Consider the following 57,671-nt stretch of genomic DNA (forward strand, 5'->3'; position numbering starts at 1 on the left):
CCATTAAAATCAGTTATTGCCGATTCTGTATTGATGGTAACGCCATAGTCAATCGCTACTTTACCCAACTGAATAGCAACTGTTTGTCCTGTAACAGGTAATTGCTTATCTTTGGTCGATAGCTTGACACTAATGGTACCTTTACCACCAAGCTCGCTAATAGTTGGTGTTTCGATAGATGCAAATTGGATGGCGCTTAACGGTTGCTCCACCTGAATAGTTTGAATAATTTTAGACTGAGTACCATCTTGATCAGTTACGATAGCAGTATAACCAATGCCTGTCTTGATAAGTTGATCACGTTGGGCTTGGGTTAGACTTTGGCTAATAGCAATATTAAATTCTGCTATACCACTACCGTTAGTAGTTTGCTGATTACCTTGAATAGTAACACCTGTACTCGAACCTTCATTAAGAACTAGCTTTACGGTTCTGCCATCTGCAGCGCTACCATTTTTACGTTTGGCTGCGATTTGCAATTTAAATTGATTTTCTAAGATATTAACGGTAGTAGGAATACTTTGGGCAGTTAACGTAATATCACTTTGACCAATCTCAGAACCAATAACAATTGGGCTGCTACTCGCCATACTACTAGCACCAGAAGCTTCAACTGCTTTCACAGCTAATGCAAAATTACTGGCTTTTTCTAATGCTGCTTTCTGTGCTTCACTCAGGCCTGCAGGCACACGTACCACGTAGCTTACAACACCTTTGTCATTAGTAGTCTGTTCAGTACTACCATCAATAGTTAGTAAGCCTTTACTTGTCAAAGCAGTTGGTAGAGTCGCTGAAACTAATTGATTGGCTACTGCGCCACCATTTTGATTATTAACCCTAAAACTAACAATAGCACTACCACCAGAGCTTGAGATTTGTTTCTTATCGCTTCCTTCAAAACTAATGATATTTTTTGCGAGCGGTATTTCAACTGAGCTTTCAAACGTTTGGGCTGTCACAGAGTGGTTAGGTTCTGATAGAGTGGCAGTATAGCTAATGCCATTTTCAGCAAGCGCCTTTCGCTCAGCGTCGCTTAATCCTGGTGCTATAGACAAAGTAACAATAGCTTGGCCTCTATTATCTAAAGTTAACTGACTACTTGATAAGCTTATCCCTATAGGAGCATTATTCAGTCTAAAAGCTACTTTAGCACCTTCAATTTTGGTAGGAACAGCCGCACTGATAGCAGCAGCGGTGAGCGTAAGGCTTTGTGTATCACTATAAGCACTAAGTTTATTTGAATTTCCTGTAACGTTTAAATTATAGTCAGAAACAGGCAAGCCCACTTTTAAGCTATCAGTTACGCTTTTGCTTGCCCCACTCTTTTCTCGAATATTAAGAGTATAAGTAATGCCTTTCAATAGGTTGTCGCGTGCAGTTTCTGATAGGTTCTCATCTATCTTAATATTAAAATTCGCAATGCCTTTACTATCAGTTACTTGACTAGCAGGACTAATAGATACGCCTTCTAAAGGTATAATTCCTAAACCTACTGTTACATCAGGAGCCAAAGTACCTTTTTCATCTTTAATTTCAACACTAAAGGTGCCTGCATCACCGAAAGGATTTAAAATACCATTAGACACAGAACTCGTCTTGAGATTAGGCTTTACAGTTAACTTACTTACTACTATCTGCGTGCCATCACCGCTGCCTTTTCTATTTACCGAAACCTTTAGTTCTTGCGGTGTGATAGCAGTACCATCTGCTTTCTTAGCGCTAGCTACTAATGTAAACCCATTTTCAATTAAGGCACCCTTATCAGCAACTGCGCTTGGTTTCAACCTGAGCTTATAAACAGCGTTACCATCATTATCGGTAGTCTGTACACTTTGACCTTCGATAGTAATACCGTTGGTTTCAGAGTTCTTGACTTGTAAGCTGACAGCTTTACCAACAACTGCCCCACCAGAGACTACTTCAACTGCTTTAACAGTCACTGTAAAGATGGCTTCTTCATCTGACAACTCAATAATAGTAGGTGCTGTGCTAAGTTTTTGGATAAAAAAAGCTGGTTCACTAGCTGGATTCTGTACCCCGCCATTACCACCGCCATTATTATTCCCATCACCTGTACCTGGCTTGACACCCAAATCAGGTGCAGGCGCAATTATGTCTGTGCCATCACCACCCCCACAACCAGCTAGTGCCAACGCGCCAGTTAAAGTAGTGAGCTGAAATAACTTAAAAGTAAATGGTAATGAGCTGTATGACATGTTTGGAACTCCGCAGCGGCAATCATTTATGTAAGTGGACAGGCAAAAACCATTACACAGAATCCTAATAGATTGGTAATGATACATACATTTACAATAATGCCAGTAGTATTAACAGATTGTATTAAATATATAACTGAGACTTTACTGACTTTTGTCTTAACTTACAACTAAAAAGTGAATCCTTATTATTAAATAATCAATAACATAGAGCGTTCATTTCAGGGTATAATAGCTACCCTTTAAACCAACAACTATCACAAAAATATTTGAGTATTCATTACTTTTATGGTATAAATGTCGGCTTTAAAATTTTCTGATTTGGTTTGCCTGTTATTTGCCTTTAGATGACAGTAAATCAGCTCAACCTTCATATAGTTTTGTTTGGTGCAAAGCTGCCGCTTGCTGTGTCCATGCCGCAAATACGTGCAACTTGCCCAGACTGGTATGAGAATCCCTCATACCTCATAGATTAGGAGTTCGCCATGTCTAGAGTTTGCCAAGTGACTGGAAAGCGCCCTATGGTGGGTAATAATGTTTCGCACGCAAACAACAAAACCCGTCGTCGCTTTCTACCAAACCTTCATAACCATCGTTTTTGGGTAGAGTCGGAAAATCGTTTTGTACGTCTACGTGTGTCTACCAAAGGTATGCGCATCATTGACAAACTAGGTATCGATAAAGTGCTCGTAGATCTACGCGCCCAAGGTCAAAAAGTTTAAGTAATTATTGGCAGTCTACTCTTTTGATAATTATCATTGATTAGACTGTTTTTAAGCAATCTGCCTATGAAATTCATATTTATATTGCGACTTAATATTTTAGACCCATACCTATCGATTGAAGACCGCTCATTTACAGGAAAGCCATCATGAGAGATAAAATTAAGTTAGTATCAACTGCTGGTACTGGGTATTACTACACTACTACCAAAAACAAGCGCACTATGCCTGGCAAAATGGAAATCAAAAAATTTGATCCAAAAGTACGTCAGCATGTGATCTTTAAAGAAGCAAAAATCAAATAATCCCATGGTTATAAATGGTGTTACTTGAACAAAAAAAGGGTTTATCGATTGATAAACCCTTTTTTATTGTCTTTATTTTGACTGATTGCTATTTGTCTGTTTGCTATCGCTGGTGTAACTACCCATCATTTAGGCAGTGTCCATCTAAATACCATTAACTATAGTGCGTCGGTTCTTTGTCATAGACATGGGCATGCCATTGACTCATCTGCTTTTGCATGATGACTTGGATTGCCGCATGAATCATATGCTGACCTATCGCTTGCGTATCGGTGCCGAGTATCTCTTTTAATTTATCAGAGAAATCAATGGTCATCAGCGGCGCATCATCCTGTTCAGCGTCACGTAAGAGCAATTTCCCACCCTCTGCTTCTACCAGCTCAAGGGTGGTCTCTTTGGCAAACCCTGAAAACTGATCGGTACTATCATTATCTAATTCAATCTCATGATCGATATCATATGGCATTAATTGTATCCTTATTATCCCGTTTATATCTGTAGAAACGCGCTACTTTATTCTTATAAAGCCACAATCTTACAGTCATGCGGGCAAAACTATCTTACTCATACAATGGACGCTTTGAGACGATAATTCAAGGGCTGTTCTATAAGTCTTTTACACAATCTAAGTTCGATGGTCGTAGTTTTATAGAAAATTGATAGTCATTAACGCCAGTAGCGCAGTTTTGCTAGGGTAAATAATAAGGCAACAAACATACCCAGATAATACATCAGCTTTAATTCTAAGGTCGGATCACGATATTTAAACGGTAAGGCCACTGTCGCGGTCGCGGTTGGTATTATCAATAACATCAGCAGCCAGTTTTCAAAAACGTGTAGCCATCCTTGCAAATCAGTACCATGTCGCAGTGACGACAGTCCTAGCAGCAGACAGGCCATAATTAGGCTGGTAAATAAACCGTTGGGTAAGTCTTTTGGATAAATGATGTTGGCAATACTGGTCGGGATGATTCTCATGTAAAATTCCAGTCAAGCTTATAAAGCCTGACTTAACGATTAAAAAGTGTCTTAAAAACAGCGTATCAATATTATTGCGCACTATTTATGCAGGCGCTTTATCTATACTGATAAAAACTCAACTATAAGTACCCATTAACCACAGCATCGAGATACAAGAGGTTAAATAGCCCAAGCTGATGGCGTTCCAGCTGGCAATATGCATGCCTTTAACCTTGTTAAATAGGCGTGAACCGAGCCAAAACAAAAAAGGAATACCTATCATAAATGCCGGCACGATCACCGCCGCGTGGCGTAATACTTCACCGACGTCTTCGCCAACCATCAAGCGAAAGCCATAGCCAGCGAGGCTTAGAACAAGGGCGAACATCGCTAAGCCAATCGTAATACCTTTGGGTACCAAGCTACGTGATGAATCTTGATTTTGATGTTCTGTGTTTTGCATATTTATATTTTACCTTGAGCTAGCTGACGTGTCGCTTAATAAACCCGGTCATACAGCGGCTATTATAATAGGTAGCTTTTATAGTATAAGTTACTATATGGGGCATTATTCTCCATTAGCCAAGGCAAGCTCTACACGCATGGCATCGATTGCCGCTTTATAATCTTCTTGATTAAATATCGCAGAGCCTGCAACGAACATATCAGCACCTGCTTCGGCAATGGCGCGGATATTACTGGCTTTGATGCCGCCGTCAACTTCTAGTCGGATATCACGACCGCTGGTAATGATACGCTGACGCACTTGACGAACCTTTTCTAGCGTCCCTTCGATAAAGGACTGACCACCGTAGCCTGGGTTGACACTCATCAGTAGGATTTGATCGACTTTATCCATGACATAGTCTAGATAATGCAGCGGCGTTGCTGGATTCAGCACCAAACCACATTCAGCGCCGCCATCTTTAATCAGCTGCAAAGAGCGATCAATATGCGAGCTTGCTTCAGGATGAAAAGTGATAATGCTAGCGCCCGCCTCCAAAAACTGCTCAATCATGCTATCAACAGGGCTCACCATCAGATGCACATCGATTGGTGCATCAATGCCATAATCACGCAGCGCCTTACAAATCATGCTACCAAAGGTCAGGTTGGGTACATAATGGTTATCCATCACATCAAAATGGATGACGTCAGCGCCAGACTCCAATACCCTCTCAACTTCTTCACCAAGCCTAGCAAAGTCAGCAGATAAGATAGAAGGGGCGATGAGATATGGTTTAGAGGGACTGATCATAAGTGAGCTACCTAATGGGTGTTTGACTAAAATTTTATAGAAGTATGCAGACAATACGCATAGTACGTATATCTATTATAATGGATTATGAGGATTTATAGTGGTTATTGAGTAGAGATATTACGACAGACCTTATAACTTAGCCGACATATAGCTAAATGCCTAACTAGCCTGATTTGTAGTATTTTGGGTTTTGCAATAAGTGCGACCTATTGCAAAACCTTAACTGAATTATGCGAGCGGGTGCGTTAGCTGAGCTGTGCCATACGCCAGTGATGTTCGATATGGTCATTGATGACAGTTTGGATAAAATAGTAGCTATGATCATGACCGGCTTGATAGCGCCAGGTTAGAGGCTGCTGAGCATTGATACACGCTTGTTGTAATTTTGACGTTTGTAACTGACCATCAGCTAAAAACTCATCAGCCGCCCCTTGATCGACCAAGATGCTGGAGTACTGCTGACCGACTTGTTCAATCATCTGGGAAGCGTCTGCTTGCGCCCACAAGGCTTGATTCTCGCCGAAATACTCTGTGTAAGCAGCTTGCCCCCATGCCGACTCACTGGCAGCGCACACAGGTGATAACGCTGAGACGCTGACGAATTTACCAGGGAATTTAAAGCCCAATAATAATGCCCCATGTCCGCCCATCGAGTGACCTGTAATACCGATACTGTGAATCGGAAACTCTGCGCGTAATAAGTCATATAGCTCATCAACGATATAACTTTGCATATTAAAGTTTTCTGACCAAGGCGCTTGCGTCGCATCAACATAGTAGCTTGCACCCTGACCGACAAAATAACGCTCGTCGTTTGCTACCTCATTACCTTCACTACTTCTAGGAGAGGTATCTGGCGCGATAAATATCATGCCAAGCTCGCTACATTTTTGTTGAAAATGCGCTTTGTGCGTCACGTTATCCGCATTACAAGTGAGACCTGATAAATACAAAAGCGCCGGACAACGCTGCCCTGCTAATGCCTCATCAGGCAGATAAATACTAAAGGTCATCGGCGTTTTGGTAGCCGCTGATTGATGACTGTAATAACGCTGCTCACCATCAAAACAGCGATTGACACTTTTTTGCGTGAGCTGGGTATTGACTGACAGAGTGTGATTATAAGAATTATTCATGAACATTATCCTCTTTAGCTAAGATAAAATAGTTGAAAACAGATGCTTAGTTAACCAAGCATCTTATTGATAAAATTTAAAATGGAGTAAAAATCAGTTCGTCGTATTTTTATCATTGACAGCAGTATCTGCGCCTGTATCCGGTGCAATAGCGATACTTGTTGCCATATTAGAATTGTCTGTAATGCGAGAAAGCGGCGGTCGTGATTTATCAAATAATACCTGCTCGAATGCAGGCAACGCCGTTTCCATCAGGCTACCGATCACCATCTGCGGTTCTGATGGCTCAAAACCCATATAAAGCTCGCGCTCTTTTACACGATAAGCGGCATCTTTAAAGGCGGCAGAAAAGCTGGTATTTTCACGCAAACTTTCAGCAAAAAATGCTTGCCCAAAATACGTCATCTCAGCACTATTGGTACAGCCAAATGACATCTTATCCGTAGCCGAAGCGGTAATCATTACCGTCGTGGGCGACGCCAATTCATCAATAAAAGAGCCGGAGTAACAAGCCGATACCACGATGACTCGCCAGCGAATACCTGAGGCATCTAACGACTCTCGAAGCCATGTCGCATCCAAATTATCTATCGCAAGGGGCGGATTCGATAAATGGATAAAGTCCTGATCGCCATGTGACGATAGTGTCATAAACAGTACATCTTCATCAGCATTCATTTGCTGACCAATTCTTTTTAAGCCGCGCAAAATACTGGTTTTGGTCGCAATCGGCTCATCTAACCAAGTATAGTTATTATTAATCAGTGCCAATGAATGCCCGCTGGTACCAAAACGCACATCAAACATCTCACGTACTTTATTGATCTCAGAGCGAAAGACGTTTTGATCAGAGAATCCTGCCACACCCATAAAGTACCAGTCGCTTTTGCCGGGTATGCTAGGATCTATACGATCAAGTGCTTCTTGTAATAAACGCGGCTGCTCATATAAGGCAGCTTCTTCTAACACCGGCTCTATCGGTATCTGCTTAAATATGGGCTGGTCAGCGACGTTGCGCTGCCAAATGGTCAATAAAGCTACAGCACCGATGATAACGATGATCCGCTCCCACCATGGTATACGTAGGCGGCGAGAAAATATCCACAGTAACGCTAAGGTCTGCCATAAAAACAGCACCAAAAATAGCGTCGGTAAAAATGAATAACTCCAATCGGGCAACCAGCTATAGCTGCCTAAAAACTGTACCAAGCTTTGTAATAAGGCGGATAAAGTATCAGCAACCAACCACAGTACAACAGGCACAAAAACCAGCGCTTGATTGCCTGCGCGCCGTGCCAGAATAATACCGCTAAGCAAAATAATCATCGGCCAAATAAGATAGCTGACCAATCCTTGCTCATTGAAAATACTGCCATCTGGCGCGGCAAGCCAAGAGAATAGGATATTGCTACCCAGTGCCAATAGCGCGAAAACCGCAAACTGGACAAAGGTGGGTTTAACCCAAGAAAACGCCCGTGTTGACCCTACTAGCATCCACAAGGTTGCAATAATATTGGCAGCGAAATTGAGCGAAAAGCGCTGAAGCGAGACGGTTTTTAATGACGCAAGTGACAAAGACTTAGACCTCTAGCCAGTCGAGAGAAATAAAACAAATCAATGATAAAATATCTTGATATCCATACCATTCAATGTCTGTTATATGTCTACTTAACAGGACATTTTACAGGGCATAGGATTATCTTTTTATATTTCATTCATTATGAAGTGGATATAAGAGACAGATAGCGCACGCCGATATCACTTAAGAATATTTTAGCTCGCTAATCTATCGCGATTGTAACGGATTGTCGGTCAAGAGCATAAGGCTGAATTGTAAAATTTGCCTAAAAACCCACTAAAAAAGGAGGACTTAAATTTAAGACCTCCTTTTTTATCAAAACCTTCTATCAAACCTTGAACATTATCTCATCAATAGCTCATTAACACGTCTGAGATAAGCGGCAGGATCTTCTAATTGACCACCATCAGCCAGCAATGCTTGATCGAAAATCACTTGCGCAAGCTTGTCAAAATCGACGTCAGATTGCTCGCTGGTCTCTAGCTTTTTAATCAACGGGTGATCAGGGTTAACCTCAAGCGTCGGCTTACTCTCTGGCACATCCTGACCCATTTGTTTGAGCATTTGAATCATCTGCGGCGACAGCTCACCTTCTCCAATCACCAAACACGCAGGGCTATCGACTAAGCGTGTTGATACTTTAACGTCTTTAGCACGCTCGCCTAACGCCGTTTTTAACTTATCAACGACAGGCTTCATGGTCTCTTGCGCTTTTTCTGCTTCTGCCTTTTCCGCTTCGTCTTGCAAGTCGCCCAAGTCTACCGCACCTTTAGCGATGTTTTGTAGCGGCGTCTCATCAAATGAGGTCAAGAAGTTCATCGCCCATTCATCAACACGGCTGGTCATCAAAATAACTTCGATGCCTTTTTTCTTAAACAGCTCAAGTTGCGGGCTGTTTTTAGCAGCTGCTAGATTGTCAGCCGTTAGATAATAGATGGCTTTTTGACCATCGATCATACGACCTTTATAATCTTCAAAGCTGGTCTCGACCTTATCATTGGTGCTAGTGGCATAACGCAGCAGTTTGGCAATGCGCTCTTGATTGCCCATGTCTTCGCCAAGACCTTCTTTAATGACATCACCAAATTCGCTATAGAACTGCGCAAACTTTTCTTGCTTATCGCTATCTTCGCTATTGGCAAGGCTTGCCAGCAAGGTCAAAATACGACGGGCATTACCATCACGGATAGATTTTACATCACGCGACTCTTGTAAGAGCTCGCGGCTGACGTTCAATGGCAAGTCGGCTGAATCGATGACCCCTTTCACAAAACGCAGGTACATCGGTAACAACTGCTCAGCCTCATCCATAATAAAGACGCGCTTCACATACAGCTTAAGCCCATGCTGCTGCTCACGCGTATACAAATCGACAGGGGCTTTTTTTGGGATATACAGCAGCTGAGTATATTGCACACGACCTTCGACACGGTTATGCGTCCATGCTAGTGGCGCGTCCATGTCATAAGTGATGTTTTTATAAAAATCGACATACTCATCATCTTCAATCTCAGAGCTTGAGCGTGTCCATAGGGCGCTGGCTTTATTAATGGTTTCCCACTCGTCGGTCAAGACCATTTGACCATTGGCTGGCGTGTCGCTGCCCTCTTCAACCTCATCTTCTTGCCAAACTTCTTTACGCATCTGAATCGGTAAGCTGATATGGTCTGAGTATTTATTGACCAAACGCTTGATTTTGCCGCGGTCTAAATAGCTGTCTTCGCCTGCTGAATACTCTTCTTTTAGGTGCAAAGTAATAGCGGTGCCGCGCGTGGCTTTGCTGATGGTCTCAACGGTAAAGCTACCTGTGCCATCAGACACCCAGCGCACACCGTTTTCTGCTTTATCGCCCGCTTTGCGCGATTCAACGCTGATCGTATCGGCGACGATAAAGCCAGAATAGAAGCCGACCCCAAACTGTCCAATCAACTGACCATCTTGCTTTTGAGATTCAGAGAGCTTGTCTAAAAATGCTTTAGTACCAGATTTGGCAATCGTACCCAAGTTCTCAATCGCATCAATTTCATTCATCCCGATACCATTATCGGTAAAGGTAATGGTTTTAGCGTCTTCATCAATATCGATACGGATTTTTAGCTCGCCATCATCCTCATACAGACTGTCATCATTGGTCGCTTCAAAACGCAACTTATCACAGGCATCAGAGGCATTTGAGACCAGCTCACGGACAAAAATATCGGCATTCGAATAAAGCGAATGGGTCACTAAATGCAGCAATTGCGCCACTTCTGCTTCAAAGGTATGTTTTTTTAATTCTGGGTTTTTACTATCCACTTTCTGGTTGTCAACGGCAGTTTGTTCACTCATAAAAAACTCCTATTATTTATACCAAAGGTGCCGTACTTAGCACTGATCACATACAAATTTTCAAGTACCAACCGTATCACTATTGCTTTAATAACCCATTGCCAGCAATACGGTTAGGCTGGTTAATCAGATAGGGGCACGGAAGAAAATTTCAAGCTAAAACCGCTTAAACCAAGTTAAAAAACTGTAGCCATAAAAAACCGCCCTAGTTTCCTAAGGCGGCGTCATTAACATAACTGTCATAACTGTCATAACGTTTAGCTGATTAGCCGCTTATACATAAAGCAGTATTACAAGCAGCTGGCTAGGTGACGAGCAGGATCCGAATCACGTGCTGCCATAGCATCTTCAACGCTCAGTCCTAAGGCTTTGGCAACACCTGCACCATAAGCTGCGTCACACCAGTTGCAGTTACGAATATGACGATACTGGATAAAGTCCGGCACGCCTGCCATGTTATTCGCCGTATTTTCAAATAATACCTGCTTTTGCTCAGCACTCATCAACTGAAACAATGCGCGAGGTTGGCTAAAATAATCGCTATCGTCTTCACGGAAATCATAGTGCGCCGCATAGCCGTCGATTTTTAATGGTGGCTCAGCATAGTCTGGCTGCTCTTGCCACTGGCTAAAGCTGTTTGGCTCATAATGCGGACGACTGCCATAGTTGTCATCGACGCGACCTAAACCATCGCGATGATTGCTCATCACAGGGCAACGTGGCTTATTTACCGGAATTTGCTGATGATTGACCCCGACGCGATAACGCTGCGCATCGGCATAGTTAACCAAGCGGTTTTGTAGCATTTTATCCGGAGACACACTAATACCCGGCACTAAGTTACTGGGAGCAAATGCTGCCTGTTCTACATCGACAAAGTAATTGTCCGAGTTTTTATTTAATTCAAACTCACCAACTTCGATCAGCGGATAATCGCCTTTTGGCCACACTTTGGTCAAGTCAAACGGATGATATGGGACGGTATCTGCCTCAGCTTCTGGCATGATTTGCACGTACATTTTCCACTTTGGAAAATCGCCATTTTCGATGGCATTATACAAATCTTTTTGATGACTTTCGCGATCCGAACCGACTACCGCTGCTGCCTCTGCATCGGTCAAGTTCTTAATGCCTTGTTGCGTAATAAAATGGAATTTAACCCAAAAACGCTCGCCAGCGGTATTCCAAAAACTATAAGTATGCGAGCCAAAGCCATGCATATTTCTGTACGATGCTGGCAGACCACGATCACTCATGATGATAGTGACTTGGTGCAAAGCCTCAGGCAGTAGCGTCCAAAAATCCCAGTTGTTGGTCGCTGAGCGCATATTGGTACGAGGATCACGTTTGACGGCTTTATTTAAATCTGGGAATTTGCGCGGATCACGTAAGAAGAACACTGGCGTATTATTACCAACCATGTCCCAATTGCCTTCTTCGGTGTAGAACTTTAAGGCAAAGCCGCGAATGTCACGCTCGGCATCAGCCGCGCCGCGCTCACCTGCTACGGTACTAAAGCGTGCAAACATCTCCGTCTGTTTACCTACTTCGCTAAAGATAGCCGCGCGGGTATATTTAGTGATGTCGTTAGTTACCGTAAAAGTACCAAATGCGCCAGAACCTTTAGCATGCATACGGCGCTCTGGAATCACTTCACGGACAAAATTGCCGAGCTTTTCATTCAGCCAAACATCTTGCGCCAACAGTGGTCCACGCTTGCCAGCAGTCATGCTGTTTTGGTTATCAGCGACCGGTGCGCCATTGCTCATGGTCAATTGGGTCGGTGCGTAAGGGCATTTTTTATCGCTCATGTCGTTGCTCACATCGTTGTTCATGGTCATACTCCTGTGAATAGCAAATAGATGAAAGTACAAAATCTATTCTGAATACGCTTCTATTAATAGCTCCAGAATAGCGGACAATTTGCTCGAAAAACGGATGGTTTTTTTCATAGTCATGTCTACTGGTAGTCATATCCTGCGGTTGAATACTATTACAACCCATTACCATTAATTTGTATAATTAATTGATTTCATGCTTTGATTTTGTTTTTTAGAACAACTTACCTTGATTATGACCCGTCTATCTGCTTTATTCCCTAGAACGGCTATTATTAACAATGACTAATAACGACAAATATGAACAACAAAATAGTATTGAGCAATTAACGCGGCATCGGACGAATGGTCAAGATTTGCTCGCTACGACCAAAAGGCCCTTGGAGATCATGCAACACAGCACTGGTCAGCCCGATGCCATCATCGCCGTATTGCTGTACCGCTTCGATGCCAAGCCAGCGACCTTGGGGCATACGATGCATATGAATTTGCAAATCGGTATTGGGGAACATCCATTCTAATTCTGACAAGCCAAGTCCAAGCCGTGGTACGACGCCATTGGCGGTATCGACCATGCCCAATAGATGCACCAAGTCATCAGTCGGCACGCCCTCTATCATCTCGATATCGTTGGTGATCCAGACCATGCCGCGACCCGGGCGACGATCTGGATCAGCGACCAAGCGCACGCTTTTGATAAAACCGCCCGGCCAGCCTTTCATATCTTCCCAAATGGGCAGCGATTCAGGGTGATGTCGCGCATTTTGATCTTCAATGCCTGCAATATTACTGGTATCTTGGGTCAGTAGACGCCATGCCCGTGCAATAATCGCATCACGACCGCGACTGCTCATCACTGCTTCAATAAGCTCTATGGTTCTACCGGGACGAATACAGCGCGTGGTAATAGTAAAGTCATCTAATGGAATCAAGCCTAAGATATCAAGACTGATGCGCGCAATACGCATGTTCTCTTGCGGCGCATAGCCATTCAGCTCAGCTGTGAGCAATCCTGTCGCTGGTGCCATATGCTGTTCATGCTCATTCCAAGCGCCTTGAGCATGTTTGGTTGGCTGATAATGGGCAACGCTGACGCCGCCTTCTTGCTGTTCGCGTTTGATAAAATGATAGTAAGCTGACATGAATATCCTTAACCTTTAATCCAGTTTTTCTTGCTGATTCCGTACTTTTGACTACTGTGAGAAACCCGTGCTGTTATCAGTAGGGTTAAACTTGGCTTACTGATATATCCCCTATTTGCTCAGCTCTTGTTTTCTCATCATTAGTAGCGTGCGACTTTTGGCCATGACAAATAAGAAAAAAGCCATAATGGCAACAAGCGCACCATATAGCAGACTGTAATCTCTCATAAACTGCGCAATATTCATAACAAGCATCAATACCAGTATGACAATGGTAAATATATTGATTTTTAATTGCTTATTAATATCTTCAAGAGAGGCCTCTGCCAAGACGAATTTTTGTTTCTGTTTTTTCATATTTTTCATGCTATTTACCTACTTGCGTGACCGGAATACGTAAGGCTTTTGGTAAGCTGAAAGTCACATTTTCCTCGATACCTGATAGCTCACTTGGCAAATCGCCACCCCAATCTTGCAGTTGCTGTAGCACCTCTTGAATCAATATCTCAGGCGCTGACGCCCCAGCAGTGACGCCCACGCTTTGGATACCGTCGAACCATGTGATATCCATTTCAGTGGCATTATCAATCAGATAAGCACGGCAATCCATACGCTCTGCCAGTTCGCGCAGACGGTTTGAGTTGGATGAGTTTGGCGAACCCACCACCAGTACTACTTCGCAGCGGCCGGCCAAATCCTTGACCGCATCTTGGCGGTTTTGGGTGGCATAACAGATATCGTCTTTACGTGGACCTTGGATATGGGGGAATTTTTCTCTCAGTGCATCGATAACGCGTGCGGTATCATCCATCGACAAGGTCGTTTGGGTCACAAAGGCTAAACGCTCAGCGTCCTGTACGTTTAGAGCTGCCACATCACTCTCGTTTTCGACCAGATGAATCTGTCCACCATGACGATGGTTAAAGCGCCCCATCGTACCTTCCACTTCAGGATGTCCTGCGTGTCCAATCAATACCGCGTCCATACCATCCTGCGCGAATTTAGCGACTTCAATATGTACTTTGGTGACCAAAGGACAAGTGGCATCAAACACCGTCAAATCACGGCGCTCTGCCTCATCTTCTACCGCTTTTGAAACCCCGTGCGCTGAAAAAATAACGATAGAGCCATCTGGCACTTCATGCAGCTCTTCCACAAAAACAGCACCGCGATTGGCCAAGTCGGACACCACGAACTTATTATGTACCACTTCATGACGCACATAAATGGGCGGCTCAAAACGTAACAGTGCTTCGTTGACAATCGCAATCGCGCGATCCACACCAGCACAAAATCCACGTGGATTGGCAAGATAAATTTGCATAAGAAGACCTATCATTAGATAATTTATATAAAAGCCTAGGCTTAAAGCTTAAGCCACCAAAACTTTTATTCAAAAGTTGCGGTAAAATCGATACCCTACTTTAGCATAATTTGCTTTTAAAGCAGTTTATAATGAGGCATCGATTACTACTTTTGTCACCATACATGATGGTGTTTTTTATTTTTACCAGCCTTTTATACTCAATCGAATACTTTTAGTTATTTATCAAGACACCATTCACTAGGACACACTGTATGACAGGTTCATTATTTATTATCACTGCCGCCTCTGGCACAGGCAAAACCTCCTTGGTTAAGCAGCTACTTGCTACCACCAATGACTTGACTGTCAGTGTTTCACACACCACGCGCGCGCCGCGCCCAGGTGAGATCGACGGTCATCATTATCACTTTACTGACGTTGATAAATTTGTGACCGCTATTGGCGAAAGTCGATTTTTAGAACATGCCGAAGTATTTGGCAATTATTATGGTACCTCAGAGCAAAGCGTACGCGCGCAGCTGGACGCTGGGGTTGATGTGATTTTGGAGATTGATTGGCAAGGGGCGCTACAAGTCAAAAAAATCTTTACTGACGCCATCATGATTTTTATTTTACCGCCAAGTATCGCCACTTTGCGTCAGCGTTTATCCACGCGTGGGCAAGATAGTATAGAAGTGATCGAGCAGCGTTTGGCCGGTGCTGTCAATGAGATGGCACAATACGTCAATTTTGACTATGTTATTATCAATGACAGCTTTGAGGTGGCTTTAACTGAGCTTAAAGCCATTATTGTTGCCGATAGACAGACACTAAAACGCCAACAGCAGCGTTATCAGCGCACGATCAATAACCTACTAAACAACACAGTAGACGAGTAAATAGAGCGCTGATACGCCTTAATACTTTATTTGGGATAATAGTTAGCAGCAGACAAGTAAAAAGCGATTACGCGTAGAGGCAAAAAATGCTATAATGTCTCGCTATTCCCCTTTATATTTTTGATATTATTTTTATTGAGTGGCGCGCCATGTCCGCAACCAGTAAAAACAACCGAGGTAGCTAGTTATGGCACGAGTGACGATTGAAGATTGTTTGGATAATGTTGATAATCGCTTTGAGCTTGTTTTGGTCGCAAGCAAGCGCGCGCGTCAGTTGGCTAAAGGCATTGCTGAGCCATTGGTTGATGTTGATAACGACAAGCCAACCGTATTGGCATTACGTGAAATCGCTGCTGGCAAAATTACCCGCGACATTTTAAATCAGCCCGAGCATAATTTTGCTACGAGCTCATTAGATTTAGCATTGTCAGGCGATCACAGCTTCTAATAAATTAGCCTAAAAAGTATCATTTTAGCTAGTATCAGAGTATTGACTGACGATAAAGACCACAGCATAGGCTGTGGTTTTTTGGTTGTAATGATACCGCCTTTACTGTTTTAGTAATCGCTTGGCACTTAGAACCCATCCTGAAGTAAAAACTCTCTTGTATTTACAATGCCTACTCGCTTAGCAGTTGACATTGACGGCGATTTACGATTAATTAGAGAATGGTCTACCTATTTTTTTCGTAAGCCAGCATTCATTCAGTCACCATTTACCTCGATAGACAGTCAGGCAACTAGGTAATGGAAAATAGGATCGTTACTTTATGAGTCAAACCTTACCCAAACTCAGCCATCATCTCGTCGATGAGGCTCAATATAATTTACTGCGCTCAGTAGGTTACCTCACTGCTGCTGAACGCAGTGACATTATTGATGCCTGTGAGTTCGGTGATATTGCGCATATCAAAGACAAGCGTAAATCAGGCGAGCCTTATATCACGCACCCGATTGCGGTGGCTGAGATACTGGCAGGTTTTCGTTTGGATCGAGATACGATTATTGCAGCGATTTTGCATGACACGGTCGAAGATACCGAGGTGAGCGATGAGCAGATTGAGCAGCGCTACGGCAAAATAGCGGCAAGACTGGTCGATGGCGTGACCAAACTAAAATCGTCAACGCATAATAAACAAGAAAATAAAGCGGCGACCTTTCATAAAATTTTGACCGCGACCCTTGCTGACCCACGCGTATTGATCATCAAGCTCGCTGATCGCTTACATAATATGTCAACACTGGATGCGGTACGCCCCGAAAAACAACGCACCACAGCACAAGAGACGTTGGATTTTTATGTGCCATTTGCGCGGCTAATGGGTCTTAATGATATTGCTGATTACATTGAGGTGCTTTGCTATCGCAACCTTGATTCGGATATGTATAACAAACTCTCTGATAAGCTTCTACAGCATGGACTTGGGCGTAATTTTCAAAGAGAAGCCATCCATCGTTATTTGAGTATTGTCCTCAATAATTTGGGATTGAACGGTCTGGTCAAAGTTTTAGACAATCGTGTGGTCATCTACCGTCAGTTTTTCCGCAATCGCGGTGAGATCAACGCCCTACTTCGCCATTATGCCTTTGAAATTGTCCTCGATAATGTCGAAGCCTGTGACAAGCTGGCTTATTACTTAATTAAAAAATATCAGATTGATGACTCTCATATTGCTGATAATATTCGTCGTCCGCTACCGGGCGGCAATCAATCGCTCACGCTTATTTATGAGCGCGATAACGATGTTGTTAAAGTGACGATTTTGACCAAGCAAATGCAAAGCGCCGCGCGGCTTGGGGTCATCGGTGCAGAGCATGCCTCAGACGTTAGCCAATCGGTTATCCAAGCCTCATTACGCAATATGAAAGACTTGGTCGATGAAGACAACTTAAATGAAAATAGCCCAGATTTTTCAGCAGCAGTCTCTACCATTAATGAGCTGATGGACTATCTGCATTCTAGTAAAATCATCTGCTACAGTCCGCAAGGACGCGCTTATGAGCTACCGCAAGGCGCAACTGCCCTAGACTTTGCTTACGCTGTTGGACCTATGGTCGGTAATGTAGCTGTTGGCGCTAATATCGATGGTAAAAAAGCCAAACTGGGTACTGTGGTTAAGAATGGGCAACTGGTTGAGATAGAAGTCAGTAGCCACTCAGAACCAAAAGCAGAATGGCTGGGGTTTGTCGTCACCAATAAAGCGCGTGAAGAGATTTTGCGCTGGTTTAAAGACTTATCCGCTGCTGATAAGCAGCACCATGGGCAACAAGCCCTAGATCGAGCGCTAAAAACCTATCAAAAAAGTCTCGATGATTTGACCGATAGTGATTGGAAAAATCTCACTGAATGGCGTGGCTTAACCGAAAAATCCGAGCTATTTGAGCAAATAAGCTCTGGTACGCTACTGCCGCAGCTGGTAGTGACGCGCTTGTTTAGCGATGAAGTCAATGATTTACAAGCGCGAGAACACAGTGATGACATGACCCAACCACAGCAGCTGATCGTCAATGCGTCTGGGGTTGAGCTTGATTTTGCCAATTGCTGTCATCCCATTTATGGTGATCCTATCGTCGGTCACTTGTCGCGTCATGGTCTGGTGGTTCATCGACATAAGTGCTTTTCACTTGACGATATTCGTAAAGACAATCCTTATCAGGTTATACAACTGCGCTGGCGTAGTGATAAGGCCGTAAAACAAAGTGACGCCAGCGACCTTGACATAAAAAATACTGGCAAGATTCGCTTTCCCGCTTATCTAAAACTGTCTATTGCCCTCAGCGACGAACAAATTACCGAAGTCATCTATCATTTACGCCAATTAAATATAGGGGTAGAAAAAGTAGACGTGCGCAGCAGTGACACCATCATCCATATCATCGTGCGCAGTCGCAATCATCTGGCTCAAGGCATTCGTGAGCTACGCTCCTTGCTCGGTTTCCCTAATATCATCAGGCTCTATCAGCTGTAGTGCTCACCATAAGATGTAATATGCGTGATAAATTTCTATCCTTATTCACTTCATAAAAATCTTACTAATGGATTTAGAAAATTTTAGAAAGAGCTGAAACGATGATAAAATGATAAACTGTATTTTTTGATTTTAAGCACATAAATATAGAACGTGTCATTACGTACAGGGAAACCAAAATGTAAATGATGAATGATGCGCCCGTACCTACCAAACCAGAAAAAGACAAAAAGGACATACTATGAGTCGTCAAACCATTCAAACAGATAAAGCCCCTGCTGCCGTCGGCACCTATTCGCAAGCTGTCAAAGTCGGTAACACTGTCTATATTTCAGGACAGTTGGGTTTTGATCCTGACACCATGGAGCTAAAAGAAGGGTTTAAAGCACAGGCTGAGCAAGTGTTCGAAAACATTAAAGCCATCTGTGAAGCAGCTGGCGGTAGTCTCAATGACGTGGTTAAATTTAACGTGTCATTAACGGACTTAAATGACTTTGCGGCGTTAAACGAGGTATTTATTGCCAATTTAAGCGAGCCATATCCTGCCCGCGCAGCTGTCCAAGTCGCAGCCCTACCTAAAGGCGGCGTGGTTGAGATTGAGTCTATCCTATATATTGAGTAAGTGCAGCGATCTCGTAAGGTAAAGGGCAAGGCTTAATATATCAATATATTTAATGCTTGAACCCTTACGTCAAAAACTGCTGCTAAAAACGCATGCCAGAGTAAGCCCAAATATCATTATTTGGGCTTACTGCTATTATTTTCATCAATATTACGATCCAGATATGTCAGAGTAGGTTATCTAAACGCCATTCATCTAAAAACTGTTTATCCAAAAATCATTTATCTAGACTGGGAATGCCTTTTATGTTGGTACAAGTTGCTCTGCCCGTGCCCCTTTATCGGGTATTTGACTATAGCCTACCAGCAGATATAAACGCCTTATCAAGCTCATCTTTACCCCCTATCGGTAGCCGTGTCGAAGTATCCTTTGGTCGTCAGACACTGATAGGTATAGTCGTCGCTCATATTGCTAAAGCCAACAGCGATGTACCTCTTAATAAGCTCAAACCTATTAATAAATGCTTAGATGCCAAGCCTATTTTGGATGCCAGTATGCTAAAGCTGGCCCACTGGCTGGCGCGCTATTATCACTACCCACTTGGTGACGTTTTAGCGGTGATGTTGCCAACGCTTGTGCGTCAAGGTAAGCCGCTAGATTTACTGATTACCCATTGGCGAATTTTGCCGCATGTAAGCGACGATGACTTTCGTGCCAATGCCAAAAAACAAAAACAGCAGTTTGATATGCTTAAGCTGCACGGCGAGCGTGGCGCGAGTGAAGATGTTTTATTGCTAGAGGGCATGGAGAAGAGTTTTTTAAAAGCGCTCGAAGACAAAGGATTAATTGAGCGCTATATCCAGAATAAACAAGCGCCCGCCCCCGTTAAATTAGCAAAACTGCCGCTTGATCTTAATGACGAGCAAGAGCTTGCCGTTAGCGCCATCATTGCCGCTCATAAAGCCAAGCGCTACACGGGATTTTTATTAAATGGTATCACCGGTAGTGGCAAGACAGAAGTCTATCTGCAAGCGATGCAAGCGGTATTGGAAGCTGGCAAGCAGGTATTGATTTTGGTACCTGAGATTGGACTGACGCCGCAGACGCGCGCGCGTTTTGCCAGTCGCTTTGCCGCTCATATTGTCCTGCTGCATTCTGGCATGAATAATACCCATCGCCTACAAGGCTGGCAAGACTGCCGTACCGGTCACGCTCAAATCATCATCGGCACGCGCTCAGCGGTGCTCTATCCTTTTGCAGATTTGGGCTTAATTGTCGTCGATGAAGCACATGATGGCTCCTATAAGCAGCAAGATACCTTACGCTATCATGCCGCCGATGTGGCGCTTTATCGCGGACTTCAAGCCAATATCCCCGTCATCCTTGGTACCGCCACCCCTTCTCTTGAGCATCTAAAACTGGTCGATGATGGCAAGCTGGTAGAGTGCCAACTGCAAACTCGCCCCGGTAATGCGAAGCTTGCGACCATGCAGCTGATTGATGCGCGCCTGCAAAGCACTCATCAACAAACAACGGACGACGGCGCGCGCTATGATACTGGGCTGACCGATGCGCTTATTGGGGCGATACGGCAAACGCTAGAGGCTGGCGATCAAGTATTGATATTTTTAAACCGCCGCGGCTATGCGCCAGTTTTGCTCTGCGAAGCCTGCGGCTGGCAGGCAGATTGCCCGCGCTGCGACGCGCATTTGACCGTTCATTATAATAGCCAGTCTCAATACAATGCCTATAGCAGCTCCTATTTAAAATGCCACCACTGCGACTGGCAAGCTTATATTCCAACAGTTTGCCCTGATTGTGGCAGTCAAAATTTGGATGCTAAAGGGATGGGCACGACAAGGCTCAGCGAAAACCTGCATGCGATTTTTGCCAATCCGCAGACCAGCAAAGCGCTGTATCCCATTATCCAAATTGATCGCGATACCACCAAGCGTAAAGACAGCTGGGAGCATATCTATCAGCGTATCAATGAAGGTAAGCCTGCCATCTTAGTTGGTACGCAGATGGTCGCCAAAGGTCATCATTTCCCCAATGTTACGCTTGTCTGCTTACCCAATGCTGATCGTGGCTTTTTATCAGCCGACTTTCGCTCGCCAGAACATACTGCACAGCTCATGATTCAGGTCGCAGGACGTGCCGGTCGTGGTGATAAATCGGGGCGCGTACTCATTCAAACATTGCAACCTGACAATGAGCTGTTATTAAAACTGGTCAAAGATGGTTATTTATCCTTCGCACGTGAGCTACTGCAAGAGCGTAAAATGATGGGTTTACCGCCGCACAGTCATGCTGCTCTGATACGCTGTGAAGGTAAAACCCTTGCTGCCACAACACAAGCACTTAAAGATGCGATTGCTATTTTGCCAAATGGACATAATCTTGCCGTGCTCGGCCCTATTGATGCACCAATGAGTAAAAAGAACAGCCGCTACCATGTGCAATTGCTGCTGTTAGGAAAAAGTCGACAGCAATTACATCGGGTACTAAGTCACTGGTGGCAGCCTGTACTTGCTCTGCCAAGTGCCAAATATCTCAAACTGACTCTGGATATCGACCCTATTGGTTGGTAGCTGCCAACTCCTAACTATCACTCTTTAAGTCCAATCACCCTGCTATAGCTCGCCGTCAATAAAGAGCGTTATTCAAAATGGACAATTCATCGTTTACCGCCTAGATACAGCACGCCTTTATTAAATGTGCTAAATTCTTTATATCTGTCTAGTTTGAGCATAGCAAGCAAGCAAGCTCTATAAGTCATCAAAGCTTTATCAGCAGTCAAAATTTCTTTTCTATCATCCTGAGGGTTATTATGAATCACAATCACCCAAAATCTGAACACAATGACCATTCTCATAAGAATGCTGCGGCTGATAACCATAAGCACGGTCAAAAGGATGCAGAAGGTCATTATACTAAAGACAGTTATACTGATGATAATCAAGGCAATCACGACCACGATGAACATCTAGAACAGACTGTCACTCCGCGCGATACCAAAGGCTATCAGCGTACCTTGCTGTTTAGCTTTATTATTATCACAGGTTATATGGTTATTGAAGCCATCGGTGGCTGGCTGACTGGTAGTTTGGCGCTATTATCTGATGCAGGTCATATGCTCAGTGACGCCGTAGCACTTGGCGCGACGTTGATGGCATTTAAGATTGGTGAAAAAGCAGCCACCCATCAAAAGACCTTTGGCTACAAGCGCTTTGAGATTTTAGTCGCAACGGTCAATGGTGCAACGCTGGTTATTATTGCGCTAATGATTTTTTATGAGGCGATTAAGCGCTTTGACTCACCGCCTGAGATTGCGACCCAAGGCATGCTTATCGTTGCTACTATCGGTATGTTGGTCAATATTTTGGTCGCATGGCTGATGCATCGTAGCAGTCGCGGTAAAGATACCCATGGGCACAGTCATGCTGGTAGTTATAAAGACAGTCACGAAGACACTCAAGGAAAAAATGCCGGTAAAGAACCAGTCAACCTAAATATGCAAAGTGCTTACCTACATGTATTAAGTGACCTAATGGGTTCAGTTGCCGCTATTGTTGCTGCGCTTTTGATGATGAGCTTTGGCTGGGTTTGGGCGGATGCAGTAGCTTCCGTGATTGTGGCAATACTGATTTTATTTAGTGGTTACCGCGTCGTGCAGGATTCGGTACATATCCTAATGGAGGGCACGCCAGAGGGCATATCTTTAGTGAATGTCGAAGACAAACTACTTGCCCATCCACAAGTGCAAAAAGTTCATGATTTGCATGTTTGGAGTATTACCAGTGGTCTTAATGCTCTATCGTGTCATGTGGTGGTCGATGGCGAAATGAGTATTTATGAATCCAGTATCCTGATTAGCAGTTTAGAGCAAAGCCTGCTTGAGCTCGGTATCCATCATGCGACCATTCAGGTTGAAAGCTTAGCGCATCCGCAAAACAATGCTCATAACAATGCCCATAGCGATGCCTTAGTCTGTAATATCTCAGAGCGACCAGCAGAGAACAGCCATATCGGGCACAATCACTAAAATAGCTTGTTGCTGAAATACTTGGCGTCAGCATAAAACGCTGCCAATAATATCGAAATTCTTAATATTGATAGTATTAGTCATGACGTATCGCAAATGGTTAATGATTAAGGACATCTAATCTAATCATAAAAGTAACACCGTATAAGCCACAGTAACCATATAGCAATGCTTATCCACATACCCAATCCCATACCTAGCAACGTCATACGAAACCAAAAATCCACTTCGCCATTCATGATATAAGGCCAATAAGCCGCTCCCATATTCGATGCCATTATGAGCCAGAGCCCAACCAGAAGTGCTAATCCTGCCCCGACAATCCTTAAAATCATGCTACTAAAACTTTTTAATAAGCGTCGCCAGTCATTATGATTAGGAGAATACTTTGAACCCTTATTCATCAAAACTGCTCCTCATCAAGACACCTAAAAAGACAATGAAAAATGCCCAATTTTAAATAATCGTATATCACGCGGGGTTTTATCATTGTAATAGGATGTTAAAAATGATGGAAAATTTAGCCTTGCTGTCATATTTTTCATATAAATTCTGTATACTAAAAATTGAGATGCCACATTTGCCACCAATGGATGACCTTCTGCCATGTCTAGACGCTCAGCGCCATTTGTCGCCCCAAGCTACCTTGATGACCCTATCTCAGTAGAGGGTAAAAAGCATGCCAAAGCACTATTATCAACACTGCAAGAGGACATTGCCAACTTTCGGAATGAGCAGTTTCCGCCTGATATTTTGCGTCAAATTCGTGATATGCCAATTTATGAAGGCAATTTAGCCGAAGTCCAAGCCTATCAGCAGCGTTGGCAGAATCTGCTTGAGCGCGCCATGGCATTTTATCCAGCGGCCAACCTACCGCCTGATTATCTGCCGCTGCCCGCCAGCCTCGAGATACCGCAATTCATCTACCATGTTCAAAGGCTGCATCTGACCAAGACCCGCGCTAAAGAATCCAAAAGCTTTGGGTCGGTCGGTGCACTTATAGATAAATGCGGTGATTACAGCGCTGATGAAATTGCACGTATGAGCGCCGTATTTGATAACGACGATGAGGCGCGTTTGGTGGCGCATCGGGAATTTATTGATTTGCGCGCTTATGTATTTTGCCGAGATAGCAAGGGTGAGATGCTGGAGCCTGAGCGCGTACGCTTTTATCGAACAGGGCTTATCGTCCATGCGCTGCCCGATTTCAAAATCGTCGACAGTCGTCAGACCCCGCGTAAGCGCCGTAATGATGCTTATAACAACCCAGTTGCCGATAATGGTATATGGAAAATTTATCGTAAAAAATAACGTATGCTAAGATTTTTTATCTTTACCATACCCCTATCGTACCGCTTATTTTATCATGACTGCTAAGGATTCCAGATGCTCGCTGCCGCCACCGGCTCACCAAATTTAATGTTACAAGCTACAATCTTCTTAGGAGCAGCCCTGCTCTTTGTACCCCTTGGTAAACGTTTTGGCATTGCGACCGTCTTAGGTTATCTCATTACAGGATTGATATTAGGACCCAGTGTTCTAGACGTCGCAGGGGACGCTGAGAGTCTGTTACATTTCTCTGAGTTTGGTGTGGTCATGCTGCTCTTCATCATCGGACTTGAGCTGCAGCCCTCGCGATTATGGGCACTGCGGCGTTCGATATTTGTCCTCGGTGGTTTACAAGTCGGTCTGACTGGTACGTTATTGATGGGTCTGTTACATCAGATTTTTGGCTTACAGCTTGATACTGCTTTTATCGTCGGTTTTGGCCTTGCCCTATCATCCACCGCTTTTGTGCTACAGATACTGACAGAAAAACAGCAGCTGTCGAGCACCCACGGACGTGAAGCCTTTACCATTTTATTATTCCAAGATATTGCGGTCATCCCTTTGTTAGCAGTCATCCCTTTTCTATCAGGGGTGCGCGAACAAAGCTATGACGTGATTTATTTTGGCAAAGTTTTTGCGGTTTTTGCTGGACTGATTTTTGCTAGCCGTTATGTTGTCCGTCCCTTTTTCAAATTTGTGGCATCTAGTGGTGCCTCAGAGCTGCTGACCGCCGTTGCGCTATTTATCGTCATGGGTGTGTCTATTTTGATGGGTCAAATTGGACTATCAATGGCACTGGGTGCTTTTTTGACAGGGGTACTACTGGCAGATTCTGAGTATCGCCATGAGTTAGAAGCCAGTATTGAGCCGTTTAAAGGCTTGCTACTCGGCTTATTTTTTATGTCGGTCGGTATGCTGACTGATGTTAAGCTTATCTTGGCAAAACCTATCTTTATCATCGGCTGTGCAATGGCGTTAATGGCCATAAAATTTAGTGTCATTACTGCCATTGCCAAGATATCAGGCAATCGCTGGCCGACCAGTATCAGACTAGGTGTGACGCTCGCTCAAGGTGGTGAATTTGCTTTCGTGTTATTCAGTGTCGCTAGTGCTCAAAATGTGTTGCGACCTGAGCTTGCCAACACCCTAAACCTTATCGTTACTATCTCTATGGCGCTCACACCGCTGGCGTTTTTATTACTTGAGAAAATCGGTGAGCCGTTATTTGCCAAAAGCAAACCCAGCCGCGAATACGATGCCATTCCCGATCATGAACATCAGGTTATTATTGCTGGTTTTGGGCGCGTCGGGCAGATTATCGGTCGTGTACTACGCATGCACAACATTGAATTTACCGCCATTGAACGCTCTGCAAATCGCGTCGATTTCGTTCGTAAATTTGGTAACCAAGTCTATTATGGCGACCCAAAAAACCCTGAGATTCTGCGGGCAGCTGGTATCAAAAAAGCCCGTGTGTTTATTTTGGCCATTGATGATCTAGAGCGTTCTATCACCACGGCCCAATACTTACGTAAGAACTATCCAGATTTGATTGTCTTAGCTCGCGCTCGTGATCGGCAGCATTATTATCGGTTGCGTGAGGTCGGTGTGCGGCATATTTGGCGTGAGACTTACCTATCATCCTTGGATATGTCGCGTGAGTCACTACAACTGCTTGGCATTTCACCAGAAAAAGCGCGCGAGACGGTGCAAACTTTCCGTGATTACGATGATGATTTGATTGAGCGTCAGCAAGCGATTTATGATGATGAAGCCAGCATGATTGAATCCGCACAATCATCGATGGCAGAGCTAGAAAGCTTATTTGATGAAGACATCGGCAAAGCCCGTAAGATGGACTTAACGGATTTTTATGACGCGCTAAAAAGTAAAGCAACACCGGTTGATAAAAAAGACGACATCGTAACTGACTCTAATCCCTAAATATTTATATACTTTAATCAGATGGACAGCTTGTTGGTGCCAGTTTCTTATTTAACGAGCTCATACAGCTCCAACTATCGCTGTCTGGCACATGATAAAAAACCAGTGTCTGCTGATTTAGATAGCGGATAGGAAATTGAACATTTTGTATGGTCACAATGACTGCACAATCCGTTTTTACCACGCCATCCGCTTTACTCTCAATATCTATCCGTAGCTGCTGAGTACCTGTATCAATAGGCATACGAATCGGACATTGCCCTGTCTGCTGATAAATCAGCGCCACACGATTTTGTGCCGTTTTGGCTGTGTCATAAGCATTGAATAGCACCTCATTGGCTTTTGGCTTGGCAATAATAGGTAAAAACTGTACCTTGATAACCATTAAAGCAAAGGCAAAAATACCAAACCCCAATCCTAACCCAAATAAGCTGACCCCACCTTCTCGTTGCAGATACGCCTTTTGCCCAGCCTCATCACGCGGATAATCACTAACAGCATCCGCAATCTCACGCCGCGCCATGCGGTAATAATACGCATCGGTCCAACGCGCCACCATAAATGACCAAAACAGCCAAATGATCGCGGCAATGCCTACCCGTGTCGCCATTTGGTAAGCATCAGGGATGAAGGACATCGCCAAAAATTCAAAGGCAACCAATACCAGTGCCACATTAAGCTGAATAAACGACCAGCCTGCCACGCTATAGACAATCGCATCCATATAGCGTTTGCGATAAAGGAGCCAAGGAAAAGTCACAAAAAATGCAGCCCAATGCCATTTTGGCGACAGATAACCTTGCGCATCAAACTGCTCAAAGCGTTTGAGATAATGGTGTTGGCTACGGTGACCGATAAACCATTTATCAAGTTGTGTGCGCTTAGCAGGAGTCAGCTGTTCTTGATAAAAAGGGGGCGGCGAATCCGTCTCAATAAATAGCATAGTGTTAACCCCTATTAACTCTGCAGAAAACTTTCAATGCATGATACAGGTTATATGATAACGTCAAAACCGAGGTACAGAATAGTAAAACGACAGATAAATACCGTTGATTCAATGTAAAAGAGCGTCAAGGTAAAAGAGCATAAAGACAGCCACATGCAGATCTATATATGATGCGTCAAACAAGGCAGGCGCTTTTACTCTTCTATGCTGAATGAACAATATTAAAAAAGCATTGTCCGTTCACAGCTGTAGCGATTTGACTTATAATAAGCGCACATCACCCATTTTATTAAGCCTTGTCAATCCTATGAGTCAACATCCTGATATTAATGATAACATCGATAGTACCCGTACTACTGATGAGCAAAAAGTCCTCAGCCCTAACACCGAAATCCCTACTGATGCTGACATTGTTGCCAGTAATATGATTGAGGATGAAAGTGAGAATGAAACTGAAGACAGCAAACACCTACGTATCGTCAATACTTTTATGAAACGACGTACGCACATGAATAAAAATGCCGAGCTTGCATTGACCGCGCCAGAATTTGCTGAGTATCTAGTCAATAATAGCTTTGGTGATGGCGATCTTGATGGTATCAACAATCTACGAACGCTATTTGCAGATAGCCCTAATGGCAGTGAAGCACCGCTTACCTTGGAGATTGGTTTTGGACTGGGTGATTCATTCATTGAGATGGCAGCAGCCGAGCCGAGCCGCAATTTCGTTGGGGTCGAGGTGCACGAGCCAGGTATCGGTAAATGCGCCTATATGGCAGGTACGCAAAATTTGACCAATGTCAAAATCATCAACGGTGATGCGATACAATTGCTCAAGCAACTACCAGAAAACCATATTGATCGCATCCAGCTATACTTCCCTGACCCATGGCAAAAAAAGCGCCATTACAAACGTCGTTTTGTCAGCCCTGAGCGCATGGCAATTGTGACGCGTAGTTTAAAGCAAGGCGGCTGGTTCCACACAGCAACCGACTGGGAGCATTATGCTTTTTGGATGGTTGAAGTGTTGGATGGTTTTGCAGGCTTAACCAACCAAGCGGGTGCAGGCAACTTCACCGACCGCCCTGACTTTCGTCCAATGACAAAATTTGAGCGCCGAGGTTTAGAGCGTGGTCATGGCGTTTGGGATTTGATTTATCTAAAAGACTAACAGCAAACCCACTACGTTGGCTTACCCTAAAGCGGCTAGGATATCTATCAGTATCCTAGCCGCTTTTTTATATTTACTGGTCTCTAAACCTTTTGTTTATAAGGTGGCATAACTGCTATAGCCTGCTCTAATAGGCTTTTATGAGCAATAAAGGTATTTATCTCAAAATAAAATCCACCTCTATAGATGTGAAACATAGGTGTCAGCCATATTGAGATACTGCAAAATTTAAATTTGTAAAACTAAGAATCGCCAAATTTTATAGATTACGTGATAGCCCTTATCGGCGCAACCTTTGATAGCATAAGGGATTGGTGAGTTCTCCCCATAAGCTGTGGATAACCCTGTGCATAAGTCGCTACTTGACAAGCAATTCCTTAGATAACTTAAAGGGTTAGGTAAAATTGTTCATTTTTTGTACAATTTAAAATTGTAATAACATCAATAACTTACATCAATTTAAAAACTAAAATAATTTATTTATAAAATTTTTAATATTCATTTTATCTCATGTAATGTTTCACATTAGCTAAATAAATACAATTTATTTATTGTGGATAACTTCCAAAACTATTGACAAATAGCATGCTCATCAGGTTCAAATATGTAGGGTAGCTTTTAGAATGCCATACTACTATATTTGTTTTCCTAGACGACACCTATTGTCGCCTAGTGTCCAGTTATGCTCAATATATGCCACAGATTTTGTTATAATTACCCTATCTAATAAATTATGATATAAAGCTAAAGGAAGCCCTAATCTGGTGAGATAAGTGGTAAGCGCTATGAGCCTTATTATAATTTATGAACTTTTTTTCGCTTTTATCAGCCTTTAATTTTACTGTATAGTAGAGTGATATATTTGATATCACGGTCTACCAGATTTATCCTATTACCTACTCTAACCTTAGTTCAAAAATGCTATCAATGATAGCCTACCTTATCCTTGCTAGCATCAAACACGCCATTGTTAATATTCATACAACTTATTCTTATAAATTATTGATAACAAGGAGTCCTACATGGACGACAACAAAGCCAAAGCCTTAAAAGCGGCATTAGCGCAAATTGAAAAGCAATTTGGTAAAAATACCATCATGCATCTGGGTGATGACTCAGCGACACTCGATGTCGATGTTGTCTCTACTGGCTCATTAGGTCTAGATATCGCACTTGGGATTGGTGGTTTACCAAAAGGTCGTATCATCGAGATTTATGGTCCTGAAAGCTCAGGTAAAACAACGATGACCTTGCAAGCTATTGCAGCCTGCCAAAAGCAAGGCGGTGTTTGTGCTTTTATCGATGCGGAACACGCTTTAGATCCAGTTTATGCCCGTAAGCTTGGCGTAAATACCGATGATCTGCTACTTTCACAGCCGGATAATGGTGAGCAAGCACTTGAGATTACCGATATGTTGGTGCGTTCAGGTGCGATTGATATGATCGTTATCGACTCGGTTGCCGCCTTGACGCCGCGTGCTGAGATTGAAGGTGAGATGGGCGATTCACATATGGGTCTGCAAGCCCGCCTTATGAGCCAAGCTTTGCGTAAAATCACTGGTAACGCCAAACGTTCAAACTGTATGGTGTTATTTATCAACCAAATCCGTATGAAAATCGGTGTGATGTTCGGCAGCCCTGAGACCACGACTGGTGGTAATGCGCTTAAATTTTATGCTTCTGTGCGTATGGATATTCGCCGTATTGGTGCCGTTAAAAATGGTGATGAGATCATTGGTAACCAAACCCGTGTCAAAGTCATCAAAAATAAAATGGCGCCACCATTTCGCCAAGCTGAATTTGAGATTACTTACGGTGAAGGCACTAATCATCTAGCTGAAGTGATTGATTTGGGTGTTGAGATTGGTGCAGTTGGTAAAGCTGGCTCTTGGTACAGCTATGGCGATGAAAAAATCGGACAAGGTAAAGCCAATTCGGTACTGTTCTTAAAAGAGAACCCTGCTATTGCTGACGAGATAGAAGCCAAAATCCGTGCTGAGAAGCTTGGTGTCAAAACAGACAGTCAAGTTGCAGCAGTAGATCAAGTCGATGAAGATATAGCCTCAGAATCTCTATAATAGGGATTTTTGCTAAATACTAGCCGTTATTATGATGTCTTATGAAAATTAAAACGTTGGCTGAAATACTCGCTGAGTCGGATACCGATTCAGCGAGCTCTACGCGTCACAATCAAAAAAGCACTACTCAGAATCCGCATAGCAAGCACCCATATAAACACAAACCTAAAGACACCAGTAAGACTGCCAAGCGCGCCCAGCATCCAAATAACCCTAATGTCACTGAGAGCCGTTTAATAGATGATCAGACTAGGTTTACGGCAGATTCAACTGAAGCCGCTCATTCTTTAAGCCCCATGCGCAAATCCAAAAAACGTAAAAAACGCTTTCATCCAGCGGCTACTTTTACCGCTGAGCCCTCTGACGTGCCTGCTTATGAGCCACCTGCCGCGCAAAGCATTAAAGAGATGCTGATAGACGTTAAAAACGCCGCTCATGTTAATAAAACAGATAACGCTACTAGTCATGACATAGGTGTTGATTCATGCTTACTAGACTCAGAGCAAGCAGATGTATCGATAACTGCTCACAATGGTGAGATAGAAAATCAAGACAGCCAAATCGATAACTTGCCAGCTGCCCTAAAGGCATATCTGCGCACGCCTGAGCAGCGCCAAGCGGAAGTCGATGCCATCAAAGCAGAAAGTCGCTTACGCTGGTTGGCATTTTATTATCTATCACGCCGCGAATACGGCAAAGCTGAGCTTAAGCAAAAATTGCTAGATAAAGAGCAAGCGGCAGATAAAGTTGATGCCCTACTCGATGAATTCGAAGAAAAAGGCTATCAAAGTGATTACCGTACTACTCTAATGCTGATACGGGAGAATATCCGAAAAGGCCGCGGTAGAGGTCGTATTAAGCAGGAGTTTTACCGCAAAAAGATAGCGATGCCTGATAATATCGATGAGCTTATTGACATGGCAAATGCAGAATCAGATGAGTTTAGCGAATTTATAGAGGACAGCACAGATAATCTAGTCGAAGGCGTAGACTGGCTCAAATTAGCGGTGAGTGCACGTACTAGGAAGTATGGTGCTACCATACCCGTTGAACAAAAGGACAAAGCAAGGCAGCTACGTTTTTTACAATATCGCGGCTTTAATAGCGATATTTGTTTTGCGGCATTAAACTATACCTTAGAGACGTTAGATGAACGTTTTTAGCAATTTTTAATGTAAAAACTTTAACCTTTGCCATTATATATTAGACATAAAAAGAGCACCTAAACAGGTGCTCTTTTTATGGTTTTAAATGCTATACGTACTAACCTGATTACTTTAATTTTCCTAGACGGCTTGATAACTGACTGATGATTTGATCAATCTCATCATTGGCTTCAGGTTCATTGTCCAAATTACCATTTGGCGTCAACTGGTTCACCACTTCAGGTAACAATTCAGCCAATCCTTGACGAACTTCAGTCTCATTAGCACCTGTATGGGCAGCGACTTGCTGAATTTCACTGTCATCAAACAAGCGATTGATATCATTAGGATCAAGATTGTCATTAAGCTCATTATTACTTAACCAAGAGCGCGCTTGATTTTCATAGCCCATACCGGTAATTTTTGATAGGGCTCCACTTAAGCCACCATTGCGCTTTATCCAGCTTAATACCATAGGCATCAGGGCAGCGATCAGCATACCTTTACCTCCAAAGCCGCCTCTGGTCGTCTGCCCGCCAAGTACACTGCCTAAAATATCGCCAAGCCCACCAGTACCTGAACTCATACCACCGCGCTGCTTGCCAGCTGTTAGCCCGCCGATAATATCGTCTAAGCCAAATCCATTGTCGGCTGAACGGCGCTCATACTGCTGCGGATTATAACCTGCCGACTGACCGCCACCAAGTACGCTCCCCAATATATCACCAAGACCGCCAGTACGGCGCGAATTGATACGCTGATTGACTGGGTTACGTTGTGCATCCTCTGGATCCATGGCACTACGAGCTACTTGACTGACTAAATTCCCTAATAAACTCATAACCTTATCCTTTTTATTATAATAAAATTCGTCGATATAGGTTTTGGTCTAGCAAAATGACAACTGCTGCCTCACCTACTCTTTAAAACGCCTATAAAAGCTAAATCCTAATATAGCAAATCTACTGGCTTGTCTAGATAGGCATTTTGTTATGAGATGTAGAAGATACTTTAGTACGCTAAGATTTAGCACGATAAGATAAGGAAGATAAGCGTATGCAATTGGCACCAAGCCCAATCAAACGGTTTTGCTGGCCGTCATATTTGCTAGGACGCTTAACTCACGCCATTGCTCGGCGCTGACCTGATCACGAAATATAGCCACAGTAAACCGGCGTTGATAAGGCTCTATGATATTAAAATCAAAACAGATAGCCCAACTAGATTGATTGACTGTATTTAGCTTTGCTTGCCATAGCGCATCGCCACAACTTGTACGTATCAATAGCTGCCAATCTTCATAAATACTCTTATTCAGTGGCGGTTGGCTTAGATGCAGTAATATAGGACGTGACAATGCTAGATAAGCAATAACTACAGCGCTAATGAGCAGTATAACGACATACTGCCATAAGGATAAGGAAGCAAATACTGCTAATAATATGATGCCACCACTTAAAGCTACGTAAAACAGTATCTGCAGGTAGCTTATCGGCTTGATAGCGGTATCAATGCGTAGCGAAGTTGATGCTGTCATAGTGAGCTGCCAAAGCATGTATTTGATGAATAAAAAAATTCGATACCGCTATCCCGATGTAAAAATAAAGTTTAGCCCTTTAAGTGACTAACTCAAACTTTTGCTATGGCGCCATGTTTTAATCTTATTCACCAGCGCCCATATCGCCTCATCTTCTGGTCGGCTTTGGTTGGTGAAATAATCTAATAAATCAGGGTCTTCATGAGTCAGCATTTGCGCAAAGCTCTCTTGCTCAGCAGCTTCTGCCGACAAATAAAGCTCTTTAATGTAAGGCTCAAAGTAAAAATCCAACTCTTTCAAACCTCGGCGAGCTTGATAAATAATGCGGCGCTGCTCATTGGTTGGCTCTGGCTGATGGTTAATGCTCATAAAGGTATTTTCATCCATTCAAGAGGTATATTAATAAATAATCGTGTCAAAATTCTTTTATTGGCCATGATTGTGATTGATAAAGTGTTTCTGCTTATCATCAGTGAATCGCAAACATGACTATCATGATGGGTTTTTACTGTGGGCAGATAGCTGGCGCCATAACGTTACGGCTTGCTGCATCATAGCGACATGATGAGTACGAATGATACTTGCCCCTTGCTGCAATGCAAAAAGACCAGCTGCAGTACCTACAGTATCACGCTCAGCCGGCTCAGTAGTAGCAAATGTCTGAAGACCTGTGTTGCTCAAGACTTCTGCTAAAAATCGCTTACGTGAGATACCAAACATCATTGGCAGCCCGAGTGTCTGTAAGCGTTTAAGCTCACTCAGTAAAGCACAGTGATGCTCATAGTTTTTAGCAAAACCAAAACCGGGGTCAATAATGATATTTTCGCGCATGACGCCGACGCTTGTCACCTCATCAATACGTGCTTGTAGCTCTGTCATGACGTCACTGACCACATCCTCATACTGTGCTAAGTTATTCATCGTAGTTGGCTCACCGCGCATATGCATGAGCATAATAGGAATATTGAGCTTAGCTGCCATTTCAGCTGCGCCCTCACGCTTGAGTGCCCGTACATCGTTCCAGATATCAGCACCGGCTTCAAACGCAGCCTGCATAACCTCAGAGCTACTGGTATCAATAGATAGCCATATCTCATGACCCAGCTGTTGTCTAATGGCTGACACAACTGGCACGACCCGTTGTAACTCAACAGAAGTCATCACCATTTTGGCATTTGGACGAGTAGACTCACCGCCTATATCTATGATGGTGGCACCTGCTGCCATCATGTCCTTACAATGCGCTACCGCCTTATCAACCGCATCAAACTGCCCGCCATCTGAGAACGAATCTGGCGTGACGTTTAAGATGCCCATGATATGAGGCTGTGATAAATCTAGAACCTTATCGCGGCTGGTCATAGTATAAGCAGGTAAAGGGTGGAATAATGACATAACTTATCCATGATGATTTGAATTTGTAAGATTGATTTTAGCGCTAATATAGTGAATTTAATATTAGAATGACATAGCGGTACTGGGATAAATATTAAACAGTCCATTTCGGCACTGTAGGCTTTGTTAGCTTTGTCGTCATTAGCCACAACATACCAAAAAAATTATAGCCGTGCTGTCTTATTTAGAATCAACTATATATAGGGCTTATGATACCAGTAAATCTAATGCCATTCTAAACTGGTAGCAACAAAAAAGCCCTTTATTAAAAGGGCTTTTTTTGAGAACTTAAGATTAAGAATTACATCGCTGGTAATGGCGGAGGCGTTACGCCAGTGGTCTTTACATTGTCCTTTGACAAGTTCACTTCGTGATGTTGGTAAACTCTTGGTGGACGAGGTTGCTCACCCGCTAAGATATCTTGCAATTGATCACGGTCAATGGTTTCCCACTTCATCAAAGCGTCTACCATGGCATGCATCTTTTCTTGATTACCTTCAATCAATTCACGAGCGATATCATATTGCTCCTCAAGCATACGGCGTACTTCTTCATCAACCTTTTGCTGGGTTGCCTCTGAAATCGTACGGCCACCGCCACCGAAGTAACCTTGTGAGCTGTCATCATCTTCATAGACCATGATACCAAGCGCATCAGACATACCGTATTTGGTAACCATAGCACGCGCCATTTTGGTCGCACGTTCAAAGTCGTTTGAGGCACCCGTCGACATTTGATTGATAAAGACTTCTTCGGCAATACGACCACCAAATAAAATTGCAATATCACTTAGCATTTTTGATTTGTACATACTGGTTTGGTCGTGCTCAGGCAACTGCCACGTCACACCCAATGCAAATCCACGCGGCATAATAGTGACTTTATGGACAGGATCAGTACCCGGTAATAACTCGGCAACTAGCGCATGGCCTGCTTCATGATAAGCAGTAGCACGGCGCTCCTCTTCACGTATAACCATTGATTTACGCTCAGGACCCATATATAGCTTATCTTTAGCATCCTCAAAGTCATTCATGTCAACGCTGCGCTTGTTACGACGTGCGGCAAATAACGCAGCTTCGTTCACAAGGTTGGCAAGCTGCGCACCACTAAACCCTGGCGTACCACGAGCTAGGGCATGAGCGTCAACACTTATAGTGTTGGGCAGTTTTTTCAAATGCACTTTAAGAATTTGCTCACGACCTTTGATATCTGGTAAGCCTACTTGAACCTGACGGTCAAAACGACCCGGACGCAATAGTGCTTTATCCAGTACGTCAGCACGGTTGGTTGCCGCAATGACGATAACACCCTCATTGCCTTCAAACCCATCCATCTCAACCAACAATTGGTTCAATGTCTGCTCACGCTCATCGTTACCGCCACCCATACCAGAGCCACGATGACGACCGACCGCATCGATCTCATCGATAAAGATGATACATGGCGCGCTTTTCTTTGCTTGTTCAAACATATCACGAACACGTGATGCACCAACACCGACGAACATCTCAACAAAATCAGAACCTGAAATTGAGAAAAACGGTACTTTAGCTTCACCAGCAATGGCACGAGCTAATAAAGTCTTACCCGTACCCGGTGGACCTACCATCAAGATACCGCGTGGAATCGTCGCGCCAAGCTTGGTGAATTTATCAGGGTCGCGTAAGAATTCGACGACTTCGACAACTTCTTCTTTGGCTTCTTCACAACCAGCAACGTCCTCAAAATTTACTTTGATTTGGTCTTCGGTGAGCATTTTGGCTTTTGATTTACCAAAGCTCATTGGTCCGCCGCCCTTGCCGCCAGCGCCGCCCTGCATATTACGCATAAAGAATAAAAACAGACCAATAATCAGCAAAATTGGGAAACTGGCTATCAGCAATTGCATCAAGACGCTTTGGCGTTTCGGTGCAGTGCCTTGGACTTCGACTTTATTTTCACGCAGCAATGGCATTAGCTCGTCATCCATCACAGCTGGACGAATGGTTTCAAATTCAGAACCATTTTTCTTTTCACCGGTGATTTGCTCGCCATCGATCTCAACACTGGCTACTTGGTTTTCTGACACAGCGGTCACAAACTCAGAGTAATTAAGGTTATCGGGCTCAGATGATTTATCAAAGCCACTAAACACCAGCACCAAAACGCCGATTACCACCAGCCACAATAAGGTGTTTTTTACCATGTCGCTCACTAGTTATTCCCATCCCATACTTATTGGTGTGTTTACTAAACACGTGACGTCTATATATAAACGTATGTCTCGCTATTCAAGGGTTATAATCAATTATCATGTTAAACAGACAATAAATGGCACAATAACGATGAATAAGCGAGTTTATAGAGCGCTTACGGTCAGACGACTTTGCTAAAAACATAAATGCTTAAAAAGCTACTTAAAAACAGGTTTCAAACAAAGTTAATATATCATGATATGTGGTGTTAACCTGAATAATTCAAGCACAACTCGCTATTATTCAGTTAACGATTGTAGCGGTTTTAATTTGATGATTTTAATCAGTATTATTTAATGACCACTATTTTATAGCCACCCAAAATATCTCTTTTGAGCGCGGTCGTGAAGCGCCAGGTTTGATACTACGGATTTTACTAAAATCTGCCTGCATCTGCTTGCGTAATTCTTGTGTCCCTTCACCTTGAAACACTTTCATAATAAGCGCGCCACCTTCTGGTAAGGTTGCCAGCGCGAAATCGACCGCAAGCTCACATAAATACATCATACGCGGCTGATCAATAGCACTATTACCTGCGGTATTGGGTGCCATATCAGACAGCACCACATCGACTTGTCTATCACCAACCTCCGCCATGATACGCTCAAACACCTCTGCCTCACGAAAGTCACCTTGAATAAAAGTGACGTCCGGCAAGGTATCCATCGGCAAGATATCAGAGGCAATCAAGATGCCTTTTTCACCAACCAATTGACCCGCAACTTGCGACCAACTGCCAGGGGCACTGCCCAAATCAACAACGGTCATACCTTTTTTAATCAAATTGGTCTTTTCATTTATTTCCAATAACTTATAGGCCGCGCGAGCACGGTAGCCATCTTTTTGGGCCTTTTGCACATAGTGATCATCAATGTGCTCTTTCATCCAAGCACTACTGCTCTTTGACAATTTTTTGTTTTCAATACGTGTGGCCAAAATTCCTGCTCCTATGACTTACCTTTTTATACGCGTATATTAAATAATGCATTACCAAACATTGCTGCTGTTTATCGCTTGCTATAACCATGCCATCAAAAATGCTATTAGTCATGGTTTTTCATATTACTGAGCGCTTGATTCACGTTTAGATATCAAATCGTTAAACTTTCTCAGTGAAAACACTGCTTTATAAGAGCGTAGCGTTTATAATGTACTCATAATGGCAGTTTAACATTTTCATCACGTAAAATCGTGCAAAATCCTGCTGATCTTATGCAAGATGCCCATAGATTACTTATAATGGTCAGCAACTGCTCTCAATTTAATTGTCTTTTATTTTTAATAACCCCTAGGAATGCTATGCAACTCGATAACGCAACCATCAAACGCCTAAAAGGTATTGGTCATGATCTAAAACCAATCGTTATGATTGGCAATAAAGGTGTCACACCAAGCATCATTGAAGAGATTGATCGCGCCTTATCAGATCATGAACTGATTAAAGTCAAACTGCCTGCTGGTAGTAAAGAAGAGCGTGATACCATCGGTGCTGAGCTTGCGGCAACGGCGAAGGCGACTTTGATTCACTCAATTGGTCGTATGGCGCTGTTGCTACGCAAAAACCCAAATGCCAACCCTAAACTCTCAAACCTTGCACGTAGTGTTTAATACACCAATACTTGCTAGATTATATCGTCTGCTGCATATAAGGCTTTTTAAAATAGACGGCTGATGTGTCTTTGGCCAGATGATGACGATAAATGATAAAAGCCGCGATGCACCTTTGCTCGCGGCTTTTATGTCATTTGTAGCTCACTATTTAACAGGCGATATTCGTTAGCATCTATATCATGTTTTATAATACTAATACTTTTTGAGATGATAAGACAATGAGCCAGATTTTTGATTTATATGTCGCTACTGAAACCTTAGTAGCAGATGCTCAGCAACTTGGTGTGACCGTAGAAGCCTTACAGGATATCAGTGTACAGGTCAGCGTGACCCTTGTAGCGCAGCCGGAGGCTTATCTACAACTAACTTATGATGTGACATTACCCACTGCCTCCCTAGCTGCTCAATTAACTTGGCCAACGTGGCGAGCAGATAAGGTAGGTTTTAAGGATTATCTGTGGCAACAAACCTGTCTTGAATGCTTTATAGCAGGCTCTTTAGTAAAGAGTCGTTTGAACGATAGTGATGATTTATTCAGTACCAATCAAAAAACAGCTTATATAGAAATAAACGCTAGCCCAAATGGGCAGTATGCGCTTTATAAGTTCAATAGCTATCGCTCTCCTGCAACATTGCCGCCGACACCTCTTTTGCAAGCTGACAGACAGACACGCGCTTTTATTGACTGGCATCGCCCCTCTAAGCGGCAAACTGCGTCTCAGACGTCAGCTCCCAAGCTTTTTCAGTATCAGCGCTGTTTTCAAGTGCCTTTAAGTCAGTGCTATGATGACGCCTGTCATTATGGCTATCAACCTATTATCGACTACCTACATCCTTGTGTTATTTTATCCTTTGGTACTACGCTGCTATATTTCGCCCCCAAACATGCCTCACCGCCCGACTTTCATAATCGTCAGTACTGGACACCATTTGTCGCTTAGCAGCGCTTGGCGCGTAAACACATCAATAATTATTTAAGACATAAAAAAACTCAGTAATGTTATAAAGCACATTACTGAGTCCGGAGAAAGCTGTTAACTGATAGTTATTTTTCAGCCATAGCAAGGTAGATACCACGGTCTGATGCATCATCGACGTATCTAGAATCGCGCCACGTCGTATAGCTGTAATGACCGCTGTATGGGCTAATGCTGTTTTGACGGAAGTCAGATACCCAGTCATTACCATCAAATATTTGAATGTGACCATGAGGGCGGCTTGAAGTGCGGTCGTAAACAACCACATCACCAACCTGTGGTTCCATATTATTACTGATTTTGGTAAAGCCCGCTTGTGACAGTGTGCCGCGAGACGCGTATTGATACGCTGAAGGATTAGGGGTAAATTCGTAGCCCGCTGATTGTAACGCTTTACGAACATAACGAGCGCAATAGCCGGTGCTACTAGATAAAGCGACTCGTGAAGCATTCGCTGCTGCAATAGCGGGCGCTGAATAACGATCTGGTACCAAACTTGCTTTTTGTTGACGCTGCTCATAAGACAAACGATTGGTAAGCGACGCTAGCTGATATTCTTTTTGTTTTGCATGCGCGCTTAGATTATCGATTGCTTGGCTGATTTCGTCATTGCTAGAAACATAAGCACCGCTATTGGTACTATAGATGTTACGACTCGAACCGTAGTTCGCAGAAGTAGTGATATTGGTGATGGTATGACTCAAGGTATTATTTGATTGAAAGGTTGTTTCGGCAGCACCACTTGTCTGTGCTACGCCCATGCCCAATACTGACAAAATTAATAAAGCTTGTTTCATAAATTTACTACCTATTGTGAAAACGGGAGTGCTCGTCATCCGTGACAAAGCATGAATTAGTTTAGAGAATATAGTCATGACATAAACATGATAAAATATTTAGTACAATCGCTCTTTTACTTCTTAAGTAGCTGATGCTGATATCATTAGCAGCTTAATCATCTACGATATAAATCGTTTGCTACGTCATACCCTGCTTTAAAAATGAGCGTTTAGAGCCTGTTTATTATGACTATCGATTTTTCACCTATTAGATGAGTTATCACGATGTCCCAAAAAAACCCTAACCGCCTTGCCACTCTTATCGATCATCAAGCTTTTGCTGGTAGTGCGCTACCTCAAAACCTATCTGATAGTATGCGTTTATATGTGCAAGCGACCTCTGAAATAAAAGCACTTTTGGTAGATTGTCTACCTGAGGAAATCCTCACTAGCTGCTGGGTCGTAGGTTTAACGTCTGAGCAATTGACACTCAGTGTTGAGTCGGTAACTGCTGCCAATCATATTCGCTATTTGCAGAGCGCGTATTTGCAAGTGTTAACAGAGCAGTCAATTACATTTAAACAACTCAAGCAAATCCGCGTCGTCGTAGCCAATAAATCCCCCGATAATCATTATTCTAAATCATCATCAGGCCTGTCAGCATCACGCTCAATGTCCGTTAAAGCCCATGAAAATCAGGCTCTTAGCCAAAACACAAAGCGGACTATATCACAGGCAGCAGAGCATGTCACCACTGATGAAAACCTCAAAAAAGCACTATTACGCCTCATAAATCCCTAAAAAAACGCTATGTGCAATGTAAAGTTATGTAAATAAATCCAGTAAACGACCTGCTTCAAGCTGGGTTTTTGTAATTTCAAAAACAAAAAAAATCATCTATCAGCGCCATTCACATTGTGAACCGCACTGATAGATGATTTTACTATTCGCTACAGCTTTTATCTCATCTACTATACAGGCAAGTTATCATAAAATAAAGAAATATATATCTAATTTTATGAATATAATTCCGCCTTCATTATAGCCATCTTATGTAATATTGCGTAAATGTTTCGATACTTCGTGTATATTCCTGTATTCATCCTTCGACAGTTATACCATTCAAAGGTAAATATTCGATAGGACACGTTACATTGTCATCAAAAGTTACAATTTCAAAGTTATTCTGGTCAGATAAAATCTCACGTACCAATAAATTGTTCAAAGCATGGCCGGATTTATAGGCATTAAAGCGACCCAAAATCGGATAGCCAATCAGATATAAATCACCAAGGGCATCTAGAATTTTATGACGCACAAATTCATCATTAAAGCGCAAGCCCTCTTCATTCAAAATATGGCTTTCATCAATCACAATCGCATTGTCCATGCTACCGCCTAAGGCCAGATTGTTCTGGCGCATGGTTTCAATATCACGTAAGAAACCAAAGGTGCGTGCTGAACTTAACTGCTCAATAAAGTTTTGGGTTGAAAACTGCAATTGGGCATGCTGAAAGTTTTTATCAATCGCAGGATGATCGAAATCAATTTCAAAATTAAGCTCAAATCCATGATAAGGACGTAGCTCTGCCCATTTATCATCAACTTTGACACGTACAGTACGTAAAATGCGGATAAATTTCTTTGGGGCATCCTGTTCACAAAAACCTGCTTGCAATAGTAGTCCCACAAAAGGCGCGGCACTGCCATCCATAATGGGTATCTCTGATGCTGATACACGAATCAATAGATTATCAATACCAAGTCCTGCGATCGCACTGAGTAAATGCTCAACCGTACCGACACGGGTACCACCAAATACAAGGTTTGATGACATCATAGTATCTTGTACCAAAAAGGCACTGGCAGGAATGGGCGTGCTGCCAGTCATATCAGAACGCTCAAAGACGATTCCAGTATCAATTGGTTGCGGATGAAACTCTAAGTCAACAGGTTGACCACTATGAAGACCAGTACCTGTAACAGCGATTGCTGTTTTTATGGTTCGTTGATTCATGGCTGTCTTCTCACATATTTTGTTACAATTGCCATAGTGTATCATTACCTAGGCCCTATTCGCTAGCGATAAAAAGCGTTAATTTACCTATCTCTTTGATTGATAACACTTATCGAAGACTTATGATCGGTGACTGTGTAGTCGCAATCTCTAGTAAAGGGCTATAAAATACTGGACTTTATCTCTTGAAAACACTGCTTACATGAATATGTTTGATCGGTATTTTGATAACTGGCAACAATCAACGTATCAGTAGCTGGTGAATAGTAGAGATTATGAATAGGCAAAAATTAGGCAAAAAAAAGCCAGCATTTAAACGCTGACTTTTTTAAATAGCAACATTTATACCAAGGGTATCTATTTGTTTTGCTGACGCTTTAGATAGTCTTGAATACTATTGGTCTTGGTTTTAGCTTGTTCCGGCACGCTCGTTGTACGAATTGGATTCTCTTGATATTGTGCTTGTTTTTGACTGTTTAACGCACTGGTATGCAAGTTTGGGTCAACAGGCTGTGTACTGTTTACAGAAGGCACAGGTTGTTCAACCACTTCAGGCTCTTCACCAGCGTTTTCATCCAAAGTTAAACCAGTTGCAATAACCGTCACATGCAAGTCGTCGCCCATTTTTTCATCAATCACTGAGCCATAGAAGATATGCGCCTCATCGATATCAGTGATTTCTTCAACGATTACACTGATCTTGCTCATCTCATCTAAAGATAGGGATTCAGATGAAATCACGTTGACGAGTAAGCCTTTGGCATTCTCTAAACGCAAATCATCAAGTAATGGCGATCTGATAGCTTTTTCAGTGGCTTGACGCGCACGATCATCACCGCTGGCGCGGCCAATACCCATCATCGCATGGCCTTTAGCAGTCATTGCGGTACGGATATCGTTAAAGTCAATGTTGATCATACCTTCGCTAGCGATGGTCTCTGCAATACCTTGTACTGCATGCAATAGCACGTCATCTGCTTTTTTAAAGGCATCTTGCATAGAGATGTTACCGTAGACACTCATGAGCTTATCATTTGGAATCGTAATGATAGAGTCTACAAAGTTAGTCAGCTGCTCGATACCTGCTTTAGCAGCCTTGATACGCTTGCCACCTTCAAACTTAAACGGCGTCGTGACAACAGCCACAGTCAATACTTCCATCTCTTTAGCAATACGTGCGACGACTGGCGCCGCACCTGTACCTGTTCCCCCACCCATCCCAGCGGTGATAAAGACCATATCTGAGTGCTCAAGCAGTGCACGAATCGCCTCTTCGTCGCTCTCTGCAGCTTCGCGGCCCACTTCTGGATTTGCCCCTGCACCAAGACCACGGTTGGTTTTTGCGCCAAGTTGTAATTTATGCGGTGCAGTCAAACGATCAAGCGCCTGTTTGTCCGTATTGGCACAGACGAATGTTACACCTCTAATCCCTTGCTGTACCATATGTTCAACTGCATTACCGCCACCGCCGCCCACACCGAATACAGTGAAGCTGGCCTGGCCATTACTTTGAAGCTGATTATCATCTGGCATGGTGTATTTTGACATAAAAAAGTTTCTCCAGTTGCAGATAGCGTGATGGTCGATACGTGGTAACACACGCATATGGCGCGCTATCGACTTACTATATATAAATGTATTTGATTAAAACAGGGCCATGGCTTAAATAGTAACGCTTAACCAAGATATGCCGTTATTATACAGGGTATTGCTGTTTATATTGTAGCTTGGTCTTGCTGACAACCCTCTTATCTGATTGCTATCAGCAAATAATCAGCACAATTATAATATCTTTTTCAGTACACTGGCAAAACGTTGACCAGCGCTTTGAAAAACACCCGTCACACGATTTTTTTGAATAGCTTCGGGCTCACTTTTTTCACTGCGACGAAACTGCTCGCTTTGACTATATAATAAGGTACCAAATGCGGTTTGATAAGCCCGATCATTCACCTGAAAATTCAATTGTTTAAAGGATTCGTCATTATCAAAATGATTATAAGCACTAATCGCAGGGTGGGTATTGGTCAATACTACTGGCATTTTCAACAATTTTTTCGCAAACGGTACCATGCCTTTAATCGCACTACCACCACCTGTAAGCACAATACCTTTATCAATATAGCCTAATAAGTCCGCTTCATGTAATTGGCGCACCACTTCAGTGAAAATCTGTACGTAGCGGGCTTCAATAATACGAGCAAGGTTGTAGATACCGATGTTGATCTCATCCCCTGACCCTTGCGGTTTAAATAAGAAAAACGAGCTTGGATCTACACTGTTAACATCCACTGTACCATGCGATTTTTTCAGCTTTTCAGCCTCTATCATCGAAATACCCACGTCAGCTGAAATATCCATCGTCACTTCATGACTGCCCGTTGCAATACAATGGGTAAAAATAAGCTTATTTTCTTTATAAACACAGATGCTTGTGGTGCTGGCCCCTATATCTACTAAGCAAACGCCCTGTTGGCGCTCTTCACTCATCAAGCTGTATTCTGCACTGGTTACCGCATCAAATACGATATGATCAATGCCCACATCACAGCTTTGCAACAGTTTTTGGATGTTTTGACGACCCGCTACCGGCATCATCATCATGTGGTACATCACCGCGATATTGTGCGCTACCATGTCAATGGCATCATCGACCATAAACTCTTGATTGTCGATATAGATGCCTTGCTGACAACAGTGCATCAAATAATAATCAGATGATAGGTCTTGCGATTTGGCATTTGAGAGCGCTTGTACCATGTCTTTAGCACGAACAAATTCATCTTCTACCCGAACCTCTCCCACGCTATTTTTGCTCAATAGCTCGGGCGTCGCCAGCGTCAGCCAAACACTATGCACGCGGCAATTGGCAGTATCTTCCGCTTCTTGAATAGCCTGTTTGATAGCGCCTTGTAAACGTTCACGATGCTTAATTTGACCTTGATAAAAGTCGCTATTTTTAACTTGTCCCACACCCATAATACGGATGTCTTTTGCAGACACAACGCTACCAATGACGACATAAACTGCCGTGGCACTTAAATGGACAACAACCAGATTTTCAGTATTTTTCATGGTACCAGACAAATTATCGCTAAACAGGAGAACAAATGATGTCTCCATTAAATCATTAAAATAAAACTATCATCAGCTGACAATAGCGTATGTTGACTCTGTATAAAAAATAAAGCAGACAAGTTTAGCGTGCGGGCTACTTTATCTATTAATTATAGAGGGGTTTTACTTAGGGTTTTTTGGTTTGCAGGTGTCTCATTATTTTTCGGCGCTGCTATATTCCATGCAATCGTAAATCCATTTTTGTAACGCAGATCGACTGATTGTATCTCATCACGGCGACTTTTCAATTGATTGCCGAGCAACTGACTTAAATTCAATAGTTTTTGTGCCGTATTCTCATTATCAACGATAATGCGTAACCCGTTATCAAAACGGATCAGCCATGTCATCCTTGGCGACAAAATAATATCTTCAACTTGTAAGCCAAGCGGCGCATACCAGTCATTGACTTGCTGCAACTGCTGCATAATGACCGGTGCTTGAGTCATATTACCTTGTAAAGTGGCAAAGTTCTCTTGCGTCAAATCTCTACTATCAGCAGGGACAAATACATTGCCTTTTGCATCGACTAGACGCTCAGTACCGAAATTTGCCACCGCTTGCTTAGGCAATACGGTTACCACAATGCCCTTTTGCCAATCACGACTGATACTAACCTGATCAACCCAAGCCAAACCCGTGGTAATATCTCTCAACGCTTGCAAATCAGAGGTGAAAAAGCTGCTCACACTTTGCTGATTCATAACATGCTGCAGCGCTCGATATTCAGCAACCGTCAATCCTTGATGATCGACATGAATCGCTGCTGGAGGTGCATCACGTAAGGCCTTACCGCCCATTATCAATATCAGCACTAACAACCCAAGCACCAATACAGTAAAAAAGTATCTGATCGCCGTGGGTACTTGAAAGTTCGATTTTGGGTGACGGGTTTTATCACTCATTAAGTCAGCGACCTCATTGACAGTTTGAGCCATAATACGCTTCGCCCCTATATTTATTTAATCAAAATAATCTGTATGTGTCATATATTCGATTCATGTTTATGTAAATCGACGATCTTTTTTATGGATACAAAGCGCGTGCCATCTGAGCAAGGGTAAAGGCTATAACTACCAAATAGACATGCTATCAATTCATCACTTTAAATGGCAATACAAAGTGCGTTTATCGGCCTTTAAATGTAACATTTCTCTTATCTAATGAAGGACTTACCAAAGCGCTGCATAACCTTCACCAAAAACACTAGATAGTTACAATATTAACGCATTTTACCTTCAAACAATAGCCTAACCCCTACTACTACTAACGAATTTACACAAGTTTACATGAAGCTGTGGTATAGCAGCGCTAGCGATACATTACGAGTAATAAAAAGCGACTGCTTGACCCTGTTCAATAGCTCAAACTTCTCATTTATTGACGTAATTACGTTTGCACTACTATTAATAAAAGCTTGTGATAGATAGGCAGTAGCTTATTTAATAAGCAGTTATACTGTTTGCGCTAGAATATGCCAGCATAAGCGCTCAAAATCCATGCCACGGGCTTTAGCTGCCATCGGCACTAAGCTATGACTGGTCATACCTGGTACGGTATTAATCTCAAGTAGCCAAAAGTTGCCCGCCTCATCTTGCATGGCATCGATACGTCCCCAGCCTTTTGCCTCAACCGCCCGAAACGCTGATAAGCTTAACTCTTGTAAGTGCTTCTCATCAGCGGCACTCAGACCACAAGGAATATAGTAGCTGGTATCGTTACGATTATACTTGGCTTCAAAATCATAAAAATTGGTGATATCAGCAGGCTCTAGTCGAATCACAGGATAGGCTTCGTCATCGATAATCACGATGGTAAATTCGCGACCGGTAATCCAGCGCTCAGCCATCACTGCATCACCGCACTGTACGGCGGTTGCATACGCAGCTGGCAGCTCATCAAGGTTATTCACCTTAGTCATACCAATGCTTGAGCCTTCATGAACTGGCTTAATAATCAGCGGCAGTCCTAGCATATTAACCACTTGCTGCCAGTCGGTATCCGCGGTGAGTATAGAAAACGGCGCGGTTGATAAACCGCAGCCTTGCCACAATTGCTTGGTGCGTACCTTGTCCATGCCCAGTGCTGATGCCAAAATACCAGAACCAGTCTGCGGAATATTAAACCACTGCAATACGCCTTGTAGCAAACCATCTTCGCCGCCGCGGCCATGCAATACGTTAAAGACACGGTCATATTGACGCAGCTCAGTGATATCCTGATCTTTAGGGTCAAAATGGGTGGCATCAACGCCTTGATTTTGTAATGCTTTTAATACAGCCGCACCGCTGTCTAAAGATACGCTACGCTCATTACTATTACCACCATACACGACAGCAACCCGACCAAACTCACTGGCCTCTTTTACTTTGCTTTCCTTGATAATAGGTAAGGGATCAGAGGTCTGACTCGTATTATCTGCTTGATGCTGCTCTGCTTGTGCAGCTGCTGCCAATGCAGGCTCTGGATTGATAATAGGGGCAGTATTCTTTTGAGCATTGCCTTTAATATTGTTTTCACCGTTGCCTAAAGCGTTTTGCGCAGTATTATCACAGTCTTGATTGATATCGTCGTTATTCTTTTGCGTTTGATTCATGGTCATGGTTGATGCTCCTAGTATGTTTAAAGCAATGCGTCTAAGACTTCTAAGGCTTATTTGATATAAAGGTCATTGGCGGCAAGATCGATAGCTATTTGCCCGACATTACCCGCGCCTTGAGTAATCAGCATATCACCTGCTTTTAGTAATCGCTGCATCACAGGAGCGATATTGTCTTTATCAATGATCGTTGGCTCGACCGCACCGCGCAAACGAATACTACGCGCCAAGGCTTTGGTGTCCGCGCCAGCGATCGGGCTTTCACCAGCAGAATAGACATCCAATAATAATAATTCATCAACGCTTGAGAGTACTTCGACAAAGTCATCAAAGCAGTCACGCGTGCGGCTATAACGATGCGGCTGGAACATCATAACGATGCGGCGCTCAGGGAAGCTTTGACGCGCCGCTTTAATAGTCGCATCAACTTCTTTTGGATGATGACCATAATCATCGATTAATAGCACATTGCCATCATCTATCGATACAGAGGCCTGCTGCTCAAAACGACGACCAACCCCTTCAAACTTCTGTAGCGCACGGGTGATTGCCGCATCATCGACCCCTTCATCGGTTGCCATCGTAATGGCAGCCAGGGCATTGTAAACGTTGTGCACGCCCGGAATGTTTAGCGTTAGACGTAATGGCTCATGATCACGGCGCAATACGGTAAAGTGGGTTTTTGTACCTTCAACGACTAAGTCAACGCCTTGCACATCATTAAATGGCTCAAGACCAAAGGTCAATACCGGACGCCCAATGTCATCTATCATCGCATATAATTCAGGGTCATCACCGCAAACCACTGCCAAACCATAAAACGGCATGTTTTGTAAAAACTGAATATAAGCGGCTTTTAATTTATCAAAGCTATTACCATAGGTTTCCATATGGTCTTGGTCAATATTGGTGACAATCGCTGCCATCGGATGTAACGATAAAAACGACGCATCAGATTCGTCCGCTTCTGCAATCAAGAAACGACTGCTACCAAGCGCAGCATTTTTACCTGAAGCATTGAGCTTACCGCCTATCACATAGGTGGGATCCAGCTGCCCTTCTGCCATCATGGTCGTAAGTAAGCTGGTCGTGGTGGTTTTACCATGCGCCCCAGCGACTGCAATACCATGACGATAACGCATCAGCTCACCAAGCATATCGGCACGGCGTACCACCGGAAGACGTGCCTCTAATGCTGCTTTTACTTCAGGGTTGCTACGGTCAATCGCTGACGATACAACGATGACATCAGCATTGGCGATATTTTTAGAATCATGACCAATCGCGATATCTATACCAATCTGTGCCAAGCGCTTGGTCACTACACTCTCAGTAATATCAGAACCACTCACTTGATAGCCTTGGTTATTCATGACCTCAGCAATACCGCACATCCCCGAACCACCAATACCAATAAAATGCAGATGCTGAATACGGCGCATTTCTGGTATTTCAATCAAACGTTTGGTTAAGGCTTTAGCAGAGGTAGGCATAAGGTTTTCTCTTTTTATAAGACGAATAAAATGTAAATAATCAAAAATATTAAGTATTTAAATCACTATTTATAACGTTTGCCAAATAATATCAGCAACGTGCTGACACGCTTGACGATTGGCAAGGGCGTGCCCTTTTTTTGCCATCTCTAAGCAAGCAGGTCGATCAAGGGCAGCAAGCTCTTCACTCAAGCGTTTGGGCGTCAATTCGTTTTGCGGCAATAAAATCGCCGCTTTATGTACTGTCAATGTCTGCGCATTTGCGGTTTGATGATCATCAACGGCACTTGGCAGCGGGACAAAAATCGCGGCAATACCCACGTTTTGGATTTCGGTAACAGTAAGCGCGCCAGCACGGCAAACAACAATATCTGCCCAGTTATAAGCCGCTGCCATATCATCAATAAATGGCTGTACCGTAAATTGATGCGCGTTTAAATGCTCACTATCATATGCTGTTTGCGTCGCCGCTTCGTGATTGCGTCCACATTGATGACGTACTTCAAACGGACGCTCAATCAACGCCAGAGCTTTTGGCACGGTATCATTGAGCACTTGAGCGCCAAGTGAGCCGCCAACCACGAGCAGCTTCAATGCTGACTGGTCATTTATATCATAGCGCGCCATAGGTTCAGCCACTCCAGTAATCGCATTACGGACTGGGTTGCCGACGGTTTCAAGTTTTGTATCAAGCTGGCTATTGCCAAAGGTATCTTCAAATGCTTGCAGGACTTTAGTCGCCATCTTTGCCAAGTAGCGGTTACTCATGCCAGCAATGGCGTTTTGCTCATGGATAATAAGCGGCGTTTTGGTCAGACGCGCTGCTATACCGCCGGGTGCACTGACATAACCGCCAAAGCCGACCACCATATCAATCTTATTAGCACGAATGATTTTGATAACGGCCATAGTCGCAGACAGCAAAGTCACGGGCATCTTAAGCACACGACCAAGCCCTTTACCGCGCAAGCCCTGCATCTCAATTGCATGAAAAGGATAACCAGTTGGCGCTACCAGTCCATTTTCCATGCCCTTTGGTGTGCCCAACCAATGAATCACCGCACCGCGCTTGCTCAATTCTTCACTGACCGCGAGCGCTGGAAATACATGTCCGCCAGTACCAGCAGCCATCATTAGTATGTGCGGTGTCTTCATCTGGTGCCTGCCTATCTTTTTTATAGTGATATGAAGGACTTATTGTCCTATCGTCGTCTAAATCGTTGAGTCATACGGGCGGTTTAAAAGCCCGCATAGTATAGTGTAAATTGTGGTCTGATATATAGCATTTTCTAACTGACCAATAACAAAAATCCAAGCCGTGAATAATCGCGACTTGGCTTTTTTAAATACCACGATATCACTAAAACCCCAGTTTCTTAGCGTTTTAGCGATATATGTTAGCACAACTATTTTTGCTCATTGTGCCCATAGATAGGTATTACATTACTCTATCCTTACAGCCCAACCAACCAATAAATTTTAGTAAGCTATTAGCGTGCAAGTTTTCGCTCAATAGCAATGATAAAATCGGTTGCAATATCTGTACCGCATTGGTCATCAATCTCACGCACACAGGTCGGACTGGTGACGTTAATCTCAGTAATGCGTCCACCGATCAAGTCTAAACCAACGAACATCAGCCCTTTTTCTTTGACAATCGGTGCGACTACTTCTGCGACTTGGCGTTCGATATCGGTCAGCGGCATCGCCACCCCGCTACCACCGGCAGCAAGATTACCGCGGGTTTCACCTTTGTTTGGAATACGAGCCAAGCTATAGTCAACCACAGCGCCATCAACAATCAGTACACGCTTATCACCCTCTTTAATCTCTGGTAGATAACGCTGCGCCATAATTGGCAACGTTTCAAGCTCCGTCAACATCTCAAGCGTCACGCCAATATTTGGGCTGTCAGCGGTCAAACGAAATATACCCGTACCGCCCATACCATCTAATGGCTTAACGATGACATCTTGCTGCTCAGTGATAAACTTGCGAATATGCGCCTGTTTACTGGTCACAATCGTTGGACTCATATAATCGCTAAACCAAGTGGCAAATAATTTCTCATTACAGTCACGAATCGCTTGCGGATCATTGACCACCAGTACGCCTGCTGCCTTTGCATGGTCAAGCATATAAGTGGCATAAATAAAACGCATGTCAAACGGTGGATCCTTACGCATCAAAATCACATCATAATCGCTGACTGCGCCTGTTGTCTTTTCCCCTAAGCTATAAAAGTCCTTAGGATCACGCTTGACCATAACAGACTGCGTATCGACCATCAACTGCCCACGATCGAGCCACAAGTCATGAATCTGACAATAACCTAATGTATGCCCGCGATCTTGCGCCGACCACATCATGGCAAGGCTAGTATCCTTTTTATAATTAACCTGCTCAATAGGATCCATAATCACAAGTATTTTTAAAGATTTTTTTGGCTGTTCTAGGCTCATAAGAAGACTCATTTACAGAATGTTAATACATGGGTTATTAATTGCTGAAATTGCTGAAATCGCCAACCACCTATCAGTACGCCACTATAGGCAAATCTACAGGCAACAATAGATAGCAACGGTTTTGATGATTTGATTCACTATACGCCATACTGAGCACGGTAATGCTGCATTTTTGCAAGTTGGGTTGCGTCTTTGTTCGGATTACTGTTCTCTGATAAATAGCTAATCAAGTCATCGATGTCGACTAGGGCGCGTACCGGCACCTTTAAGGTTGCCGCCAGCTCCTGAATGGCAGAATGCTCAGCCAAGCCTTTTTCTTTACGATCAAGCGCCACAATGATACCGGCAACCTGCGCGCCTGCTTGTTCTAAAATCTCAACCACTTCACGCATCGCAGTGCCAGCGGTAATCACATCATCCAATACCCAAACTGTCTTACCATTCACATCAGCGCCGACCAAATTGCCACCTTCACCATGTGTTTTAGCTTCTTTACGGTTATAGCCCCATTGTGCATTGATACCATGATGTAACCATAATGCCTGTGCGGTTGCTGCCACAAACGGAATGCCTTTATAAGCAGCACCAAAAATGACAAGCTCTTGTGTGCCTTCACCATCATTGATAGACGCCATTTGCTCAGCTATCTGTTCCGCTAAGGCATCTGCATAACCGCGTGCTAATAACGACAACATCTCACCTGATGCAAGCAGCCCTGCATTAAAAAAGTACGGGCTAATACGACCAGATTTTAAGACAAATTCACCAAATTTTAATACTTGGTTGTCTAATGCCAGTTGAATAAAGGCATGAGAGGAAAATGGGACATTGTTAGCATATTGAGCATGCGGCATTAGAGGGTTCCTATCAACAAAAAGAAAGTGTAAAAACAAGTAGAATGACGCATATTATAGGCGCTAGCGCTTAACTTGACCAACCATTGATATCATAATCTTGCATATTGGGATATCGGGTCAAAAGACCACAGCGTGACGAGAGGTCAAAATAACAGTGACCATCGCTACTCACCTGAATATTCCAGCCTAAATGATGAGCAGCCACGATAATATGTCCTGCAAACATGCGAACTTGGCGATAGCCATGGCGCTGGGCAGGCTCATAGATACTCTGACTGAGTAAGTAGCTACGTACATGCTGGCAAACCTCCGCGGCACTATAGCTATGATTGATACTTTTGCGGCGACCACACTGCTTTAAAGCATGGACAGCAACGCTACATGCCATAATATCAGTCGCTAAACTGCCCTCGCCGGTATCGAACTGCTGCGGCTGCAATATCACATGCCAGTCATCAGCGTACTGACTGCTCAGTAGCTCATCAGGATTATAGCGCTTGGTCAGTGCGCGCAAAGATAGTGCAGCAGAGGCTTTTGTTTGAGCCGCAGTATTTTTATCACTAGCCTCGCTTTCCACCCCTAAAAATCCATAACGAGTCAACCTAGGATACGCCCGAATAGCGTGTTGAATATCTGACATATCTAGCAAAACCATGTCATTTAACGACGACAATAATGGCTGCTCGCTCTGATTGTGATAAAAACTATCCGGCAGCGCTATCAATTTAGCAGCGCTCAGTAACGATAAATGCTCCGCCAACGGCTCAGAAGCAATAACGTCCCATTTTGACAAGCTGTCATTGTCAGGCTGATAAAAACGGGCAGCATTGCCATATAATCGACGTAACTGCCCGTTTAAGCGTCGTGCTGGTTCTGGAATATCTGTCAGCGGCCTTGCAGGATCTAACGGCACTTGCGCTGGGTCAAAATTAGGATGCACAATCGCAGGCTGGTTACTACTGGATAAAAGAGCTGATTGCGCAGCATTATTGTTTGTAAACCGATCTTCTGCTACAAGATCAGTGCTAAATAAGCCATCATCAGACATAAAAGGTTGGGTCATAAAGTTTCCCTAAATAAGTGCCTTTATAAAAAGGCACCCGTAAACAACATATTCAAAAACGTATTTAAGCCCTTTAACGGCTCTATCAACGCTAGCTATCTTGATAACGTAAAATATCTTGATAACCGCTTTGCCAATCAGGATAGGTCAGCCAAGCTAATGGAATATTGCTATGTAAACGTTTGCCACTCATAGCATGACTTCTATCATCAAGTACTGGCGGTGTTTCATCTAATTGCTCACATAGCCAAGTGGTCAGCGCAAAAGAAGTCACTGGCAGATAATCGGTTGCAAGATAAACAGGCTTTGGTGCCTTTATCGTCAGTACTTTGGCGATAATATTGATCAAATCGCTGTCCATAATGCGATTGGTCCACGCGCCAGCCGCTATCGGCTGTTTTTGTGGCTCTTGAGCTTTACGCACTCGCATCAAGCGCTCGCGCCCATAAATACCACTTGGTCGGATGATAATAGCTTTATCATGAAAACCCTGTTGCAACGCCTGCTCGGCTTTTAATATGACCTGTGAGGCTTCGCGTTTTGGCAACGTCGGCATGGTATCTTCATCGATCCATTCGCCATTATCTTGTCCATAGACGCCAGTTGAAGAAATAAAAACAATACGTTCAAGTGTAGGTAATTGATCAGCCAATACCGCCAAATGCTGGTTAATCGCCAAATAGCTGTTGTGATAGCCACTGGTTGAATATTCATCAGGGGTAATGATAATAGCAATGTGGGTAAAATCTTGCAGTTGCTCAGCGGTAAGCGTTAAGGCATCGGCTTGCATAAACTGAGCTTTATCATCCAACGCATATTTTTGACGATCACGACGTGCAAGCCCTGTGACGCGAACGCCGCCTTGCGCAAGCTTATTGGTCACTGGCAAACCAATATCACCTTGACCGATAATCAGTATGTTGTGCGTATTCATCATAGCTCCTGCCTGCCTACCTTTTATTTACCGCTTAAAGTACTGTTACTTAGCATACTATTACTTAAACTATCACTAACAGCTAAAAATAACGTCGATATGACAGCTGTACATCATCGTTAGCATCTATACGATCTTGCCATTCATAATTGGCATTGAGACGTAATGCCTGCTTTTTATCGATATCGTATTGTAGCCCTAAGCTTGAGATCGGCTGCCAATAATGACCGCGCACGTTAGAGTCATCGCTGCTGCCATGATACCAATATGGCAATTGCAATTCAGCCTGCGCACGTAACTGATTGTTAATCTGATAACGACAACCAGCATTCACACCTGCACCGACACGAAAGCCTTTATTGATACCGCGTCCTGTTTGCGCTGTGCCTGCCAAAAACGTATAGCACAGCTGCGGCGGCATCTCGCCTGTCCCTGCGCTAGGTGTGCCAAATGCCCACGACCAACCAGATTCGTAGCCCAAGCTACCGACTAAATGATCGCTGCCGTCTTGCTGCGAGCCATCGTTTACACGCGTTGCCTCGATACTCGCGCCCCAGGTTTTGCCCTTCTTAGCCGAATTGACCGGATTAAAAGAGCGCCCTTTAATCACAGTTAAATTTTGCAATACCACGCTTTTTGGCTGATTGGCTTTGTCAGTATCTCTATCATACAAACGTAACGTCGCAGCAGCGCCTTCTAAATCAAAAAACTGCGGAAAGCCGGACGGACGGTCAAGGGTATCGTGATAGCCTGCACGGACGCCAAGGTCGATATAGTTATTATCGCCACGCTGACCGATACCGACAGACCCCATTTGTAGCGGATGCCTATCGATAGGGTTGGTATCTGAAACCGCAATCTGGTGATTGAGTAACGTCTGACCATCGGCTGACATGCTAGACACTGTATTGAGCTGCGCCGACTTAATCTCATCAAGCATCTGTTTGGGGCTGTTATGGTAGCCGAGCTGCTCACGCTGCTGTTTGACCTTATTCAATTGTGCTTGGCGTAAGGTGCTATCAGCTGGTGTATAGTTGGTGCTAGCAAGGAAGCCCTCTTTGTCTAACAGCTGCACCACATCTGATGGAATAACGGCATAAGGCAGCTGACTTAATAACTGCTGCTCTGGACGTACCACATCTATCAAGCGCAGAATCTCAGAGGCGCAGTTATCAGTGGTAAAGTAGTAGGGCAATTTTAAATCTTTGGTTTCCCAAACATGCAAGATGATTTGCTGAACTTCTTCTGGGGTCAAATCCAATCGATACGTCCACGCATCACGCTCATCGTCTTGCAGATATTTAGCCAACTTTTCTGGATAAGGGTCAATCTCGATCAGATTGTTATAACCGCCCGTCATAGACTTAATGGCATACAACACAAAGTTATCTTTGCTATCACCATCGACCGTATCATTTAGCGCATAAGCATGATGAATTTGACTTGGGTCAGCCACACTTGCTTTTGAATCGATACGTAGTAAGGTATGAGCAAAAGCAGATAGAGGATTGTCTAAGTACTCTTGGGCAAACATAATAGACAGCTGCTCAGGTGCCAGTTTCTGCATCCATGTAGTCAGCTCTGGACAGTCAACCTGCATCGCTGACTTATCAATACCTAAGGTATCACTTAGCCATTTTGCGCGCGCTGGGAAACGGCATAGCGCAGAGTTGCTATTACTAGCTTGGGCAGTATTACGTGTTTTAGAGTTATTGGTTTTATTTGTTATCTCATTAGCAAAGGCGACCAGCATGGCATCCAGCTCAGCGCCTGAATCTTCACGGCCATTTGGGCTTAAAAAGAAGCTAGCATTATCGACTAAGCTGATATTTTTATTTTTACCAAATACGCCTTTTTTATCATCAGAGAAATATAATAAGCGCCGCCATGTCGTATGCTGAGCAAGATTCTCGCTCTGAGCCTGCTTGCGCCATGAAGCTAATAGCTGCTGATCGATCTTAACAGCGATCTCAGTAGCAATCTCGGATTTAGCATTATTTTCGCTCGTTTTATCAGTCTTGGTGTTGATATTAGAATTGGCATTAAGCGCAAGCTCGCCAGTCGTAACCAGTGAGGCAGGTGTTGGTAACAAGGCTTGCGCCTGCGCTGTAAACAATAGCGCTACAATTGCCAATGGCAAACGTGCACGGCGACTATGCGGTATTGGCGTATCATCTGACGCAATACGATTTGAAACTGGATGTATGTACATAGGTAAAATCTCGCACTGTAAAGGTGATACGCTTATCGCGTGACGGATATTTATCAAAGGGTTTAAAAATTTGTTATCGAAAATCTACTTTTGAAAAAATACTATTTATCTCTTCTTGATACTTAAATGACGATAGATTTGCTATTTATTGATACAACATTTACGATAAAACGCCGTTTTTTGCTGATTAACAATCATAATAAAAGAGAGCATTATGTCTATAGCATCATCGATGACTATCAACGAGGGTCAACTATCAGCCGCTACTTGGCTTGCCTCCCCAAACTTTAATAAGCGACCACAAAACACCAGCATTGATACGATTGTCATTCACAATATCAGCTTGCCACCGAGTGAATTTAACACGTGCGGCGCTGATGGTATTCACTACGTCAAAGCCTTGTTTACCAATCAATTGGACTGGGATGCTCATCCTTATTTTCAAACGATCAAAGGCGCTGAAGTATCCGCGCATTTATTTATAGAGCGTGATGGCG

49 protein-coding genes (1 of these 49 running past the window's edge) are annotated in these 57,671 nt (G+C 43.4%); 17 read left to right on the forward strand and 32 right to left on the reverse strand.

Annotated elements, in window-relative coordinates:
* Positions 1–2,216: hypothetical protein (locus ABYU67_RS04555; RefSeq protein WP_372843825.1), on the reverse strand; the 2,216-nt coding region annotated here is incomplete at its 3' end.
* 485 nt (positions 2,217–2,701) lie between these two features.
* Here ABYU67_RS04555 and rpmB point away from each other — a divergent pair.
* Both rpmB and rpmG read left to right on the forward strand, forming a co-directional pair.
* Positions 2,702–2,938, forward strand: coding sequence for a 50S ribosomal protein L28 (gene rpmB, locus ABYU67_RS04560; RefSeq protein ID WP_011280972.1), 237 nt, complete (start codon positions 2,702–2,704; stop codon positions 2,936–2,938).
* 149 nt (positions 2,939–3,087) lie between these two features.
* Entirely contained in the window at positions 3,088–3,243 is a 156-nt protein-coding gene (gene rpmG, locus ABYU67_RS04565) for a 50S ribosomal protein L33 (protein ID WP_010201403.1), read from the forward strand.
* A 154-nt stretch (positions 3,244–3,397) separates the two neighbouring features.
* Here the strand turns inward: rpmG and ABYU67_RS04570 are convergent, their stop codons facing one another.
* From ABYU67_RS04570 to ispH, 11 genes are all read right to left on the reverse strand, one after another.
* Positions 3,398–3,709, reverse strand: a complete 312-nt coding sequence (locus ABYU67_RS04570; RefSeq protein ID WP_372843826.1) for a hypothetical protein — start codon at positions 3,707–3,709, stop codon at positions 3,398–3,400.
* A 200-nt stretch (positions 3,710–3,909) separates the two neighbouring features.
* Positions 3,910–4,221 (reverse strand): hypothetical protein, encoded by a 312-nt coding sequence (locus ABYU67_RS04575; RefSeq protein WP_372843827.1) that lies wholly within the window; start codon positions 4,219–4,221, stop codon positions 3,910–3,912.
* A gap of 118 nt (positions 4,222–4,339) precedes the next feature.
* Positions 4,340–4,672, reverse strand: a complete 333-nt coding sequence (locus tag ABYU67_RS04580) for a hypothetical protein (RefSeq protein WP_372843875.1) — start codon at positions 4,670–4,672, stop codon at positions 4,340–4,342.
* Positions 4,673–4,771: 99 nt separating this feature from the next.
* Positions 4,772–5,461 (reverse strand): ribulose-phosphate 3-epimerase, encoded by a 690-nt coding sequence (gene rpe, locus ABYU67_RS04585; protein WP_372843828.1) that lies wholly within the window; start codon positions 5,459–5,461, stop codon positions 4,772–4,774.
* A gap of 248 nt (positions 5,462–5,709) precedes the next feature.
* Positions 5,710–6,600, reverse strand: a complete 891-nt coding sequence (gene fghA / locus ABYU67_RS04590; RefSeq protein ID WP_372843829.1) for an S-formylglutathione hydrolase — start codon at positions 6,598–6,600, stop codon at positions 5,710–5,712.
* Positions 6,601–6,693: 93 nt separating this feature from the next.
* On the reverse strand, positions 6,694–8,175 hold the full coding sequence (locus ABYU67_RS04595) for a C13 family peptidase (protein WP_372843830.1): 1,482 nt from the start codon (positions 8,173–8,175) through the stop codon (positions 6,694–6,696).
* 346 nt (positions 8,176–8,521) lie between these two features.
* Positions 8,522–10,507, reverse strand: coding sequence for a molecular chaperone HtpG (gene htpG / locus ABYU67_RS04600; protein WP_372843831.1), 1,986 nt, complete (start codon positions 10,505–10,507; stop codon positions 8,522–8,524).
* Positions 10,508–10,797: 290 nt separating this feature from the next.
* Positions 10,798–12,318, reverse strand: a complete 1,521-nt coding sequence (locus ABYU67_RS04605; RefSeq protein WP_372843876.1) for a catalase — start codon at positions 12,316–12,318, stop codon at positions 10,798–10,800.
* Positions 12,319–12,671: 353 nt separating this feature from the next.
* A complete protein-coding gene (locus ABYU67_RS04610) occupies positions 12,672–13,487 on the reverse strand; it encodes a thioesterase family protein (protein ID WP_372843832.1) in 816 nt (271 codons plus the stop codon).
* 111 nt (positions 13,488–13,598) lie between these two features.
* Positions 13,599–13,844, reverse strand: coding sequence for a hypothetical protein (locus ABYU67_RS04615; protein WP_372843833.1), 246 nt, complete (start codon positions 13,842–13,844; stop codon positions 13,599–13,601).
* A 10-nt stretch (positions 13,845–13,854) separates the two neighbouring features.
* Positions 13,855–14,811, reverse strand: a complete 957-nt coding sequence (gene ispH / locus ABYU67_RS04620; protein WP_372843834.1) for a 4-hydroxy-3-methylbut-2-enyl diphosphate reductase — start codon at positions 14,809–14,811, stop codon at positions 13,855–13,857.
* Between the two features lie 254 nt (positions 14,812–15,065).
* Here ispH and gmk point away from each other — a divergent pair, with 254 nt between their 5' ends.
* From gmk to ABYU67_RS04660, 8 genes are all read left to right on the forward strand, one after another.
* The gene (gene gmk, locus ABYU67_RS04625; protein ID WP_372843835.1) at positions 15,066–15,692 is read left to right on the forward strand and encodes a guanylate kinase; all 627 of its coding nucleotides are present in this window, start codon (positions 15,066–15,068) and stop codon (positions 15,690–15,692) included.
* A 187-nt stretch (positions 15,693–15,879) separates the two neighbouring features.
* Positions 15,880–16,140 carry a DNA-directed RNA polymerase subunit omega gene (rpoZ, locus tag ABYU67_RS04630; protein WP_011280985.1) on the forward strand — a complete coding sequence of 87 codons (261 nt, stop codon included), beginning with the start codon at positions 15,880–15,882 and terminating at the stop codon, positions 16,138–16,140.
* Between the two features lie 322 nt (positions 16,141–16,462).
* A complete protein-coding gene (locus ABYU67_RS04635; protein WP_372843836.1) occupies positions 16,463–18,661 on the forward strand; it encodes a bifunctional (p)ppGpp synthetase/guanosine-3',5'-bis(diphosphate) 3'-pyrophosphohydrolase in 2,199 nt (732 codons plus the stop codon).
* 241 nt (positions 18,662–18,902) lie between these two features.
* Positions 18,903–19,283 (forward strand): RidA family protein, encoded by a 381-nt coding sequence (locus ABYU67_RS04640; RefSeq protein WP_372843837.1) that lies wholly within the window; start codon positions 18,903–18,905, stop codon positions 19,281–19,283.
* Positions 19,284–19,528: 245 nt separating this feature from the next.
* The gene (locus tag ABYU67_RS04645; RefSeq protein WP_372843838.1) at positions 19,529–21,814 is read left to right on the forward strand and encodes a primosomal protein N'; all 2,286 of its coding nucleotides are present in this window, start codon (positions 19,529–19,531) and stop codon (positions 21,812–21,814) included.
* A gap of 239 nt (positions 21,815–22,053) precedes the next feature.
* Positions 22,054–23,268: a cation diffusion facilitator family transporter gene (locus ABYU67_RS04650; protein ID WP_372843839.1), complete on the forward strand. Its 1,215-nt coding sequence runs from the start codon at positions 22,054–22,056 to the stop codon at positions 23,266–23,268.
* Between the two features lie 606 nt (positions 23,269–23,874).
* A complete protein-coding gene (locus ABYU67_RS04655; RefSeq protein ID WP_372843840.1) occupies positions 23,875–24,579 on the forward strand; it encodes a hypothetical protein in 705 nt (234 codons plus the stop codon).
* Between the two features lie 75 nt (positions 24,580–24,654).
* Positions 24,655–26,541: a monovalent cation:proton antiporter-2 (CPA2) family protein gene (locus ABYU67_RS04660; RefSeq protein ID WP_372843841.1), complete on the forward strand. Its 1,887-nt coding sequence runs from the start codon at positions 24,655–24,657 to the stop codon at positions 26,539–26,541.
* Between the two features lie 13 nt (positions 26,542–26,554).
* On the opposite strand, the gene ABYU67_RS04665 is transcribed toward ABYU67_RS04660, so the two are convergent.
* Positions 26,555–27,484 (reverse strand): pilin, encoded by a 930-nt coding sequence (locus ABYU67_RS04665; RefSeq protein WP_372843842.1) that lies wholly within the window; start codon positions 27,482–27,484, stop codon positions 26,555–26,557.
* Between the two features lie 310 nt (positions 27,485–27,794).
* Between ABYU67_RS04665 and trmB the strand changes: the two genes are divergently transcribed.
* The 3 genes from trmB (at position 27,795) to ABYU67_RS04680 (ending at position 31,899) form a co-directional block, all read left to right on the forward strand.
* Complete coding sequence (trmB, locus tag ABYU67_RS04670) at positions 27,795–28,658, forward strand: tRNA (guanosine(46)-N7)-methyltransferase TrmB (protein WP_372843843.1); 864 nt, start codon at positions 27,795–27,797, stop codon at positions 28,656–28,658.
* Between the two features lie 1,022 nt (positions 28,659–29,680).
* Positions 29,681–30,736: a recombinase RecA gene (gene recA, locus ABYU67_RS04675; protein WP_372843844.1), complete on the forward strand. Its 1,056-nt coding sequence runs from the start codon at positions 29,681–29,683 to the stop codon at positions 30,734–30,736.
* 41 nt (positions 30,737–30,777) lie between these two features.
* Positions 30,778–31,899, forward strand: a complete 1,122-nt coding sequence (locus ABYU67_RS04680) for a regulatory protein RecX (protein ID WP_372843845.1) — start codon at positions 30,778–30,780, stop codon at positions 31,897–31,899.
* A 109-nt stretch (positions 31,900–32,008) separates the two neighbouring features.
* On the opposite strand, the gene ABYU67_RS04685 is transcribed toward ABYU67_RS04680, so the two are convergent.
* From ABYU67_RS04685 to ABYU67_RS04710, 6 genes are all read right to left on the reverse strand, one after another.
* Positions 32,009–32,722: a YidB family protein gene (locus ABYU67_RS04685; RefSeq protein ID WP_372843846.1), complete on the reverse strand. Its 714-nt coding sequence runs from the start codon at positions 32,720–32,722 to the stop codon at positions 32,009–32,011.
* A 237-nt stretch (positions 32,723–32,959) separates the two neighbouring features.
* Positions 32,960–33,418, reverse strand: a complete 459-nt coding sequence (locus tag ABYU67_RS04690) for a protein YgfX (RefSeq protein ID WP_372843847.1) — start codon at positions 33,416–33,418, stop codon at positions 32,960–32,962.
* Positions 33,419–33,505: 87 nt separating this feature from the next.
* Entirely contained in the window at positions 33,506–33,787 is a 282-nt protein-coding gene (locus ABYU67_RS04695) for a succinate dehydrogenase assembly factor 2 (protein WP_372843848.1), read from the reverse strand.
* Between the two features lie 123 nt (positions 33,788–33,910).
* Positions 33,911–34,813, reverse strand: a complete 903-nt coding sequence (gene folP / locus ABYU67_RS04700) for a dihydropteroate synthase (RefSeq protein ID WP_372843849.1) — start codon at positions 34,811–34,813, stop codon at positions 33,911–33,913.
* A 301-nt stretch (positions 34,814–35,114) separates the two neighbouring features.
* Complete coding sequence (ftsH, locus tag ABYU67_RS04705) at positions 35,115–37,010, reverse strand: ATP-dependent zinc metalloprotease FtsH (RefSeq protein WP_372843850.1); 1,896 nt, start codon at positions 37,008–37,010, stop codon at positions 35,115–35,117.
* A 343-nt stretch (positions 37,011–37,353) separates the two neighbouring features.
* Positions 37,354–37,986: an RlmE family RNA methyltransferase gene (locus tag ABYU67_RS04710; RefSeq protein WP_372843851.1), complete on the reverse strand. Its 633-nt coding sequence runs from the start codon at positions 37,984–37,986 to the stop codon at positions 37,354–37,356.
* A gap of 363 nt (positions 37,987–38,349) precedes the next feature.
* On the opposite strand from ABYU67_RS04710, the gene ABYU67_RS04715 reads away from it, so the two are divergent.
* Both ABYU67_RS04715 and ABYU67_RS04720 read left to right on the forward strand, forming a co-directional pair.
* A complete protein-coding gene (locus ABYU67_RS04715) occupies positions 38,350–38,658 on the forward strand; it encodes a YhbY family RNA-binding protein (protein ID WP_372843852.1) in 309 nt (102 codons plus the stop codon).
* Between the two features lie 221 nt (positions 38,659–38,879).
* Positions 38,880–39,602 (forward strand): hypothetical protein, encoded by a 723-nt coding sequence (locus tag ABYU67_RS04720; RefSeq protein WP_372843853.1) that lies wholly within the window; start codon positions 38,880–38,882, stop codon positions 39,600–39,602.
* Positions 39,603–39,706: 104 nt separating this feature from the next.
* On the opposite strand, the gene ABYU67_RS04725 is transcribed toward ABYU67_RS04720, so the two are convergent.
* Positions 39,707–40,435, reverse strand: coding sequence for a CHAP domain-containing protein (locus ABYU67_RS04725; protein ID WP_372843854.1), 729 nt, complete (start codon positions 40,433–40,435; stop codon positions 39,707–39,709).
* Positions 40,436–40,702: 267 nt separating this feature from the next.
* Here ABYU67_RS04725 and ABYU67_RS04730 point away from each other — a divergent pair, with 267 nt between their 5' ends.
* The gene (locus tag ABYU67_RS04730; RefSeq protein ID WP_372843855.1) at positions 40,703–41,218 is read left to right on the forward strand and encodes a hypothetical protein; all 516 of its coding nucleotides are present in this window, start codon (positions 40,703–40,705) and stop codon (positions 41,216–41,218) included.
* 298 nt (positions 41,219–41,516) lie between these two features.
* Here the strand turns inward: ABYU67_RS04730 and lpxC are convergent, their stop codons facing one another.
* From lpxC to ABYU67_RS04790, 12 genes are all read right to left on the reverse strand, one after another.
* Entirely contained in the window at positions 41,517–42,434 is a 918-nt protein-coding gene (lpxC, locus tag ABYU67_RS04735; RefSeq protein ID WP_372843856.1) for a UDP-3-O-acyl-N-acetylglucosamine deacetylase, read from the reverse strand.
* 357 nt (positions 42,435–42,791) lie between these two features.
* Positions 42,792–43,982: a cell division protein FtsZ gene (ftsZ, locus tag ABYU67_RS04740; protein WP_372843857.1), complete on the reverse strand. Its 1,191-nt coding sequence runs from the start codon at positions 43,980–43,982 to the stop codon at positions 42,792–42,794.
* Between the two features lie 234 nt (positions 43,983–44,216).
* Positions 44,217–45,509 carry a cell division protein FtsA gene (ftsA, locus tag ABYU67_RS04745; RefSeq protein WP_372843858.1) on the reverse strand — a complete coding sequence of 431 codons (1,293 nt, stop codon included), beginning with the start codon at positions 45,507–45,509 and terminating at the stop codon, positions 44,217–44,219.
* Between the two features lie 152 nt (positions 45,510–45,661).
* A complete protein-coding gene (locus ABYU67_RS04750) occupies positions 45,662–46,489 on the reverse strand; it encodes a cell division protein FtsQ/DivIB (protein WP_372843859.1) in 828 nt (275 codons plus the stop codon).
* 515 nt (positions 46,490–47,004) lie between these two features.
* Positions 47,005–48,147, reverse strand: coding sequence for a D-alanine--D-alanine ligase (locus tag ABYU67_RS04755; RefSeq protein ID WP_372843877.1), 1,143 nt, complete (start codon positions 48,145–48,147; stop codon positions 47,005–47,007).
* Between the two features lie 56 nt (positions 48,148–48,203).
* Positions 48,204–49,643: a UDP-N-acetylmuramate--L-alanine ligase gene (murC, locus tag ABYU67_RS04760; RefSeq protein WP_372843860.1), complete on the reverse strand. Its 1,440-nt coding sequence runs from the start codon at positions 49,641–49,643 to the stop codon at positions 48,204–48,206.
* Between the two features lie 69 nt (positions 49,644–49,712).
* Positions 49,713–50,798, reverse strand: coding sequence for an undecaprenyldiphospho-muramoylpentapeptide beta-N-acetylglucosaminyltransferase (gene murG, locus ABYU67_RS04765; protein WP_372843861.1), 1,086 nt, complete (start codon positions 50,796–50,798; stop codon positions 49,713–49,715).
* Positions 50,799–51,133: 335 nt separating this feature from the next.
* Positions 51,134–52,105 (reverse strand): glutathione synthase, encoded by a 972-nt coding sequence (gene gshB / locus ABYU67_RS04770; RefSeq protein WP_372843862.1) that lies wholly within the window; start codon positions 52,103–52,105, stop codon positions 51,134–51,136.
* 140 nt (positions 52,106–52,245) lie between these two features.
* Complete coding sequence (gene pyrE, locus ABYU67_RS04775) at positions 52,246–52,962, reverse strand: orotate phosphoribosyltransferase (RefSeq protein WP_372843863.1); 717 nt, start codon at positions 52,960–52,962, stop codon at positions 52,246–52,248.
* A 70-nt stretch (positions 52,963–53,032) separates the two neighbouring features.
* Positions 53,033–54,028 carry a hypothetical protein gene (locus ABYU67_RS04780; protein WP_372843864.1) on the reverse strand — a complete coding sequence of 332 codons (996 nt, stop codon included), beginning with the start codon at positions 54,026–54,028 and terminating at the stop codon, positions 53,033–53,035.
* A 91-nt stretch (positions 54,029–54,119) separates the two neighbouring features.
* On the reverse strand, positions 54,120–54,962 hold the full coding sequence (locus ABYU67_RS04785; protein WP_372843878.1) for an SDR family oxidoreductase: 843 nt from the start codon (positions 54,960–54,962) through the stop codon (positions 54,120–54,122).
* An 82-nt stretch (positions 54,963–55,044) separates the two neighbouring features.
* Positions 55,045–57,174 (reverse strand): DUF4105 domain-containing protein, encoded by a 2,130-nt coding sequence (locus ABYU67_RS04790; RefSeq protein WP_372843865.1) that lies wholly within the window; start codon positions 57,172–57,174, stop codon positions 55,045–55,047.
* 214 nt (positions 57,175–57,388) lie between these two features.
* Between ABYU67_RS04790 and ampD the strand changes: the two genes are divergently transcribed.
* Positions 57,389–57,671: the beginning of a 1,6-anhydro-N-acetylmuramyl-L-alanine amidase AmpD gene (gene ampD, locus ABYU67_RS04795; protein ID WP_372843866.1), read on the forward strand. It continues 308 nt past the right edge of the window; the window shows 283 of its 591 coding nt (coding positions 1–283); it begins with the start codon at positions 57,389–57,391; the stop codon falls past the right edge of the window.

It is taken from the genome of Psychrobacter sp. (assembly GCF_041554015.1).
Classification (GTDB): Bacteria; Pseudomonadota; Gammaproteobacteria; order Pseudomonadales; family Moraxellaceae; genus Psychrobacter.

Coding starts and splice junctions, on each gene's coding strand:
- rpmB (WP_011280972.1), top strand. CDS start 2,702: ATGTCTAGAGTTTGCCAAGTGACTGGAAAGCGCCCTATGGTGGGTAAT.
- rpmG (WP_010201403.1), top strand. CDS start 3,088: ATGAGAGATAAAATTAAGTTAGTATCAACTGCTGGTACTGGGTATTAC.
- ABYU67_RS04570 (WP_372843826.1), bottom strand. CDS start 3,709: ATGCCATATGATATCGATCATGAGATTGAATTAGATAATGATAGTACC.
- ABYU67_RS04575 (WP_372843827.1), bottom strand. CDS start 4,221: ATGAGAATCATCCCGACCAGTATTGCCAACATCATTTATCCAAAAGAC.
- rpe (WP_372843828.1), bottom strand. CDS start 5,461: ATGATCAGTCCCTCTAAACCATATCTCATCGCCCCTTCTATCTTATCT.
- fghA (WP_372843829.1), bottom strand. CDS start 6,600: ATGAATAATTCTTATAATCACACTCTGTCAGTCAATACCCAGCTCACG.
- htpG (WP_372843831.1), bottom strand. CDS start 10,507: ATGAGTGAACAAACTGCCGTTGACAACCAGAAAGTGGATAGTAAAAAC.
- ABYU67_RS04605 (WP_372843876.1), bottom strand. CDS start 12,318: ATGAGCGATAAAAAATGCCCTTACGCACCGACCCAATTGACCATGAGC.
- ABYU67_RS04610 (WP_372843832.1), bottom strand. CDS start 13,487: ATGTCAGCTTACTATCATTTTATCAAACGCGAACAGCAAGAAGGCGGC.
- ABYU67_RS04615 (WP_372843833.1), bottom strand. CDS start 13,844: ATGAAAAAACAGAAACAAAAATTCGTCTTGGCAGAGGCCTCTCTTGAA.
- ispH (WP_372843834.1), bottom strand. CDS start 14,811: ATGCAAATTTATCTTGCCAATCCACGTGGATTTTGTGCTGGTGTGGAT.
- gmk (WP_372843835.1), top strand. CDS start 15,066: ATGACAGGTTCATTATTTATTATCACTGCCGCCTCTGGCACAGGCAAA.
- rpoZ (WP_011280985.1), top strand. CDS start 15,880: ATGGCACGAGTGACGATTGAAGATTGTTTGGATAATGTTGATAATCGC.
- ABYU67_RS04635 (WP_372843836.1), top strand. CDS start 16,463: ATGAGTCAAACCTTACCCAAACTCAGCCATCATCTCGTCGATGAGGCT.
- ABYU67_RS04640 (WP_372843837.1), top strand. CDS start 18,903: ATGAGTCGTCAAACCATTCAAACAGATAAAGCCCCTGCTGCCGTCGGC.
- ABYU67_RS04645 (WP_372843838.1), top strand. CDS start 19,529: ATGTTGGTACAAGTTGCTCTGCCCGTGCCCCTTTATCGGGTATTTGAC.
- ABYU67_RS04650 (WP_372843839.1), top strand. CDS start 22,054: ATGAATCACAATCACCCAAAATCTGAACACAATGACCATTCTCATAAG.
- ABYU67_RS04655 (WP_372843840.1), top strand. CDS start 23,875: ATGTCTAGACGCTCAGCGCCATTTGTCGCCCCAAGCTACCTTGATGAC.
- ABYU67_RS04660 (WP_372843841.1), top strand. CDS start 24,655: ATGCTCGCTGCCGCCACCGGCTCACCAAATTTAATGTTACAAGCTACA.
- ABYU67_RS04665 (WP_372843842.1), bottom strand. CDS start 27,484: ATGCTATTTATTGAGACGGATTCGCCGCCCCCTTTTTATCAAGAACAG.
- trmB (WP_372843843.1), top strand. CDS start 27,795: ATGAGTCAACATCCTGATATTAATGATAACATCGATAGTACCCGTACT.
- recA (WP_372843844.1), top strand. CDS start 29,681: ATGGACGACAACAAAGCCAAAGCCTTAAAAGCGGCATTAGCGCAAATT.
- ABYU67_RS04680 (WP_372843845.1), top strand. CDS start 30,778: ATGAAAATTAAAACGTTGGCTGAAATACTCGCTGAGTCGGATACCGAT.
- ABYU67_RS04685 (WP_372843846.1), bottom strand. CDS start 32,722: ATGAGTTTATTAGGGAATTTAGTCAGTCAAGTAGCTCGTAGTGCCATG.
- ABYU67_RS04690 (WP_372843847.1), bottom strand. CDS start 33,418: ATGACAGCATCAACTTCGCTACGCATTGATACCGCTATCAAGCCGATA.
- ABYU67_RS04695 (WP_372843848.1), bottom strand. CDS start 33,787: ATGAGCATTAACCATCAGCCAGAGCCAACCAATGAGCAGCGCCGCATT.
- folP (WP_372843849.1), bottom strand. CDS start 34,813: ATGTCATTATTCCACCCTTTACCTGCTTATACTATGACCAGCCGCGAT.
- ABYU67_RS04715 (WP_372843852.1), top strand. CDS start 38,350: ATGCAACTCGATAACGCAACCATCAAACGCCTAAAAGGTATTGGTCAT.
- ABYU67_RS04720 (WP_372843853.1), top strand. CDS start 38,880: ATGAGCCAGATTTTTGATTTATATGTCGCTACTGAAACCTTAGTAGCA.
- ABYU67_RS04725 (WP_372843854.1), bottom strand. CDS start 40,435: ATGAAACAAGCTTTATTAATTTTGTCAGTATTGGGCATGGGCGTAGCA.
- ABYU67_RS04730 (WP_372843855.1), top strand. CDS start 40,703: ATGTCCCAAAAAAACCCTAACCGCCTTGCCACTCTTATCGATCATCAA.
- lpxC (WP_372843856.1), bottom strand. CDS start 42,434: ATGAATCAACGAACCATAAAAACAGCAATCGCTGTTACAGGTACTGGT.
- ftsZ (WP_372843857.1), bottom strand. CDS start 43,982: ATGTCAAAATACACCATGCCAGATGATAATCAGCTTCAAAGTAATGGC.
- ftsA (WP_372843858.1), bottom strand. CDS start 45,509: ATGAAAAATACTGAAAATCTGGTTGTTGTCCATTTAAGTGCCACGGCA.
- ABYU67_RS04750 (WP_372843859.1), bottom strand. CDS start 46,489: ATGGCTCAAACTGTCAATGAGGTCGCTGACTTAATGAGTGATAAAACC.
- ABYU67_RS04755 (WP_372843877.1), bottom strand. CDS start 48,147: ATGAATCAAACGCAAAAGAATAACGACGATATCAATCAAGACTGTGAT.
- murC (WP_372843860.1), bottom strand. CDS start 49,643: ATGCCTACCTCTGCTAAAGCCTTAACCAAACGTTTGATTGAAATACCA.
- murG (WP_372843861.1), bottom strand. CDS start 50,798: ATGAAGACACCGCACATACTAATGATGGCTGCTGGTACTGGCGGACAT.
- gshB (WP_372843862.1), bottom strand. CDS start 52,105: ATGAGCCTAGAACAGCCAAAAAAATCTTTAAAAATACTTGTGATTATG.
- pyrE (WP_372843863.1), bottom strand. CDS start 52,962: ATGCCGCATGCTCAATATGCTAACAATGTCCCATTTTCCTCTCATGCC.
- ABYU67_RS04780 (WP_372843864.1), bottom strand. CDS start 54,028: ATGACCCAACCTTTTATGTCTGATGATGGCTTATTTAGCACTGATCTT.
- ABYU67_RS04785 (WP_372843878.1), bottom strand. CDS start 54,962: ATGAATACGCACAACATACTGATTATCGGTCAAGGTGATATTGGTTTG.
- ABYU67_RS04790 (WP_372843865.1), bottom strand. CDS start 57,174: ATGTACATACATCCAGTTTCAAATCGTATTGCGTCAGATGATACGCCA.